This is a genomic window from Blastococcus carthaginiensis, from assembly GCF_030731085.1.
In the GTDB taxonomy this organism is placed as follows: Bacteria; Actinomycetota; Actinomycetes; order Mycobacteriales; family Geodermatophilaceae; genus Blastococcus; species Blastococcus carthaginiensis.
In genome coordinates, this window is the sequence record NZ_JASNFN010000014.1 from 57,334 (window position 1) to 112,726 (window position 55,393).

The following is a 55,393-nucleotide window of genomic DNA, read 5'->3' on the forward strand; positions in this document are numbered from 1 at the left end:
CAGGCGCGCCTGCTCCTCCTCGCAGAGCAGCCCGTACGCCGTCTCGGTGTCGCCGTCGGCGAGCGCCGCCAGGAACACCCCGGTGACCTCTTCGGCCTGGTCGGCGGGGGCGCCGCGCACCAGGTACAGGACGCCGACCATGGCGAACGCCAGCACGACGGTGCCCACGAGCAGCCCGATCAGCCAGCCCTGGCGGTTGCGCGGCGCGCCGGTGTGCAGCGGCGCCGGGGCGTCGTCGTAGAGGAAGGGGCCCTGCGTCATCCGCCGCTCGTCTCCAGTTCAGCGCCCGCCGGGGGACGGGGGTCGTCGCGGTCGTCGAGCCAGCCCTCGGGCAGGGCGACGGGGCGCGGGGTGCTGGTGCGCCCGCGCGGCGCGCCGAGCACGGCGGTCGGATAGGGCTGGTCGGGGATGCCGGCCAGCAGCTCGGCCAGCTCGTCGAGGCCGCTCACCATCGCCAGCGCGCGCCGGGTGTCCGACCCCACCGAGAAGCCCTTGAGGTACCAGGCGACGTGCTTGCGGAAGTCGGTGCAGCCGTGCAGCTCACCGTGCTCCGCCGACAGCAGCTCGGCGTGCCGGTGCATGATCGCCGCCACCTCGCGGAGGGTGGGCAGGGCGCGCTCGCTGCGGCCGGCGAACGCCGCGGCGAGGTCACCGAACAGCCACGGCCGGCCCAGGCACCCCCGGCCGATGACGACGCCGGCGCACCCGGTCGCTTCGACCATGCGCAGCGCGTCGTCGGCCTCCCAGATGTCGCCGTTGCCGAGCACCGGGATGTCGACGGCCTCGACGAGCCGCGCGATCGGCGCCCAGTCGGCGGTTCCGCTGTAGAGCTGGTCGGCGGTGCGCCCGTGCAGCGTGATCGCGGCGGCGCCCTCGTCCTGCGCGATGCGGCCGGCATCGAGGTAGGTGACGTGGTCGGCGTCGATCCCGATGCGGGTCTTGATGGTGACCGGCACGTCCTTGGCCCCGCGCACCGCCTCGCGGACGATGTTCCGCAGCAGGACGCGGTGCCACGGCAACGCCGAACCGCCGCCCTTGCGGGTCACCTTGGGCACCGGGCAGCCGAAGTTGAGGTCGATGTGGGCCGGGCGGGTGCCCGCGACCCCCTCGTCGACGAGCATCTCGACCGCGCGGCCCACGGTGGCCGGGTCGACGCCGTAGAGCTGGACGGAGAAGGCGTCCTTCTCGTCGGCGGTCGCGCGGATCATCCGCAGCGTCTTCTCGTTGCGCTCGACGAGCGCCCGCGTGGTGATCATCTCGCAGACGTAGAGGCCGGCGCCGAACTCGCGGCAGAGCGTGCGGAACGCTGGGTTGGTGATGCCCGCCATCGGCGCGAGCACGACGGCGGGGTCGACGGTCAGCGCCCCGAGCCGCAGCGGCGGGAGCGCCGTCGTCGTCGGCTCGAGCGTGGCGGTCATGCCACCCAGAGTAGGTGGCGACCGGTGCCACCCCTCCCGCCCCGCCGGAGGAGCCGCCGCCCGGGTTGACCCGCCGGATCGTCGGTCGAGCCGCGCCACGGCCCGGTTCGACGGTCGGCGGTGCGGCTCGACCCGCGCTGCGTCCCCAGCCCAGCACTCGTCCACAGATCGAGCGACGCGCAACTCCGAGGCAGGCAGCGGCCCGACGGTCGTCCCGTGACCACTCACCTGCACGTGCCACTCGCCGTCGACGAACCCGCCCGGCGGCGCCTCGGCATCTTCACCACCGCCGACCTCGCCGGTCGCGGCGTGACCGAGCGCGAAGTCCGGTCGGCAACCCGCACGGGCGCGTGGGTGCGACTGCGCACCGGCGTCTTCGTCAGCGCCATGGACCTGGCCGAGGTCGAACGCTCCGATCGCCGCCCGGGTCTGGATGCACTGGCCGTCATGGCCGCCCTGGCCCGTCCGTCCGCCGTCCTCAGCCGGGACAGCGCGGCCTGGGTGTGGGGGCTCCCCCGCCCGCGTGCCGCCGCTCCGGCCGGCGTGCACCTGACCGATCCGCACCACTGGCGCCGGGGGCGTGGCTGGGTGATGACCCGTGCCGCGCTGCCCCACGACGAGGTCACCGTCCGCGGCGCCTACCCGGTGACGACGGCGGCGCGCACGCTGGTCGACGTCGCCCGGACATGGCCGGAGGTCCACGCCGTCGCGGGCCGTCGACGCCGCCCTGCTGCGCGGCCTGACGGCCCGCGACGAGGTGCGCCGCGTCATCGACCGGCAGGTGAACGTGCCGGGGATCCCACGTGCGGTCCGCGCACTGCACCTCGCCGACGGCCGGGCCGAGTCGTGGCTGGAGACCTGCGGGCGGCTGACGTTCGCCGCGCTCGGGCTACCGCCCTTCGTCCCGCAGGTGGAGCTGTGGGTCGGAGGAACGCTGCTCAAGGTGGTCGACGGCTGGTACCCGGAGGCCGCGCTGGCGATCGAGTTCGACGGGCGGGTCAAGTACCGGCGTCCGCGGTTCGGCCGCACCCCGGAGGAGGAGCTGTGGGAGGAGAAGCGTCGTGAGGACCTGCTCCGGGCGGCGGGGGTCCGGTTCCTCCGGGTCGCGTACGAGGACCTCGCCGGGCGGCGCCGGGTCCTGGATCGGTCTGCACGGCGACTTCTCGCCACACCCGGCCCCGAGATGTCCGACGTCCGGGCGGTACCGCGGCCCGACGGCTGCTCACGGGATGACGAGGCCGGGGACGACGGATGGCTCGCCCGGGTCGACGACGGCGTCGGCCGACCGGGTTGAGCCGCGCCGGCGCTTCCTGAGCCACGTTGTGGCCCGGCGTACCGGTCGGCCGTGCGGGTCAACCTCGCGCACAGCCGACCGGCGTCTGGGTGACGAGCCGATCAGAACGGGTAGACGCGCGGCTCCACCTGCATGCTGATCCAGCGGAGCTCGGAGAAGGCGTCGATGCCGGCGAGCCCGCCGAACCGGCCGTATCCGCTGTCCTTCACCCCGCCGAAGGGCATCTGCGCCTCATCGTGCACGGTCGGCGCGTTGATGTGGCAGATGCCGGACTCGATCCGCCGGGCGACCTGGAAGCCGCGGGCGGCGTCCCGCGTGAAGACCGCCGCCGAGAGCCCGTACGCGCTGTCGTTGGCCGCGGCCACCGCCTCGTCCTCGCTGCTCACCCGGGTGACGGTCACGGCCGGGCCGAAGATCTCCTCGTGGAAGATCTCCATCTCCGGCGTGACGTGGTCGAGCACCACCCCGGGCATTATCGTGCCATCGGGCTCCCCCGTGGTCAGCACCTTCGCCCCCTTGGCGACGGCGTCGTCCACCAGGCGCTGGATGTGCTCGACCGTGCTCCGGCCGATGACCGAGCCGAGCACGACGTCCTCGGCGCGCGGGTCGCCGCACGGCAGGGACTCCACCCGGGCGACGAGCTTCGCGACGAACTCGTCGGCGATCGACTCGTGGACGACGATCTTGTCGGTCGACATGCAGACGTGGCCCTGGTTGACGAAGCCGCCGAAGGTCGCGCCCTGCACCGCGGCGTCGATGTCGGCGTCGGCCAGGACCAGCAGCGGGTTCTTGCCGCCGAGCTCCAGCACGGCCGGCACCAGGTGGCGCGCGCAGACCTCGCCGATGATGCGGCCGACCCGCGTCGAGCCGGTGAAGTTGAGCCGGCGCACGGCCGGGTGGGCCACCATCGCCTCGGTCACCTCCGCGGCGTCGTCGGGGGCCACGGTGATGACGTTGACGACGCCCTCGCCCAGGCCGGCCTCGGCGAGGACCTCCCCGAGCAGCGCGTGCGTCCCCGGGGAGAGCTCCGAGCACTTGAGGACGACGGTGTTGCCGGCCGCCAGGGGAAAGGCGACGGCCCGGGTCGACAGGATGACCGGGGCGTTCCACGGCGCGATGCCGACGACGACGCCTGCCGGCTGGCGGATGCCCATGCTCAGGCTGCCCGGGACGTCGGACGGGATGACCTGCCCGCCCACGTGGGTGGTGAGACCGGCCGCCTCGCGCAGGATGCCGGCCGCGAGGTGGACGTTGAAGTGGCCCCAGCCGGCGGTGGCGCCGCACTCGGCGGCCATGCGCTCGATGAACCGGTCGGTGTTCGCCTCGAGCAGGTCGGCGGCCTTCAGCAGCAGCCGCCGCCGCTCCCCCGGCGTCGTGGCGGCCCACGTGCCGAACGCCGCCGCTGCGGCCTCGACGGCGGCGAGGGCATCGGGGACGCCGGCCGCCGGGCTGCGGGTGACGACCTCGCCGCTGACGGGGTTGGCGCGGTCGAACGTCCGGCCGTCGGCGGCGGGCAGGGTCTCGCTGCCGATGAGCAGGCTGGTCTCGAGCACGGGGAGAACTCCTCGGAGTGATCGGGGTGAGGGGATGAGGGCGGGCACCGACGATCGTCCGTCGGCGGGTGGCCCGGCGCGCGGGCGTCCGGTCAGGCGGCCGGCACCGCGCCGGTGTTCATGGCCGCGAGGATGTCGTGCTGGCGCAGGCTGCCGCCCGACAGCTCGGCGGCCAGCCGGCCGTGGTGCAGCACCAGCACCCGGTCGCAGAGGGACACGAGCTCGTCGAGGTCGGTGGAGCACAGGAGGACGACGGCGCCCGCGTCGGCCACCGACCGCACGAGGCCGTGCATCTCGGCCTTGGCCCCGATGTCGACGCCGCGGGTCGGGTCGTCGAGCAGCAGGACGGTGGGCTCGGTCTGCAGCCACTTGGCCAGCACGACCTTCTGCTGGTTGCCTCCGGACAGCAGCCCGGCGCTCTTCTCCAGCGACGAGGTCCGCAGGTTCAGCCGGCGGGCGTGCTCGCCGGCCCGCTCGCGCAGGACCCGCTTGCGGATGCGCAGGCCGTCGCGGGCGAGCGCCACGGTCCGCACCTGGGCGGCGTTCTCCCAGATCGGCTTGTCCAGCATGAGGCCCAGCCGCCGGCGGTCGCCGGTCACCAGGGCCACGCCCCGGCCGATGGCGGCCCGCAACCCGCGGGGAGCCGGCCTCCCGTCGGGCAGGAGCACCCGGCCCGACGTCGGCTGCCGCAGCCCGGCGACCAGTTCGAGCACCGTCTGGTGGCCCGCGCCGGCCACCCCGGCCAGGCCCACGACCTCGCCCGGGGCAGCGGTCAGCGAGACCTCGGCGAGCCGCTCCTCGAACGACACCGCCTCCAGCCGGACGGGTGCGCCCCGACCCGGGGCGACGGTGCCGGACAGGTCGACCGTGGCGTGCAGCCGGTGCTCGGAGAGCTCCGCGTGCCGCTCCCCCAGCATCGCCTCGACGATGCCGGGGATGGTCAGCCCGGACCGGGGCGCCGCATCGAGCACCGTCCTGCCGTCACGCAGCACGGTGATCTCGTCGCAGAGCTGCATGACCTCCTCGAGGATGTGCGAGACGAAGACGACCGCGACCTGCCGGTCCCGCAGCACGCGCAGGATGTCCAGGAGCACCTCGGCCGTCTTCGCGTCGAGCGCCGACGTCGGCTCGTCGAGGATCAGCACCCGCGGCTCGGTGATCAGCGCCTTGGCCACCTCGAGCAGCTGGCGCTGGGCCAGCGACAGGCTGCCCACCTGCTCGCGCAGGGAGACGTGCAGGCCCAGCTGGTCGAGGATCGGCCGGGCCCGGGCGGCCATCCGCCGCCGGTCGACGAACGGGCCGCGGCGCGGTTCCCGCATGGGGAACAGGTTGCTCAGCACGTCGAGGTCCGGGAAGAGGCTGAGCTCCTGGGAGACGACCGCCACCCCGTGCCGCGCCGCGTCCGCCGTGTCGGAGAAGGAGACGTCGGACCCCTCGAGGCGCAGCACGCCGGCATCGGGCCGCACCGCACCGGTGATGATCTTCACCAGCGTGGACTTCCCGGCGCCGTTCTCCCCGAGCAACGCGTGGACCGATCCGGGCCGCACCCGGAGCCCCGCGTCGGCCAGGGCGGTGACACCGCCGTAGGTCTTGCGCACGTGCTGCGCCTCGAGGGCGTACATCAGCCCTCCAGGGGGGTGATGTAGTCGTCCATGTTGGCGAACTGCTCCTCGGCGACGTCCTCGAACCAGGCCGCGCGGGACTCCTCGCTCTGCTGCCGCTCGATGATCTCGTCGACGTTCTCCTGGGTCACGAGCAGCTGGCCGGGGTTCCACCAGCCGGTGGGCAGCTCCTCGCCGTCCTGGGCGTTCATGGCCAGCAGGCGCAGCGCGATGTAGCCCTTCAGCCAGTGCTCCGGCGACGCGATGGCCATCAGATGGCCGTTCTTCAAGCCCTCCAGCGCAGCGGGGTCGAGGTCCGCGGCACCGGCGAGGAAGTCCCGTCCGGTGCTCTCGTTGAGGCGGGCCAGGGACACCGAGTCCTGCGCGCCGGCGCCGAGGTAGGCGATGGCGTCGGGGTGGGCCTTGAGGATGTTGTTCCAGGCGTTGAAGTTCTCGGTGGGCTCGTTGGCCGTGGCCAGCGGGCCGACGATCTCCAGGTCGGGGCGCTCCTCCGCGATCGCATCCGCGATGCCCTTGAGCCGCTGCTCGATGACCGGCAGACCCGGGATGGCGTTGCCGAGGACGACCTTGCCGCCCTGCTGGCCACCGTCGAGCCGGCGGACCAGCTCCTCGCCCAGGATGCGGCCGACGGCCTCGTTGTCGTTGCCGACGAACAGCTCGACGCCGCTGCCCTCCGGCGGCCGGGTGTCGATCGACACGATGGGGATGCCGCTGCTGGTGGCCTGCTCGAGCGGGCGGGTGAACAGGTCGGGCGTGAGCGTCTCGAAGGCGATGCCGTCGCGCGAGGTCTGCATCGCCGACTGGAACATCTGCACCTGCTGGGGGCCGTTGATGCCCGCGGGTGCGGCCTCGCTGTAGTTGACGCCCTCCCGCTCACCGGCGGCCTCCCGGGCGCCGTTGGCCATCTCCTGCATCGCGTTGATCGTGGAGGTGGCGTACACGAAGGAGAGGTCGGCCTCCTCCGCCGAGCCGCCGCCGGAGGCGGCGTCGCCGCCCGACCCGCACGCCGCGGTCAGGGCCAGGGTCGAGGTGATCGCGAACGCGACGGCCGCGTTGCGCCGCCGCGAGGGCGCGGCTCGGAGCAGGGATCGCATGGGACCTTCTCTTTCGTGAGCGGGTAGGGCGGATCGCGGCGCCGCCGGGTGGCGGGCCGTGGAGGTGCGGAGGGAGGGGCGGCGGGTGTCCCGCGCCGGTCAGAGACCGGCCGCGGCCGCCCGGGACTCGCGGCGGCGCCGGAGGAGGCTGTCCACGCCGACGGCGACGAGGATGACCGCGCCGGTGGCGAACGAGCTCCAGTTCACCGGGATGTCGAAGTAGACGAGGCCGCTGGTGACCACGCTGAGCAGCACCGCCCCGAGCATGGCCCCGACGACGGTGGCGCTCCCCCCGCGCAGCGGGGTGCCGCCGATGACGGCCGCGGCGATGGCGAGCAGCTCGAAGCCACCGCCGATGTTGGGGTCACCGGAGCCGAAGAAGGCCAGGCCGAGCATGCCGGCGAGCCCGGCGAGCGCGCCCATCACCATCAGCGCCTGGATCCGGACCCGGGCCACCGAGATGCCGGAGAAGACCGCCGCGTCCGGGTTCGACCCGATGGAACGGACCCGGTAGCCGAACGGGGTGGTCCGCAGGACGAAGGTCAGCGCGACGGCCAGGACGACGAGGACGAGGACGCTCACCGGGATCCCGAGCAGCCGGCCGCCGAAGATCTCGAAGAATGCGTGGTCGATCGGCAGCCCCACGACCTGCTGGCCCTCGCTGAGCGCCAGCGCGAGGCCGCGGAACATCGACAGCGTGGCCAGCGTCGCGACGATGGCAGGGATCCTGAAGACCTGCACGATCGCCGCGTTCACCAGTCCGAGCAGCGCGCCGAGCAGGACGCCGGCCACGGCGGCGAGCCACGGGTTCACGCCGTCGCGCATGAGCATCGCCGAGCAGATCAGCGAGAGCCCGAAGATGGCGCCGATCGACAGGTCGATCTCCCGCATGGCCAGCAGGAACGCGACCCCGGCCGCGAGCACGGCGACGTAGACCGACTGCTGCAGCATGTCGCGCAGCTGGCGGGGGTCGAGGAAGTCGGGGTGGATGGCGCCGATCACCGCGATCAGGGCGACCGTCGCGATGAGCACGCTCATCGACTCCACCGCGAAGGCCCGGCGGGCCAGGCCACGAGGGCCGCGCGGGGTGGCGTCCGGCGTGCCGGCCCCGACGTCCTGGGCCGGCGCGTCTGTGGTGCTGCTCGTCACCTGGGTGCTCCTGGGAGATCGCGCGACCGAGCCGTCGGACCGCGTCGTCGGGGTGCTGCTCGTCCTGCGGGCCGGTGCTGTCCACGGGTGGTGCACCGGCTCCGGCTCCGCCCGGACCGGGCCCCGAGGGGTTCAGCGGGACGCGGTCTCGCGGAGCGGGGGGAACCGTATGAGCGCAGTCACAGGGCCGACAAGCGGCTGTTCGATCCAGCAGAACGCGAATTCGCTGGTTCGAACGCCGATCAGGAGGCGGGGCGGTGCCCGAGCCGGCGGGAGACCTCGGCGGCGGTCCGGCGGAGCGGTGGTTCCAGGCGCCCGGCGAGAGCCTCCGCCGAGGACGACGCCACGCTCAGGTGCACCGCGACGTTGATGGCGGCCACGACCGCCCCCGTGCGGTCCCGCACCGGGGCGGCGAACGAGCGCAGCCCCGGCGCGAGCTCCTCGTTGTTCACGGCCACCCCCGACAACCGCACCTTGGCCAGGGCGGCCACCAGCTGCTCCCGGTTCGTCACGGTGTTCGGTCCGCGGCGCGCCATGTCGGTCCGGTCGAGGATCTCGCGCAGCGTCGCCGGGTCCTTGTACGCGAGCATCGCCTTGCCCAGGGCCGTGCAGTACGCAGGCAGCCGGGACCCGATGTGCAGGTTGAGGTCCATGGCCAGCGGCGTGCGGCGGCGCCCGCTGCGCCGGCGGTCGACGTACACGACGTCCGGCCCGTCGCAGAGCGCCATGCTGACCGTGTAGCCCGTCTCGTCGGCCAGCGCCTGCAGCGAGGGCGCGGCCACCCGGGTCAGCTCCATCGAGTCGATCGCCGCGAAGCCGAGGTCCACCACCCGGGGGCCGAGGTGGTACTTCTTCGTGTCCGGGTCCTGCTGGACGAAGTCGAGCGCGACCAGCGTCGCGACGTACCGGTGGGTGGTGCTCTTGGTGAGCCCCACGGCCCGGGCCAGGTCGGCGATGCCGAGGACCGGGCGGGTGCCGCTGAACGCCGACAGGATGCTCAGCCCGCGTTCCAGGGAGACCGAGAGGTCGGCCTTGGTGCCAGGGGTGGACGACGGGCTGGTCATCGGTTCAGGGTACGGACGGATCGTTCCGTCCACCCGAACGGTAGGTTGACCGGGTCGCGCGAGCCCATCAGGGTTCGCGACGGCGCTGCGCGGACACGGTCGACTAGCGTCGGGTTCCGCGGTGATCGCGGGTGGCGCGGGCAAGGAGACGGGTTCGATGGATCGCTCGGAGCGCGCCGGGGACGCCTGGCAGAAGGGCGACGTCACCCACTTCATCGGCGGTGCGTGGGTCGAGGCGGAATCCGGCCGGTGGTACCCCAACCACTCGCCGTGGTCGGGCGAGGTGCTCGGGAACGTCGCAGCCGGGGACGGCGAGGACACCCGTCGCGCGATCGAGGCCGCGCACGAGGCCTTCCCGGGCTGGGCGGCCGTGGTGCCGGCGCAGCGGCAGCGGGTCTTCCTGCATGCCGCCGAGGTCGTCGAGCGGCGGCGCGACGAGATCCTGCTCGCCCTGGCGCTGGAGACGGGGTGCGGCATCCACTTCGGTCGGGTGCAGGTGGAGTTCGCCGCAGCGCTGCTTCGCCAGGCCGCGGCGCTGGCCTACCAGCCCTCCGGCGAACTGCTGCCCTCGGACGTGCCCGGCACGCGCGCGATGGCGATCCGCCGCCCCGTCGGCGTGGTCGCCGCCATCGCGCCGTGGAACTCCTCGCTCGTGCTCGCCGGCCGGGCCGTCATCGGGCCCCTCGCGCTCGGCAACACCGTCGTCCTCAAGCCCTCGGAGGAGTCGCCGTACACCGGCGGTGCGCTCTGGGCGGAGATCCTGCAGGAAGCCGGCCTGCCCGACGGCGCCTTCAACGTGGTCACCCACGCGCCCGGTGAGGCCGGCGCCATCGGCGACGCGCTGCTCGCCAGCCGGCACGTCCGGCGGCTGAACTTCACCGGTTCCACGCCCACCGGGCGCCGCCTCGCGGAGAAGGCGGGCACGCACCTCAAGCGGACCGTCCTGCAGCTCAGCGGGCAGAACCCGCTCCTCGTGCTCGCCGACGCCGACGTCGACTACGCCGTGGACGCCGCGACCTACGGCGCCTTCGTCCACCAGGGGCAGGTCTGCATGTGCGCCCGGCGGATCTACGTCGAGCGGCCGCTGGCCGACCGGTTCGCGGAGGCCTTCGCCGCGAAGGTCGCCGGGCTGCCCACCGGCGACCCCCGGGACCCCGCAACCGTGGTCGGTCCGGTGATCAACGAGTGGGCGCTGGCCCTGCTGCAGCGCCGGGTCGACGAGGCGGTCGCGATGGGCGCCCGTGTGCTCGCCGGGGGCACTCCCGCTCCCCCGTGCTACCCGGCGACCGTGCTGACCGACGTGCCCGACGACGCCGAGATCGCCCTGGGCGAGACGTTCGGCCCCGTGGTGCTGCTCGAGGCGGTGGACTCCGCCGAGGAGGCGGTGACCCGGGCGAACCGCACCGACCTGGGGCTGGCCGCCTCGATCATCACCGGCGACACCTACCGGGGCCTCTCGCTGGCCACGCGGCTGGATGCCGGGATCGTGCACGTGAACGACCAGCCCGTGAACGACGAGCCGCACATGCCCTTCGGCGGTGTCAAGGACAGCGGCTGGGGCCGGTTCGGGCTCGGTTACGCCGCCGAGGAGTTCTCCGACCTGCAGTGGGTCACCGCCCGCGACCAGGACCGCACGTTCCCGTTCTGACCCCGGCTCACCGTGCCGCGCCGCCACCTGACGGTGGCCGGGGCGCCGGACCCCGGAGCGCCTCGTACGCGGCGCCCACCTGCAGGACCACGGCGTCCGCGCCGGCCGGACCCACCAGTTGCAGGCCGACGGGGAGCCCGCCGGACAGGCCGCACGGCACCGACAGGGCGGGCAGGCCGGCGGCGTTGAACACCGAGGTGAAGCCGGTGAGCATCTCCTCGACGTGCAGGTCCACCCCGGCGACCTCCACCCGGCCGGTCCCGATCGGTGGCGCGACCGCCGGCGTGGTCGGGGTGACCAGCAGGTCCACCTCGCCGAGGGCCGCTGCCAGCGCCCCCACCCCCCGGGCGATCACGCGCTCTGCCCCGTCCCGCTCGGCGTGCGTGGGCGCGGGCCGGCCGAGGTTCTCCGCCAGGTCCGCGCCGTACTCGTCGCGCCGGGCCGGGAAGGTGTGCCGGTGCACCTCCTGCGCCTCTGCCCGGACCCGCAGGAAGACCGCCCCGACCAACGGCCGCAGGTCGCCGACGTCCACCGGCCGGACGTGCGCCCCAGCACCGGTGAGCAGATCCAGCGCCGCCTGCACGGCCGCGGCGACCCCGGGCTCGACCAGGTCGGAGAAGTAGGCCGTCGGGACGCCGAGCGTCACCCCGCTCAGACCCTCCGGCCGCTCCGGCCGGAGCGCCGCCTCGCCCACCGTGGCGCCGGTCATCGCGTCGAGCAGCAACGCCGCATCCCGGACCGACCGGGTGATCGGGCCGACGTGGTCGAGGCTCGGCGCCAGCGGCAGGACGCCGTCGAGGCTCACCGCACCGCGGGTCGGCTTGAAGCCCACGCAGCCGCACATCGCCGAGGGGATCCGCACGCTGCCGCAGGTGTCGGTGCCGACCGCGCCGGGGGCCAGCCCACCGGCCACCGCGGCGGCCGACCCACCGGAGGACCCGCCGGGGATGCGGTCCCGGCGCCACGGGTTGCGGGTGGGCCCGTAGTGCGGGTTGTCCGTCGTCCCGCCGTAGGCGTACTCGTGCGTGCTGGTCTTCCCCAGCAGGACGGTGCCGGCGCGCCGGAGCTGCTCGGCGACGCGGGCGTCCCGCTCCGGTACGTGGCCGGCGAGGATGCGCGATCCCGCCGTGGTCAGGATCCCGGCCGTCTCGACGACGTCCTTGATCGCGACCGGCACGCCGTGCAGCGGCCCACGGCGTCGCCCGCCGCGCAGTTCCTCCTCCGCCCGGGCGGCGTCCGCGCGGGCCCGGTCCGCGGTGACGGTGACGAACGCGTTGAGCCCCGGGTCGGCGGCGATGGCGGCGAGGTAGGCCTCGGTGAGCTCGACCGGGGAAAGCACCCCGGCGGCGAGCGCCTCCCCGGCCTCGGCCATCGACCAGTCGACGGGGTCGGATCCGGCGGGACCGGGCATGCGCAGCTCCTGCTCTGTCGGGGGGCGGTCGCGGGCCGGCGCCCGTCCGGCATCAGGGCCGTGCGGTGCGCTCCGTCCGGTACTGCGTCGGCGTGCAGCCGTAGGCGGCTCGGAAGAGCCGGGTGAAGTGCGCCTGCGAGCCGAACCCCCAGCGGCTGGCGACGTCGCCGATGCGGTCGTCGTGCGCCCCGGGGCGGCTCAGGTGGCGGCGGGCCGCCTCCAGCCGCCGGTGCTGGATGAGCTGCGTGACCGTGGTGTCCTCGACGGCGAGGGCGCGGTTGAGGTGCCGCGCCGTCACCCCGAGGGCCCGGGCGACGGAGTCCGCGCACAGGCCGGGGTCCTGCAGGTGCTCGTCGGCGTGGGCCCGGGCGGCGCGGACGCGTGCTGCGTCCACCGGCGTGCCGCGTCCGGTGAGCATCACCTCGATGAGGTCCAGGGCCTGGTCACCGACGGACCCGGGCGCCGCCGCGGGGGCCGACACGGCGCCGAGCAGCAGTTCCCGGAGCGCCCGCGCGGTCGCCGACGACGCGCCCGCTCCCGTCCCGGCGACCGGCTGCGGCGTCGCGACGGCGAGCCCGGGGCGCCGCTCCGCCAGCACCTCGTGCGGCACGTCCACGAGCAGTTGCCGCATGTCCCGGCCGAACCCGAACAGGTACGGCTGGTCGGTGCGGTAGACGACGACGTCGCCGGCGCCGACGACCAGGCAGCCGCCCGAGTGGTAGAAGAACCCCTCCCCCTCGAGCAGCAGGCTGACGAAGAGCGCGTCCTTCGGCCGCGACCGGACCAGCGCCGGGGCCCGCTCGATGACGTGCGGGTTGCCCGCGATGTCCGCCACCCGCAGCGGCCCGAGCGCGACGTTCACCTGGCGGGCGAGCAGGCCCTCGGCCGCGTACGTGCGGCAGGTGAGCCCGACGAGGGCCTCGGCGTTGTGGTGCTCCCAGAACGCGAGGCGCTCACCCTCGTCGATGCCGGCCGTGGACACCGAGGACAGCACGGTGGCTGCGGGCACGGGACCTCCGGTGGTGCGCCGGTGTGGGCCCGCACACGGTACCCGCGCCGTCCCGGCGGCCGGCCGGGTCAGCGGATGAGCGTCTCCACGTAGTCGGCACCGATGCCCACCCGGTCGTAGTGCTCGCGGCACAGCGCCAGGTAGTCGTGGACGTCGAAGTGGCCGGCGCTGCCGCCGTCCTCGTCCAGCCAGATCAGCGGGCCCTTGACGACGAAGAAGGCGCGCATCGGCTGGTCGGACTCGTAGGCCACGAGGGTGTGCCCCTCACCGGGGGTCTCGTAGACGAAGGAGCCCTCGGTCGCCGTCCACGGCTGCTCGAGGTACCCCCACTTCCCGCTGATGGTGTAGGCGAAGACTTCGTGCGGGTGGTAGTGCCGGTTGACCAGCCCGGCGGTCTTGGCCCACAGGATGTCCGCCCAGCGGTTGTCGCGCGGGGAGATCCACAGCGGGCGGGAGACCACCGTCGGGCTCAACGGCACGTAGAAGCGGTCGTCGTCGACGGGCGCGAACTGGTGGAACACCTCCGGCTGCGCATCGGGCTTCATCGAGTTCACGATCGGCTTGAGGTCGCGCCAGAACTCGCCACCGGGTGCTTCGGGCATGGATTCCTCCTCGACTGGGTCAGGGCCTGCGCCCTGGTGCCGAGTGAAGACGACCCGCGGCGCCCGGTCTTCCACGTGCCGGACACGTCGTTTGCCTGATCAGGACATGCCCGAGCAGCCGCCGGCGGTGTCCCCTACCCGGGCATCCCGACGCGGGGAATGCCGCCCTGAGGGCCATCGCTGCCCGATCCCGGATGCGCCGGTGCCCGGCTCCAGGGGCTGGAACCGGGCACCGGCGGCGAGGCGGGCGGCAGCGGGCTCAGCAGCCGGGGAGCCGTGCCGCGAGGTAGGACTCGACCTGGTCCAGGGCCACGCGCTCCTGGCTCATCGAGTCGCGCTCGCGGACGGTCACCGCCTGGTCCTCGAGGGTGTCGAAGTCGACGGTGAGGCAGAACGGGGTCCCGACCTCGTCCTGGCGCCGGTAGCGGCGGCCGATGGCACCGGCGTCGTCGAAGTCGACGTTCCAGTTCCGCCGCAGCGCGGCGGCCAGGTCGCGGGCCTTGGGCGAGAGGTCGGCGTTGCGCGACAGCGGCAGGACGGCGGCCTTCACCGGCGCCAGCCGCGGGTCGAGCTTCAGCACGGTGCGGGTGTCGACGCCGCCCTTGGCGTTGGGCGCCTCGTCCTCGGTGTAGGCCTCGACGAGGAAGGCCATGAGGGAGCGGGTGAGCCCGGCCGCCGGCTCGATGACGTACGGCGTCCAGCGGGAGTTGCTGGCCTGGTCGAAGTAGGACAGGTCGGTGCCCGAGTGCTGGGTGTGCGTGGACAGGTCGAAGTCGGTGCGGTTCGCGATGCCCTCCAGCTCACCCCACTCCGAGCCCTGGAAGCCGAAGCGGTACTCGATGTCGACGGTGCGCTTCGAGTAGTGCGACAGCTTCTCCTTGGCGTGCTCGTAGTGCCGCAGGTTCTCCGGGTCGATGCCCAGGTCGGTGTACCAGCGGGTGCGCTCGTCGATCCAGTACTGGTGCCACTCCTCGTCGGTGCCGGGCTCGACGAAGAACTCCATCTCCATCTGCTCGAACTCGCGGGTGCGGAAGATGAAGTTGCCCGGGGTGATCTCGTTGCGGAAGGATTTGCCGATCTGGCCGATGCCGAACGGCGGCTTCTTGCGCGCGGCCCCCATGACGTTGGCGAAGTTGACGAAGATGCCCTGCGCGGTCTCCGGGCGCAGGTAGTGCAGCCCCGACTCGTCCTCGACCGGGCCGAGGTGGGTCTTGAGCATCATGTTGAAGTCGCGCGGCTCGGTCCACGCGCCCTTGGTGCCGCAGTTCGGGCAGGCGATGTCGGCCAGGCCGTTCTCGGGGGCGCGCCCCTTCCGCGACTCGAACTCCTCCTCCAGGTGGTCCGCGCGGAACCGCTTGTGGCAGCTCTGGCACTCGGTGAGCGGGTCGGTGAAGACGCCGACGTGGCCCGACGCGACCCAGGTCTGGCGCGGGAGGATCACCGAGGAGTCCAGGCCCACGATGTCGTCCCGGCTCTGGACGACGGTGCGCCACCACTGGCGCTTGATGTTCTCCTTGAGCTCGACGCCGAGCGGGCCGTAGTCCCAGGCGGAGCGCGTACCGCCGTAGATCTCCCCGGACGGGAAGACGAAGCCCCGTCGCTTGCAGAGGTTGACGACCTTGTCGAGGCGGGCGGCGTCGTGCTTGGCGGTGCTCACGGGGAGGGGGCTCCATCCGGCTGGCGGTCGGCGGTTGACCTGCCCACGGTAGTTGGCCGGGAGTGCGGCGCCCTCAGTCGGTGGCCGCGGCCGGCTGCCCGGCCGCCTCCGGGAAGAACAGCAGTGCGAGGGAGGCCCGGATCTCGGCGTGCCGCACGAGGAAGGCCCGCTCGTCCAGCCGTTTGCGCCGCAGCCACGCGGTGACCTCGTCGTTGCACTTGCTGGCGTTGCAGGGGCCGCAGGCCGGGACGACGTTGCCGAACGTGTACCGCCCACCGCGGGAGATCGGGAGCACGCAGTCGCGCTGCAGGGGCCGGCCGATGGCCCCGCAGTACGCGCACCCGCCCCACGCGTGCTCCAGCGCGGCCCACTGCGGGGCGCTCAGGTCGTGCTCGACGGCGTCCATGCGGCGCTTGCGCCGGCGGGCGTACCGGGCGGTGCGGGTGCGGCTGACCACGGCCCGACCGTAGGTGCTGACCGTCACTCGGTCAGGTAGGCGCCCGGCTCGTCGAGGGCGTGCACCCACACCGGCGCACCGGCGATCTTCACCTCGGCCGCCGAGAGCCCCCGCCGGTAGGCACCCACGCCGTCCCACCGGGTCACCAGCGCCCACAGGGTCGGGTCGTCGGCGGCCCGGCCCAGCTCGCCGCCGCGGAAGCCGGGCCGGGCGCCCAGCGCCGCCAGCAAGCCGGCCACCGCTTCGGCGAGCGCTCCTGCCTCGTCCGCCGTCACCCGCAGCCGCGTCACCGCGAACACCCGCGCTCCCCCCGTCCGGCCCGCGCCGGCGTGCTCGTCACCGTCCCGTCCCGGGCGGCGTCCTCCCCGGTCAGCGGAAGTCGCAGACCGTCCCATCGGCGCCGACGTGCACCAGCAGCAGGAACGGCTCGCCGTCGTCGAGCTCCAGGGTGAAGGAGGCCACGTCGGTCGCGGACTCCGCCTGGTGCTCGACCCCGTCGAAGGTCCCGCTGGTGAAACCCTGCCCGCCGAGGGTGCCGGTGTAGAAGTAGTCGCCCAGCACCTGCGCCGGGTCCTCGCCGGCCGCCGCGGCGACGGCCGCCTCCTGCACCTCGGCGCAGGAGAGGTCGTAGGCGGTCTGGAAGTCGCCCTGCCCCACCGCCTCCACCCAGGCCAGCGCGACCTCGCCCGAGCCTGGGTAGAGCCCCTCGTCCGCGGGGACGGACCCGCCCATCCGGGCGCCGCCGGGCAGCTGTCCGGTCCCGCCGACGGGCGACGTCGACGACCGGGCCGGCTGCTCCTGCTGCCCGGCGGTCAGGACGGCGCCCTGCTCGGCGCCCCGCTGATCGCCGGCATCCCCGTCCAGCAGGAACAGCAGCAGGGTGCCCAGGCCGGCGATCAGCAGCACGGCGGCACCGATCAGCCACGGGAGCAGGGTCCGCTTCCGCGGGCGCCGAGCGGGTTCCCCCGGTCCACCGCCGTACCCGGGTGGGCCGTACGGCGGCGGCCCGGCCGGGGGGTGCTGGCCGTACCCGCCCGGCTGCCCCGGGGGCGGACCGACCGGAGCGGCCGGGAACGGCGCGTCCGGCGGGGCCCAGCCACGGGCGTTCCCGGCCGGTCCCTGCTGCCCGTCCGGATCCGGCGGGCCGGCGCGGTGGCTCCCGGAAGGTGGCTGCGTCATGGCGGTCGCTCTTCTGCTCGGTACCTCGTCCGGCCTGTTCGATCCGGTCGAGCGGAAACGTTACGTCCGGGGCGAGTCAGGCGGAACCGAACCGGCGCTGCCGCGAGGCGAACTCCTCGCAGGCCGCCCACAGGTGCCGCCGGTCGAAGTCGGGCCAGAGCGTGTCCAGGAAGACGAACTCGGCGTAGGCGGACTGCCACAGCAGGAAGTTGCTGGTCCGGTTCTCCCCCGAGCTGCGCACGAAGAGGTCGACGTCCTCCATGTCGGGCTCGTCCAGGAAGCGGGCGACCGTGGACTCGTCGACCTTGTCCGGGTCCAGCCGACCGGCGGCGACCTCGCGGGCGATCGCGGCCGCGGCGTCGGCGATCTCCGCCCGTCCGCCGTAGTTCACGCACATGGTGAGGGTGAGGACGTCGTTGTCGCGGGTGAGCTCCTCGGCGATCTCGAGCTCCTTGATGACGCTGCGCCACAGCCGCGGCCGGCGCCCGGCCCAGCGGACCCGGACCCCGAGCTCGTGCATCTCGTCGCGGCGCCGGCGGATCACGTCGCGGTTGAAGCCCATGAGGAAGCGCACCTCCTCGGGGCTGCGCCGCCAGTTCTCGGTGGAGAAGGCGTACGCGCTGATCGCCTTGACGCCCAGCTCGATGGCGCCCTCGACGCAGTCGAAGAGCGAGGACTCCCCCGCCTCGTGCCCGGCGGTGCGGGGCAGGCCGCGAGAAGAGGCCCAGCGGCCGTTGCCGTCCATGACCAGCGCGATGTGCCGGGGGACCTTGTCCGGGGGCAGCTGCGGCGGACGGGCACCGGACGGGTGCGGGTTCGGGGCCTTGACCTCACGCCTCATGCAGCAGGCTCATCTCCCGGCGGGGCGCCGACTCGGTGCGGTCCACCAGCGGCAGCGAGCGCAGCCCGCGCTCCAGGTGCCACTGCAGCAGCGCGGCCACCAGGCCGCTGCCCTCCCGCCGGTTGGTGCCCTGGCTCGCCTCGGCCCGGGGCCAGTCGCCGGTCAGCAGCGCGTCGAGCAGCTCGATGGTGACCGGGTTCGGCATGGCCGAGCCGGCCGGGCGGCAGGCCGGGCAGACGGTGCCGCCGGCGGGCACGGAGAAGTGCCGGTGCGGGCCGGCCTCGCCGCAGCGGGCGCAGTCGGCGAGCGCGGGCTCCCAGCCGGCCACCGACATCGCCCGCAGCAGGAAGGCGTCGAGCACCAGCGGCGCGGGGTGGGCCCGCTCCCCCAGCGCCCGCAGGGCACCGACCACGAGGAGGAACAGCCGCAGCGAGGGCTCCTTCTCCTCGGCGGTGAGCCGGTCGGCGGTCTCCAGGACGGCGGTGCCGGCGGTGTAGGCCGGGTAGTCGGCGACGATCTCCTGCCCGTAGGCGCGGATCGACTCCACCTGGCTCACGATGTCCAGGTTGCGGCCGGTGTAGAACTGCACGTCGACGTGGGTGAACGGCTCGAGCCGGGCGCCGAACTTGCTCTTGGTCCGGCGCACGCCCTTGGCCACCGCACGCACCTTGCCGTGCCGCCGGGTGAGCACGGTGATGATGCGGTCGGCCTCGCCGAGCTTCTGGGTGCGCAGGACGATGCCCTCGTCCCGGTAGAGCGCCTTGGGGGTGTGTGCGCTCACGTCAGTACCCGAGCCGGTTGAGCTTCTTCGGGTCGTCCTGCCACTCCCCGAGGACGGTGACGTGGAGCTCCAGGTGCACCCGGGCGCCCAGCAGCGCCTCCATGCCGTGGCGCGCCTCGGTGCCGATCGCCTTGATGATCGACCCGCCCCTGCCCAGCAGCATCGGCTTCTGGCTGGGCCGCTCGCAGTGCAGCAGCGCGTGCACCTCGACCAGCTCCTGCCCGGCCTGCTTGGGATCGGGACGGCGGTTCAGCTCCTCGATGGTGACCGCGAGGGAGTGCGGCACCTCCTGGAACACCTTCTCCAGCGCCGCCTCGCGCACCAGCTCGGCCAGCTGCCGCTCGGTGTCCTCGTCGGTGGTCTGCTCCTCCGGGTAGAGCGGCGGCCCCTCCGGCAGCAGGCCCACCAGCAGGTCCTCCAGGAGCTCCACCTGGTCACCCTTCACCGCGCTGACCGGCACCACCTCGGCGGCCTCGACCAGCTGGCTGGCCGCGATCAGCTGCTCGGCCACGTGCTTCCTCGCCGCGGCGTCGGTCTTGGTGACCACGACGACCACGGGCGCCTTCACCTCCTGCAGCTGGCGGGCGATGAAGCGGTCACCGGTGCCGACGGGCTGGTCGGCCGGGACGCAGAGGACGACCACGTCGACGTCGGCCAGCGTGTCGCGCACGACGTCGTTGAGCCGGCGGCCCAGCAGGCTCTTGGGCTTGTGCAGCCCCGGGGTGTCGACCAGCACGACCTGCCCTCCGGGCCGGTGGACGACGCCGCGGATGGCGTGCCGGGTGGTCTGCGGCCGGTTGCTGACGATGCCGACCTTCTCGCCGACCATCGCGTTGGTCAGCGTGGTCTTGCCGGCGTTGGGGCGCCCGACCAGGGCCACGAAGCCGCTGCGGTAGGGCTGGTCAGGGTCGGTCACACCGGTCAGTCTCCCACCGGTGGCCGACAACGCCGCGCCCCGGCGGGCCACGGCACGGCGGGCGCGGTCAGGACCAGGGCCGGCCGATCCGGTCGCGGCGCCCCGCGTCGAGCCGGGCGAGCTCCCGGGCGCCGGACAGCACCTCGCGGGCCAGCCGGCGCCCGGCCTCGGGCCAGGAGGACGCCGGCACCGCACGCCTCCCGGCGGGGCGGGCGAGCGCCCGCAGGACCAGGAGGACCAGCAGCAGGAAGAGCAGCGTCGTCACGGCTCGACGATCCGCTCCCGTGCACGCCGGCGGAAGTGGCAGGGACGACGGTCTGCGCAACGTTCCTGCCACCCGGCTGCTCGCGCTCCCCCGGGGCCGGGCCTCCGCTCCGGCTGGGAGGATCGGTCCTGTGCCAGGACGACAGCGGGACAGGGCGCGGCCACCTCGCGCGGCGGCGGACCGCGCCCGGCGGTCGCACGTCGAGCAGGTGCGCGGGCACCGCTTCATCGCCGGCTGGGGGCCGAAGCGGTCGGCGACCGTCGTCCCCGCACCGCTGAGCTACTGGCAGTACCGGCCCGGGGGCCCGTTCGCGGCCGGCGCCGCCGTGCTCGTCGTCGTCCTGTGGCTGGGGCTGTTCGGCTGGCTCGCCGGCGCGGCGGCCGCCCGCGAGGAGCTGCCGCTGGCGCTCGTCGCGGGTGTCGCGGTGTACGTGCTCAACACCCGGCGGGTCACCGTCTCCGACCACGGGCTGTCGTTCGACGTGGCCGGGAGCCGGACCGACCCGGCCGACGTCGTCCCCTCCGTGCTGGTGCAGGAGGTGCACGCCGGCCCCGCCCCCGCGGACTGGCCGCAGGCGGACAGGCGTGGCGGGTGGTGGCCCGGGCGCACCCGGGTCGCCGTCCGGCACCTGGGCGACGACGGCGAGCAGGCGCTCACCGTGTGGCTGCGCGACCCGGCAGCCTTCGCCGACGCCCTCGGCGTCCCGCTGACCCGCTAAGCGGAGTCGCGCAGGGTGCCGTCGGGGCCGGCCAGGTGCACGGGCGCGCCGGCGGTGAGGTCGCGGACGGCGGCCAGCCCGGCCGGCTCCACGGCCTCGGCCGCGGAGACGACGACGGCGGCCTCCAGCCCCTCCACCCCGCTGGAGACGGCGGCGGCGACGGCGGCCTGGAGCGCGGTGAGGGTCAGCGACGGCAGCGCCACGCTCGCCGCCACGTAGGTGCGGCCGTCGGTGTCGCGCACCGCGGCGCCCTCGGTGGCGCCGGTGCGGGCGCGGGCCGAGCGGGCGAGGGTGACGAGCTTCGCGTCCTCGGGGTGCAGATCAGCCACGGGGCGTCAGCCTTCCACCACGCCGGCGGGCTGCTCCGCGCGGGTGGCCCCCGACGCGTGCGGCCCGTCGGCGCCCTCGTCGCCGTCCTCCGACGGCTCCGGCAGCCGGCACACCAGCATGGTGTCGATCCGGTTGCGCCGCCCGCCGGTGCTCTCGGCGACCAGGCGCAGACCGGCGACCTCGGCCGCCGCGCCCTCGATCGGCACCCGCCCCAGTTCGCGGGCGAGCAGGCCGCCGACGGTCTCGACGTCGTCGTCCTCGGGCAGCTCCACCCCGGGGAAGAGCTGGGCGAGGTCCTGCACGGGGAGCCGGGCGATGACCCGCACCGAGCCGTCCTCGAGCTGCTCGATCTCCGGGCGCTGGAACCTATCGTGCTCGTCGGCGATCTCGCCGACGATCTCCTCGAGGATGTCCTCGATGGTCACCAGGCCGGCGAACCCGCCGTACTCGTCGACCACGATCGCGATGTGGATGCGCTGCGCCTGCATGTCCCGCAGCAGCTCGTCGACCGGCTTGGACTCCGGGACGAACGTCGGCGGGCGCATCAGCTCCTCGACCTTGGGCCCGCCGCGGTCCTGGGCGTTCTGCGAGCGGCGGACCAGGTCCTTGAGGTAGACGACGCCGACGACGTCGTCCACGTTCTCACCGATCACCGGGATCCGGCTGAAACCGCTGCGCAGCGCCAGGGCCAGCGCCTGCCGCACCGTCTTGCCGCGCTCGATCCACACGACGTCGGTGCGCGGGACCATGACCTCGCGGGCGATCGTGTCGCCCAGCTCGAACACCGAGTGGATCATGTTGCGCTCGCCGGACTCGACGACGCCGCGCTCCTCGGCCATGTCGACCAGCTCGCGCAGCTCGACCTCGGAGGAGAAGGGGCCGTCGCGGAAGCCGCGGCCGGGGGTGATCGCGTTGCCGACGAGGATGAGCAGGCTCGCCACCGGTCCGAGCACCCGGCCCAGCAGCCGGATGATCCCCGCCGTGGCCAGCGCCGTGCCGTACGCGTGCTGGCGGCCCAGGGTGCGCGGGCCGACGCCGACCAGCACGTAGCTGACCACGGTCATGACCCCCGCCGCCGCCAGCACCGCCTGCAGGGTGCTGTCCCACAGGTCGAAGAAGAGCAGCGCGACGATCACCGCGGCGACCATCTCGCAGAGGATGCGCAGCAGCAGGAGCAGCGCGACGTGCCGCGCCCGCTCGGCGACGACCTCCTCCAGACCCGCGGCCCGCTTCACGCCGTCGCGGCGCAGCTCCTCCACGCGCGCCTTCGAGACCCGCTGGAGGGCCGCTTCCATCGCGCCGAACAGGCCGGCGAGGGGGATGAGGCAGATGGCGACCACCAGGCTCGTGATCGCGCCGGTAGTCATCGGGGACCGGTCTCCTTGACCACCGGTGCACCGGTCACCGGCTCGCGCGGAGCGGCCCGCCAGGCGTCGATCAGCTTGCCCTGGAGGCCGAACATCTCCTTCTCCTCCGCGGGCTCCATGTGGTCGTAGCCCAGCAGGTGGAGGATGCCGTGGGTGGCCAGCAGCACCAGCTCGTCGTCCATCGAGTGCCCGGCGGCGCGGGCCTGCCGGACGGCGACGGCGGGGCAGAGCACGATGTCGCCGAGCAGGGCGGGCCCGGGCTCGGGGTCGTCGGGCCGGCCGCTGTCGAACTCGTCCATGGGGAAGGCCAGCACGTCGGTCGGGCCCTTCTCGCCCATCCACCGCTCGTGCAGGCTGCTCATGTAGTCGGGGTCGACGCAGAGCACGGACAGCTCGGCCATCGGGTTGATCTTCATCTCGCCGAGCACGAAGCGGCAGACGCCGGCCAGCTCGGCCTCGTCCACCGCGATCTCGGACTCGTTGGACACCTCGACGGGCACGGTGGTCAGCTCCCCTGCCGGCGTGGCCGGGCGGTACGGGCCGGCGCACCGGCGGCCGATCGGGTGGTGGGCGCCTGGCGGGTGGCGTCCCAGCGCTCGTAGGCGTCGACGATGTCGCCGACCAGCCGGTGGCGGACGACGTCCCCGCTGGTCAGGTTGGCGAAGTGCACGTCCTCGATGCCGTCGAGGATCTCGCGGACGATCTTCAGCCCGCTCTGCGCGCCTCCGGGCAGGTCGACCTGCGTGACGTCACCGGTGACCACGATCTTCGAGCCGAAACCGAGCCGGGTGAGGAACATCTTCATCTGCTCGGCCGTGGTGTTCTGCGCCTCGTCAAGAATGACGAACGCGTCGTTGAGGGTGTTGTGGGTGACGAGGAAGTCGTCGGTCACGTACAGCGAGTCCTGCGCGCCCACCTGGATGCACATCGTCTCCATCTCGCCCACCGGCTCGATGCTCTCGATGAAGCGCATCGGCCGACCGCCGCCCGCCGCGTCGTAGGCCTGCCGCTTCCGCTCGAGGCGGAAGGGCTGCACGCCCTCGGGCAGGCGGATGTCGAGCACGTGGGCATCGGTCCTGTAGGGGACGTCCCGGCCCAGCGCCCGCCCGGGCCGGCGGCCTTCGGCCGCCCGGACGCGTGAGTAGACGACGCCGCCCAGAGAGCGGACGAGGAACGTCACGTCGTCGCGCAGCCGCGTCGAGGTGGTGGAGTACTGGACGCGGCAGGTCCGCCCGCGCTGCGAGACGGGGCCGCCGTCGGTGTCGAGGACACCCTGGAGGACCGCGAGCCGGACGTCTTCCGAGTTGTGCAGGTAGACCTCGGGCACGAACTTGGTCGCCGACCGAGATCCGGCGAGGCCGAGCTCGCGGATCGTCTCGGTCACGGGGTTCGCGATCCGCAGCCCGCCGCGCCCACCATCGAGGTGCCGCAGGGTGTAGTCGTACCCGCCCTTGTGGCGGACCTCGATGCGGTCGAGAGCAGCCTCCAGGGCGACGGCGAGCTCAGGATCGGCGGTCGCGAAGGCGGGGGTCGTCGTGGTGGTCAGGCACCCGTCGCCGAGGAGCAGGCCCAGGGCGTACGGATCCAGCGGCACCTCTTCGGGCTCGAGCTGGACCGGCTGCACCACGGGCAGCTCGTACCGGTGCGCGTGCGACCACCGCAGCCGGCCGATCATCTCCTGGGTCTCCAGGGTGCGCGACGTCCCGCGACGTCGGTCGTCCGGTGTCCGCACCGTCCAGAGGTGCTCGCCGCACGCGAGCGTCGAGCCGCCGTCCTGGGTGGTGACGCGGTACACCTGCTTGCGCCCTTGCGGGTACACGCCCAAGACCGGGGTCGGGGTCCCGTCGGAGCCGATCACCAGGTCACCCACCTGCAACGTGCCGATCGGCATGAAGCCGTTGGGAGTGAGCACCTTCGCGTCGTACGGCTGCGCACGGCCCCGCATGTAGGCCAGCGGCGCGACCTCGATGGTGCCCGACTGCATCAATCGCGGAATCGACTCGGGGTCGACCATGTCGTGCAGCGCGTCGTAGAGCGGCCGCAGGTACGGGTCGATCTTCTCCGAGAGGGTGCCGGGCAGGTAGCCCAGCCGCTCCCCCGCCTCGACGGCCGGCCGGGTCAGGATGATGCGGTTGACCTGCTTGGTGGTCAGCGCCTGCACCGCCTTGGCCATGGCCAGGTAGGTCTTGCCGGTACCGGCCGGGCCGATGCCGAAGACGACGGTGTGCTGGTCGATGGCGTCGACGTAGCGCTTCTGGTTCAGCGTCTTGGGCCGGATCGTGCGGCCGCGGCGGCTGATGATGTCCAGGCTCAGCACGTCGGCCGGGCGCTCGGCGCCCCCGGCCTTGAGCATGCCGATGACCCGGCGCACCGAGTCCGGCCGCAGCACCTGGCCGGTGCCCAGCAGGGCGATCAGCTCGTCGAAGACGCGGACGGCGAAGGCGTTGTCGGCCGGCTGCCCGGTGACGGCGATCTCGTTGCCGCGCACGTGGACGTCGGCGTCGAGCTCACCCTCCACGAGCCGGAGCAGCTCGTCGCCCGAGCCGAGGAGGGCGACCATCGAGACCCCGTCGGGCACGGTGATCGTCGCCCGGACGGGGGCGGTGGACGGGGTGGGCGGACCGGCGAGCGTGCCGTCCGCCGCGGCGGCCTGCGCCGAGGCCTCACGCGACGTGGGCGCTCCTGGCACGGGGACGTTCGGGGAGGTGTCGGGCAAGAACCCTCGACCCTGCCTTCCTGCGACGGCGAAGTGCGGGGATCCGCACTGGTGACCCGCTCGACTCTACCCGCGCGGGGCTCCCCGGAACCCGCGTCGCCCGAAGGGGTCAGCGCCCGGTGTAGGTGGCCTTGCCCGGCCCGTCCGCGAGGAAGGAGGCGACGGCGCCGCGGAGGTCGTCGGTGGCGAAGAGCGGCCCGGAGATCTCCGGAACCAGCGCGTCGGCCGCGCGGGCGCCCTCGCGGACGGCGACGGTCGCCAGCCGCTTGGTGGCCGCGTGCGCCACGGTGGGCCCGGCCGCGACCCGGCGCGCGTACTCCCGCGCCGCCTCGGCGAAGCCCTCGTCGGGGAGCACCCGGTTCACCACGTTCCACCGCTCCAGGACGGCGGCCGGGTAGCGCTCGCCGGTGTAGATCAGCTCCTTGGCGCGGGCGGGGCCGGCCCGCTCGGCCAGCCGCTGGGGCCCGCCCATCGAGGGGGTGAGGCCGACGACGATCTCCACGAGGCCGAAGGAGGCCCTCTCGGCGGCCAGCAGGATGTCGCAGGACAGCGCCAGCTCGAAGGCGGCGGTGAGGCAGAGCCCGTGCGCGGCGAAGACGGTGGGCACCGGGAGGTCCTCGAAGGCGTTGGCCACGCGCAGCAGCCGGGCCCACAGCTCGGCGCCGCGCTGGGCCGGCTCCGGCCCCTCGGCGATGTCGCGGAAGTACGTGACGTCCACCCCGCCGGAGACGACCTTGCCGCGCGCCTCGACGAGCACCGCGCGGGCGCGGTCGGCCCTGGCCGGCTCGGTGAGCTGCACCAGCTCGGCGGCCACCGCTTCCATCGCGTCGAACGTCGCGGCGTCGAAGAGGTTCAGCGGCGGGTTGTCCAGCACGACGACGGCGACGTCGCCGTCCCGCTCGATCCGGAGGGGGGCTGCGGCGTCGGTCATGCGCCCACCTTCTCAAGCCGCAGCGCGCCGGGCAGCACGACCCCGTCGATCAGCCGGGCGGCCAGCCGAGGTCGCGGCCGCCGAGCACGTGCAGGTGGAGGTGGTCCACCGACTGGCCGGCCTGCGGCCCGGTGTTGGTGACGACGCGGTAGCCCGGCTCGTTGCCGTCGCCGGCGACGAGGCCCTCGCCGACCGCCACCGCGTGCGCCCCGGACACGACCTCGCCGAGCAGCCCCGGGTCCGCGGCCGCCAGCGCACCGACGTTGCGGTGGTGCTCCTTCGGGATCACCAGCACGTGCGTCGGCGCCTGGGGGTTGATGTCGCGGAAGGCGAGCACCCGGTCGGTCTCGTGGACGACGTCGGCGGGGATCTCACCGGCGACCATGCGGCAGAACAGGCAGTCGGTCACCCTGCCGACCCTAGCCGGAGCCGGCCGTCAGGTGCCGCTCTCGACCCCCAGGTAGGCCTGCACGATGCGCTCGTCGGCGAGCAGGTCGGCCGCCGGGCCGGAGTGCACCACCTCGCCGCTCTGCAGCACGTACCCGTGGTCGGCTGCGCGCAGCGCCCGGCGGGCGTTCTGCTCCACCAGCACCACCGTGGTGCCCGACGCGCGGATCTCCTCGATGACGCGGAACACCTCGTCGACGATCTTGGGCGCCAGCCCCATCGACGGCTCGTCCATGAGCATCACCGTCGGCCCGGCGACCAGGGCGCGGGCGATGGCGAGCATCTGCTGCTCCCCGCCGGAGAGCGCCCCCGCCGGCAGCGCCCGCCGCTCGGCGAGCACCGGGAACCGGTCGTACATCGCGTCGACGCGGCCCGCGCCGCCGGTGCCCGAGTGCCACGCGCCCATCTGGAGGTTCTCCTCGATGGTGAGCGTGGCGAGGATCTGCCGCCCCTCGGGCACCTGCACCAGCCCGCGGCCCACCAGCTTGTGGGCGGGGGTCCGGGTGACGTCCTGGCCCTCGAAGGTGATCCGGCCGCCGGCCGGCCGCAGCATCCCGGAGACGGCGTTGATGACCGAGGACTTCCCCGCGCCGTTCGCCCCGACCAGCGTCACCAGCGAGCCCTGCTCGGCCCGGAAGGAGACGTCCCGCACCGCCTCGACCCGGCCGTAGGTCACCCGCAGGCCCTCCACGGTGAGGATCGGGTCGCTCATGTCGCATCCCTCGAGGTGTCGGGCGTGTCCAGGGTGCCGGCGGCGCCGGGCCGCACGTTCGCGACGGCGTCCGGGGGCGCGTCGCCGGCCCCGGCCGCGGTGGCGCCGGAGCGGGCGTCCCCGGCGAGGGGGCCCTCGTCCGCGTCGTCCTCGGCCGACCCGAGGTAGGCCTCGATGACCGCCGGGTCGGCGGCGACCTGGTCCGGGGCACCGCTGGCGATGACCTCGCCGAAGTTGAGGACGACGACGCGGGTGCAGGTCTGCAGCACCATGCCGACGTTGTGCTCGATGAACAGGATGGTGAGCCCGTCCCGCGCCAGCGACCTGATCAGCTCCGAGAGCCGGGCCGCCTCGACGTGGTTCATCCCCGCGGCCGGCTCGTCCAGGATCAGCAGCGAGGGATCGGAGGCCAGCGCGCGGGCGATCTCGAGCCGGCGCTGGTCGCCGTAGGACAGCGACTCCGCCCGGTTGCCGGCGAGCTCGCTCAGCCCGACGCGCTCCAGGCAGCGGGCCGCCTGCCGCAGCGCCGCCCGCTCGTCCCGCCGCGCGGACGGCAGCCAGATCATCCGCCGCAGGAAGGTGGGCCGGCTGACCAGGTGGGCCCCGACCAGCACGTTCTCCAGCGCAGACAGCCGGTTGAACAGCTTCGAGTGCTGGAACGTGCGGCTCACCCCGGCCGCCGCGATGCGGTGCACCGGCGTGCTGCCGATCGCCGTCCCGAGCACCGTCGCGCTGCCCGAGCTGGGCGGGACCAGGCCGCTGATCATGTTGACCAGCGTGGTCTTGCCGGCGCCGTTGGGGCCGATCAGGCCGACCACCTCGCCGGCGCGGATCTCCAGGTCCACGCCGCGGACGGCGTGCACACCGCCGTACTCCTTGCCCAGGCCCGCGAGCGTGACGACCGGGTCGCCCGCCGCCGGGTGGCGTCGACCGGCGAGGCCGGCGGTGGTGTCGTCGTCACCGGAGGGCATGCGGGTCCGGCGCGGGATCAGGCTCGCGAGCCCTCCGGGCAGGAAGAGGATGACGACCAGCAGGAGCAGGCTGGCGAGGAACGGCCGGATCCAGCCGGCCTCCACGCCGACCGCCCGCTGGATCTCCGGGACGATCGTCTGGAACCCGCTGCCCAGCAGCGGCCCCAGGAACATCGTGGAGCCGCCCACGACCGCGGTGACCAGCCCCTCGACGGCCGCGACGAAGTCGAAGTCGTTGGGCGCGATGAGCCGGACGTAGTAGGCGTAGAGGACGCCGTAGAGCCCGGCGACCGCGCCGGCGGTGATGAACGCGGCGAGCCGGTGGCGCCCCACGTCGATGCCCATCGAGCGGGCGGCCAGCTCGTCCTCGCGGATCGCCTCCAGCGCGCGGCCGTACCGCGAACGGCCCATCCGCCAGAACCAGTAGGCCACCAGCGCGAGCGCGGTCCAGGCCATGCCGACGGTGAGGATCCGGGAGACCCCCAGACCCTGGGCGCCGCCGGTCCACTCCTGGTTGAGCAGCACCACGCGGACCGCCTCGGCGAAGCCGAGGGTCGCGATGGCCAGGAAGACCCCGCGCAGGTGCATGGTCGGCAGGCCGAGGACGACGGCGCCGAGCGCGCCGACCGACATGCCGATCGCCACGGCGATCAGCAGGGCGGGGACGTCGCCGACGTCGGCCCCGCTGGGTGCCAGGTAGGCCCCGGAGAACGCCGCCAGGGAGGCGAAGCCGGCCTGGCCGAGGCTGAGCTGCCCGGCGATCAGGACGGCGTAGAAGGAGTAGGCGAAGATCGCGCCCAGCGCGATGAAGGTGAGCGTGGTGGCGTACTGGTCCAGCATCAGACCTCCCGGACCTTCCGCGCGCCGAGCAGCCCCTGCGGGCGCAGCAGCAGGATCACGAACAGCAGGCCGAAGGCGATGACGTTCACCCACGACGAGCCGATGTACTGGACGGCGAACACCTCGGCCAGGCCCAGCAGCAGCCCGCCGATGAGCGCACCGGGCAGCGATCCCATGCCGCCGACGATGATGACCGCCAGGCCCTTGAGCTCGATCGCCGCGCCCATGCCCAGCTGGGCGGTGTTCACGTTGATCGCGAACAGCACGCCGGCGACCGCGCCGAGCGCCGAGGAGATCGCGAAGGTGACCGCGGTGACCCGGTCGACGTTCACGCCGAGCACCCGCGCCGCGGTCGGGTTCTCCGCGACCGCGCGCATCCCCCGGCCCAGCCGTGTCCGGGTGACCATGTAGGTCAGACCCACCATCAGGGCGAGGGAGACCACCAGGATGACCACCTGCACGAGGGTCACCTGGGCGCCGAACACCTCGAACCGGGTGTCGGGGAAGGAGCCCGGCGGGAAGCGGCGGGTGTCCGGGCCGTAGCGCCACTGCAGCAGCGCGATGAGCATGCCCGCGAGCGCGATCGAGGAGATCAGCCCGGCGAAGTGGGCGTCGGCCCGGTTCTTGAGCGGCCGGAACGCCACCCGCTCGATGACCAGGCCGACGACGGCGCCGAAGACGAACACGATCGGCAGCGCGGCCCAGAGGGACAGCCCGCCCCGCTCGACGAGCTCGATGCCGACGAAGGCGGAGGCGGCGAAGACCGCGGGGTGCGCGAGGTTCAGCCGGTCGAGGATGCCGAAGACCAGCGTGAACCCGATGGCGAACAACGCGTAGATCGAGCCGATGAAGATGCCGTTGAGGAGCTGCTGCACAGCGTTGCCTGTTCTCGTCGTGGGTGCCCGGGCACGGTAGCCGACGCACGGCCGGGGGGCCGGGGGCCCGGGGCCGGGCCCCCCCGGGGGGGGGGGGGCCCGGGCCCCCCCCCCCGCCCCCCCGGCGGGGTCGCAGCGCGGCGCCGGCCGGTCAGCCAGCCCCGCGGAGCGGGTCACTCCAGGACGGTGAACTCGCCGTTCTCGACGACCTGGACGACGGCCGGGTGGTCGGCGTCGCGGTTCTCGTCGATGGAGAACTCGCCGAGGACGGTGGGCACGTCCTCGATCTGCCCCAGCGCCTCCTGGATGCTGTCCCGCTCGGCCGAGCAGTTGGCGCGCACGGCCTGGTCGACCAGCTTCAGCCCGGTGTAGGCCTGGGCGGCGAACTGGTCGGGCTGGGCGCCGTACTCGGCCTCGTAGGCCTCGAGGAACGCCTGGTTCTCCGGGTTGTCGGAGGAGGAGTTCCAGGCGGCGCCGACGACGACGCCCTCGGCCGCCTCACCGGCGTCGGCCATCAGCGTCGGGTTGTTGAACCCGTTGCCGCCGATGATCGGCACGTCGATGCCGAGCTCGCGGGCCTGGGTCACCAGCGGCACCGCCGCCTCGATCAGCGCCGAGACCACCAGCGCGTCGGGGTCGCTCTCCTGGGCCTGGGTCAGCAGGGCGCGGAAGTCGGTGTCGGACTTGGAGAAGGTGATCGTCTCGCTGATCTCCACGCCCTCCTCCTCCAGCGCGGCGGCGAACGCCTCGTAGCCGGACTCGGTGAAGGCGTCGTCGTTGCTGTACATGACGACCACGTTCTCGAGCCCGAACTGCTCGGTCGCCTGGGCGATCGTCTGCGGGATCACCGCCTGCTCGGTGAGCGAGTCGCGGAAGATGTAGTCGCCGATCTCGGTGACGCCCGCGGCGGTGTTGGAGATGCCCAGCACCGGGACGCCGGCATCCTGGGCGATCGGGTCGGCCTGGACGGCGGCGTTGGACAGGGTGGGCCCGATGATCAGGCTCACGCCGTCGTTGACGAACTCGTCGAAGAGCGTGATCGCCTGGCGGGGGTCGGTCTGGTCGTCCTCGATCGTGAGGTCGTAGGTGACGCCGCCCTGCTCGGCCAGCTCCGCGGCGGCGAGCTCCAGGCCGCGCTGCTGCGACTCGCCGTAGCTGGCCGCGGCGCCGGTGAGGCTGAGCACCGCGCCGAGGGGCACCTCGCCCTCGATGGTGCAGGACTCCCCGCTGCCCTCGCCGGTGAGCGCGCCCGAGGCGGCGGAGTCCCCGCCACCGGACTCACCGGAGCCGCAGGAGGCGAGGAGGAGGGCCGCGGCGCCGGCCACGGCGACGGTGTGGAGCTTGGTGCGCATGTCTCTCCCTTGTCGAGCACGACGACCGCGCCGGCCGCGACGAGGCGGCCACGCGTCACTGGCGGACGGGCCGGTCCGAGGCGCCCGGGCGTCGTGGGCCGACCGGAGCCGGTCGGCTGGTTACGGGAGTCACAGTAGGCACCCTGCGCCGCGCCTTCGGCAGGGGCGTGGCAAGCGTGCCCAGAACGTGACCGTCCGGAAATCGGCGGGGTGCGCGTCGACGGCACGGAGCGCCGGGCCGACGACGCCGGGTGCAGGATGGGTCGCCCCTTTCCCCCGCTCCCGGAGGTCCGCCGTGCCCGTCCCCCTCCCCCCGGCGAGGACGTAGTGCGTCCCGCTCGCGCCGCCCGGTCGGGTGGCCTCGTCCCCGGTTCCGACCCCGTCCCCACCTTCTCCCGCCGCACCCTGCTCACCGGCACGGGCGCCCTCCTCGCCGCCGCGCTCACCGGCTGCGGCACCGGCTCCGCCGCCGCACCGGGCGACCCCGGGCCGCTGCGCATCGGCGCGATCCCCGACCAGGACCCCGAGGTCCTGCAGCGGCTCTTCGGCACCGTGGCCGGCTCCCTCGCCGCGGACCTCGACCTCGACGTCGAGTACCGGCCGGTGACCGACTACGCCGCCGCCGTCTCGCTCTTCCGCACCGGCGACCTGGACCTCGTCTGGTTCGGCGGGCTGACCGGAGTCCAGGCCCGGCTGCAGACCCGCGGCGCCGTCCCGATCGCCCAGCGCGACATCGACGAGGAGTTCCACTCGGTCTTCGTCGTCAACACCGCCACCGGGCTCGCGCCGGCCGACGACCTCGCCTCGCTGGCGGACCTCCGGTTCACCTACGGCAGCGAGACCTCCACCTCCGGCCGGCTCATGCCCGCCTACTACCTGCGCGAGGCCGGCGTCGATCCCGAGGGCTTCCCCGGCGGGCCCGGGTTCTCCGGCTCGCACGACGCGACGATCGCCCTCGTCGCCTCCGGCACGTACCAGGCCGGGGTGCTCAACGAGCAGGTGTGGCGGTCCCGGACGGAGAGCGGCGAGGTGGACCCGGCGGTGGTCGCCTACGCCCGCACCCCCGCGTACCACGACTACCACTGGCTGCTCGGCCCCGGCGCCGTCGAGCGCTTCGGCGGCGACCTGGGCGGCCGGCTCACCGGCTGGTTCACCGGGCTGTCCGCCGGCGATCCGGACGACGCGGCGGTGCTCGAGCTCTTCGGCGCGGGCTCCTTCCTCCCGACCGAGGCGGCGAACTACCGGCAGATCGAGGAGATCGGCCGCGACCTGGGGCTGGTCAGCTGAGCGAGGTCGTGCGGCTCACCGGCATCGAGGTCCGCTTCGGCGGCACGCCCGCCCTCGCCGGGGTGGACCTCGCGGTGGCCGCGGGCGAGCGCGTCGCCGTCGTCGGCGCCTCGGGTGCGGGCAAGTCGACGCTGCTCGGGGTGCTCAACGGCGCGGTGCCGCCGACGGCCGGCTCGGTGCGCGTGCTCGGGCAGGACCCGGCGGCCCTGCGCGGGCGGGAGCTGCGCCGGCTGCGGGCACGCACCGGCACGGTGCACCAGCACCTGGAGCTCGCCGGGCAGCTGCGGGTGGTGCACAACGTGAACGCCGGGCGGCTGGGCGCCTGGTCGGCCGCCCGGGCCGCGTGGTCGCTGGTCCACCCCCAGGGCACCGACGACGTGCTGGCCGCGCTGAGCCGCGTGGGGCTCGCCGACCGGGCGTACGAGCGCACCGACCGGCTCTCCGGGGGTCAGCGGCAGCGGGTGGCGCTGGCCCGGCTGCTTGTGCAGCGGCCCGAGCTGGTGCTCGCCGACGAGCCGGCGTCGGCGCTGGACCCGGCGCTGGCCGACCAGGCGCTCGGGCTGCTCGGCGAGCTGGCGGCCGGGCGCGGCGGCGCGCTGCTCGCCTGCCTGCACGACCCCGCCCTGGCGCTGCGGCACTGCGACCGCGTCGTCGGCCTGGCGGCCGGCCGGGTGGTGCTCGACGCCCCCGCCCGCACCCTCACGGTGGCGGCGCTGGAGGGGTTCTACGGGGTGCGCCGGTGACCGCTGTCCTGCAGCCGACGGCACCGCCGGCTCCGCGCCTGCGCCGCGACCGGCGGCGGTGGGCCTGGGGGCTCGGCGGCCTCGCCCTGCTCGGCTGGGCGCTGGCCGGCAGCGGGCTGCTCTCCGGGCCGGTGCTCAACCCGGCCGGCACTGGACAGGTGGGCCGGTTCCTCGCCGCCGCCGTCCGGCCGGAGCTGGGCGCGGAGTTCCTCCGCGTGGTGGCGGGCTCCACGCTGGTGACCGTCGCGTACGCGGTGCTGGGCGCCGGGCTCGCCGTGCTGATCGGGGCGCTGGGTGCGATCCCGGCGTCGCGCACGACCTGGGGGCGGCGGCGCAGCGGCTGGCTGCTCACCCGCGGCGGGCTGGCGCTGCCCCGCGGCCTGCACGAGGCGGTGTGGGGCCTGCTGCTGGTGAACGTGCTCGGCCTGGACCCGTGGGTGGGGGTGCTGGCCATCGCCGTGCCCTACGGCGCGATCACCGCCAAGGTCTTCGCCGACCTGCTCGACGAGGTGCCGCGCGGCGGGTACCGGGCGCTGCTCGCCGCGGGGGCCGGACGCGGGACGGCGACCCTGTACGGCCTGCTCCCCCCGGCCGCCGGCGGGCTGCTCTCCTACTCGTTCTACCGGCTGGAGTGCGCGGTGCGGTCGGCCGTCGTCCTCGGCCTGATCGGCGCCGGCGGGTTGGGTTACCAGCTGGCCCTCTCGTTCACCTCGCTGCGCTGGGAGCAGGTCTGGACGACGGTCTACGCGCTGGCGCTGCTGTGCCTGCTGGCCGACGTCGCCGGCCGGGCCGTGCGCCGCCGCGTCGCCGCGCCGCGGCCCGGGTCGCGACGCGACCCCCTCCTCACCGGCGCCGTGCTCGCGGTCCTGGCGCTGGCCGGCTGGGCGGTCGGGTACCTGGCGCTCTCCCCCGCGGCACTGGTCTCCGCCCGCACCCGCGAGCAGGTCGCCTACGTCGCCTCGGCCGCCTGGCCCCCGGCGACCGACGGCGACCTGCTGGCGGCGGTGTGGTCGGCGTCGGTGGAGACGGTGCGGATGTCGGTGCTGGCGGTGGCGTTCGCGACCGCGGGGGCGGTGGCGCTGGCCGGACTGGCGGCCCGCCCGCGGTTCCCGGCCGGTCCGGGGCGCCGCGCGCTCGGGGTGCTCACCCGCCTCGGCCTGCTGCTGCTGCGCGCCGTCCCGCCGCCGGTGTGGGCGCTGGTGCTGCTTTTCGTGCTCCTCCCCGGCGTGCTGCCCGGGGCGCTGGCCCTCGGCGTCTACACGCTGGGCGTGCTGGGGCGGCTGGTCGGCGAGGCGGTGGAGGAGGCCGACCGGCGCCCCGGGGAGGCGCTGCGGGCGTCGGGGGCGTCACCGGTGGGCGCGGGGCTGTACGGCAGCGTGCCGGCGCTGGCCGGGCCGGTGCTCGCGCTGGCGCTCTACCGCTGGGAGGTGGTCGTGCGGGACACCGTCTTCGTCGGCCTGCTCGGCGCCGGCGGGATCGGCGTGCTGCTGTCGGCGGCGACGTCCTCGTTCGACTGGCCGGCGGTCACCACGGTGCTGATCGCCATCGTGCTGCTGACCGTGGTCGTCGACCTGGTGGGTGCCCGCGCCCGCGCCGCGCTGCGCTGACCCCCGCGGCGCCGTCCTCCCTCACCGCCGGGCGTCCTCCCCCACCGCGCACCACGAGGGAGGACACTCGACGATCAGGGAACCTGATCATCGACGCGGGCGGTCAGCTCCAGCGGGTGCCCGCCGACAGGGCGGCGAGCGCGGCGGCACCCGCCGTGGAGGTCCGCAGCACCTCGGGGCCCAGCCGCACCGGCTCCGCCCCGGCCGCGCGGAAGGCGACGACCTCGCCGTCGGAGAGCCCGCCCTCGGGGCCGACGACGAGCACCACCGTCCCGGACGCCGGCACCGCCAGCCCGGCCAGCGGACGCCGGGCCTGCTCGTGCAGGACGACGGCGAGGTCGGCCTCGGCGAGCATGCCGGCGACCTCGCGCGTGCTCATCGGCGCGGTGACCTCGGGCAGCCGCGGGCGTCGGGACTGCTTGCTCGCCGCCCGGGCAGCGGCCCGCCACTTGGCGACGCCCTTCTCGACCCGGTCGTCGCGCCAGCGGGTCACGCAGCGGGCGGCCTGCCACGGCACGATCCGGTCGACGCCGAGCTCGGTGGCCAGGTCGACCGCCAGCGGACCCCGGTCGCCCTTGGGCAGCGCCTGCACGAGCACGAACTCCGGGTCGGGCGCGGGCACCTCGAAGCGGTCGCGCACGGCGACCCGCAGGCCCTCCGGCCCGGCGGCGACGACCTCGCCCTCCGCGACGGTCCCCGCGCCGTCCCCGACGTGCACCCGCTCGCCGGCCTGCAGCCGCAGCACGTCGACGGCGTGCCGCCCCTCCTGGCCCGCGACGAGCAGCTCCGGGACGTCGGGCAGCTCGTCGAGCAGGAACAGCGGGGCGCCGTCGAGCTCGGGGGCCTCGCTCACCGGGTCAGCGCCCGTGGAACGCGTCGCGGACCCGGGAGAACAGGCCGCCCTGCGCCTCGCGGTCGGCGCCGGGCTGGTCCTCGCCCCGCAGCGCGGCGAGCTCGCGCAGCAGCTTCTCCTGCTCGGCGTCGAGCCGCGTCGGCGTCTGCACCTCGACGTGCACGAGCATGTCCCCGCGCCCGGTGGCCCGCAGCCGCGGCGCACCGTGCGCGCGCAGGGTGAGCACGCTGCCCGACTGGGTGCCCGGGCGGATGTCGAGCTCTTCCTCGCCGTCGAGCGTCTTGAGGTTCAGCGTGGTGCCCAGAGCCGCGGTCGTCATCGGGAGGGTGACCCGGCAGTGCAGGTCCTCGCCGTCGCGGGTGAACACCTCGTGCGGGCGCTCGTGCACCTCCACGTAGAGGTCGCCGGCCGGCCCGCCGCCGGGGCCGACCTCGCCCTGGCCGGTGAGCCGGATCCGCATCCCGTCCTCCACGCCGGCCGGCACCTTGACCGAGAGGGTCCGGCGGGCCCGCACCCGGCCGTCGCCGCCGCACTTCGGGCAGGGCTGCGGGATGACCTGGCCGGTGCCCATGCAGGTCGGGCAGGTGCGGCTGGAGACCACCTGGCCGAGGAAGCCGCGCTGCACGCTCTGCACCTCGCCGCGGCCGGAGCAGGTCCCGCAGGTCGCCGGGTGGGTGCCCGGTGCGGTACCGGCGCCGGTGCAGGCGTCGCAGAGGACGGCGGTGTCGACGGTGATGTCCTTGGTGGTGCCGAAGACGCTCTCGTCGAGCTCCAGCTCCACCGGGATCAGCGCGTCGCGACCGGCCCGGGTGCGGCTGCGCGGCCCGCGGGTCGTCGCGCCGCCGAAGAAGGCGTCCATGATGTCGCCCAGCCCGCCGAACCCGGGCCCGCCGAACCCGCCGGCGCCCCCGGACCCCGCGTCGAACGGGTCACCGCCCAGGTCCACGATCCGGCGCTTCTCCGGGTCGGTCAGCGCCTCGTAGGCGCGGGTGACCTCCTGGAAGCGCTCCTTGGCCTCCGGATCCGGGTTGACGTCGGGGTGCAGGTCCCGGGCCAGCCGCCGGTAGGCGCGCTTGATGTCCTGGTCGGTCGCGCCCTGGGCCAGGCCCAGCACGCCGTAGTAGTCGGTCGCCATCGAAGAGTCTCGTCCTCAGCTCTCGGCCAGCAGGTGGCCGACGTAGCGGGCCACGGCTCGCACCGCGGCCATGTTTCCTGGGTAGTCCATGCGCGTCGGCCCGACGACGCCGAGGCCGCCGAGCGCGCGGTCGCCCGAGCCGTACCCGACGGTGACCAGCGAGGCCCCCGTCAGCGCCACGTGGGCGTTCTCCTCGCCGATGCGCACCAGCACGGTGCCGGCGTCGACCTCGCTCATCAGGCGCAGGACGACGACCTGCTCCTCGAGGGCCTCCAGCAGCGGCCGGAGCGTGCCGGAGAAGTCGGTGCCGCTGCCGCGGGCGAGGTTCGCCGTCCCGCCGATGACCAGCCGGTCCTCGCTGGGCTCGACGAGGGTCTCGACCAGGGTGGCGCTGACGGCGGCGACCAGCCCCCGCAGGTGCGACGGCGCGGTCTCCAGCAGGCCGGGCACCTTGTCGCCGGCCTCGCCGAGCTTCACCCCGGCGAAGGCGGAGTTCAGCAGGGCGCGCAGCTCGGGGACGGCGGCGGCGTCGACGTCGGGCGGGCAGTCGACGACCCGCTGCTCCACCCGACCGGTGTCGGTGATCAGGACCAGCAGCAGCCGGCCGACCGCCACCTGCACCACCTCGAGGTGGCGGACGGCGCTGCGGGACAGCGTCGGGTACTGGACGACGGCCACCTGGCGGGTGAGCTGCGCCAGCAGCCGCACGGTGCGGCCGAGCACGTCGTGCAGGTCGACGGCGCCGTCGAGGAAGCGCTCGATCGCCCGGCGCTCCGCGGACGACAGCGGCTTGACCGCCGAGAGCCGGTCGACGAAGAGCCGGTAGCCCTTGTCGGTGGGCACCCGGCCGGCGCTGGTGTGCGGCTGGGCGATGTAGCCCTGCTCCTCCAGCACCGCCATGTCGTTGCGGATGGTCGCCGGGGAGACCCCGAGGTCGTGCCGCTCGGCGAGAGCCTTGCTGCCCACCGGGTCGTTGGTGGAGACGAAGTCCTGGACGATGGCCCGGAGGACCTCCAGGCGGCGTTCGTCGTGCGCCACGGTGACACCTCCCCGTACCGGTCGACGTGCCGTGCCGCACCCCCGGGTGCGGGGCCGCCGCCGGCCCCGGGACACGCCCGGCCTGGCACTCGCACGGACAGAGTGCCAGGCCAGCATACGTCCGCCCGCGCCCGCCGTCGCGTGGCTCGCTGCCCGCCCGCGCGCGACGACGGCGGCTGCCCGCGGCGGCTAGGGTGGTGGCGGTCGGTGCCCCTGGCCGGGGCGGAGAGCGGAGGTCGGTCCCCTGATCTTCAAAGGCGTGCGGAACGGGCGCCCCTATCCCGACCACGGGCTGTCCACCCGTGATTGGGCGATGATCCCGCCCCGGCAGGTCCGGCTGGACACGCTGACCACCACCAAGCGGGAGCTGGCCCTCGACGCGCTGCTCGCCGACGACTCCACCTTCTACGGCGACCTCTTCCCGCACGCGGTGCAGTGGCAGGGGGAGCTGTACCTGGAGGACGGGCTGCACCGGGCGCTGCGCGCAGCGCTGCAGCAGCGCAACGTCATCCACGTGCGGGTCCTCGACCTCGACGCGCTCACCCCGGTGCAGGCGCCCGAGGGCCCGAGCACCGCCTCCCTGCCCGCGCAGCCCCCGGTCCCCGGCCCGCGCGGCCGCTGACCCGGGCGCCGTCCCGCCCGGGTCGACCCGGCGGATGACGCCGTTCGACCCCTTCGCAGGGTCCCGCCGCGAGCCTACGAGCGGTGGCCGCCCTGCACCTGCGCCACGCCTGGGTGGCGCTGCTGGACGGCGGGGTCGCTGGGCCGCACGATGCGAGCTGTGGACGGACCCCGGCCGGCGTGGCCCCTGCTGCCGGTGGCGGCGCTGCTGGCCGCAATGCCTGCGTTCGCTGCATGCGGGGCCGGCGGCGGTGGGACCGCCCCCCTGTCCTACGTCGCGGAGTTCAGCCTCGGCGGGAACACATCCGAGGCGCGGGAGTTCGTGCTCACGCCGGCCCCCGGTCCACGGGTGCAGGTGCTCCCCGCGCCGTCCCCTGCGCCACGGATCACGCCGGCTCCCGACGTCGATGGGGACGTTCCGTTCGAGCTGTCGTACACGCCTTCCCCCGCGCCGGCACCTGACTCCGGTGGGAGGTCCCCTCTCGAGTCGGCCTTCCAGCCCTCGGTCGCGTGGGTGAACGACGGTCAGTACCTCGGGGTGGTCACCTACGGCAGTTCGAGCTGTCCCACCGGTCCGCTCGGAATCGAGGTGGTCGGCGGCCAGGAGATCGAGATCCGCCTGGGGCAACTGTTCCCCGACCGTGGCGTCTGCTCCGCGGACATGAGCGGGCACGTCACCGTGGTGGAGCTGCCGCCGGGGATCACGCCGACGAAGCCGCTGGTGGCCCGCTTGGGAAACCACGAGGTCACCATCGAGGCCGTGGGTCGCTGACCCGAGCCGCCGGGCTGCAGAGGCGGCGGATCAGCGTCGTCCGTGCGAGCGTGCCAACTGCTCGGTCGGACGGCTCCTGCGAGATGCGGCACCACGCCCGAGACGCGAGAGGCCCACGGTGGTGATCCACATCGAGCCGAGACCGAGGCTGACCCCGGCCACGATCGTGGGCGTCCATGACGGCTCCTGGCGGACGACGTCGCCGGCGGTCGGGGCGGTCCACGTGCAGGAGATCCCCAGTGGCAGCCACGAGGTCTCCGCCTCCGCGTACCAGTTCTCGTAGGGCGGGGTGTAGGGCACTCCGCGGTCGCGGCAGACCTGGCTTCGCCCGTCCCCGATCGACGGCGCCCATGCCGTCGCGAGCGTGCCAACGGCGATCGCGATCGCCAGCACCAGCAGCGCCACGCCGGGGATCACGCGTAGGGACGCCGGCTGCGCGCCCGGTTCCGTCCCGTCGCCGCGGCGCTCCGCCGGCGGTCCGTCCCCCATCGCCACACTGCTGATGATGCCGGGCGGACAGGCTGCCCTACCGCACGAACACGCCGACCCAGCGGGCCCGCCCCGGGTCTGTCGACGGCAGGTCGTCGAGGTCAGCAAGGACCGCGCGGGGTCGAACCGGCGCGCCGTGGGGACCGAAGGGGTCCTCCTACAGCCAGCCCTTCTCCTCCGCGACGCGGGCCGCCTCCACGCGTGTGCGGGCGCCGGTCTTGCCGATCGCCGAGGACAGGTAGTTCCGCACGGTCCCCTCGGACAGGAACAGCCGGCCGGCGATGTCGGCGACGGTCGCCCCGTCCGCGGCGGCGCGCAGCACGTCGGCCTCCCGCGCCGACAGCGGCGTCGCCCCGATCGCCAGCGCCGCCGCGGCGAGGTCGCGGTCGATGACCCGCTCCCCGGCCATGACCGCCCGGATGCCCTGGGCGAGCTCGCTCACGGGGGCGTCCTTCACCAGGAACCCGGCGGCCCCGACCTCCATGGCCCGGCGCAGGAAGCCCGGCCGGCCGAAGGTGGTGAGGATGACGGCGCGGCACGCCGGCAGCGCCGCCGCGAGCTCCCGTGCGGCGGTCAGCCCGTCGGCGCCGGGCATCTCGATGTCGAGCAGCGCGACGTCGGGGCGGTGCTCGGCGGCCGCCGCCGCGACGGCGTCGCCCCGGCCCACCTCGGCCACCACCTCGATGTCGTCCTCGAGCTCCAGCAGCGCACGCAGCGCCCCGCGGACCATCGTCTGGTCCTCGGCGATGAGCACCCGGATCACGGCGCCGCCACCGGCGAGGCCTCGACCGGGCTGCTCAGCGGCACCGACGCGGTGAGCCGGAAGCCGGCGCCCTCGCCCTGCCCGTGGTCCAGCCGGCCGCCCACCGCGGCGACGCGCTCGGCCAGCCCGCACAGCCCGGTACCGGCCGGGGCGTCGCCACCGCGGCCGTCGTCGGCGATGGTCAGCCGGACGTCGTCGTCCCCGGCCCGGAGGGTCACCGTGACCGACCGCGCCCCGCTGTGCCGCAGCACGTTGGTGGTGGCCTCGCGCACGACCCAGCCGAGCACCGCGTCGACCGGGCCGGGCAGCGGCCGTCCCGGCGCCCGGGCCCGCAGCGAGATGCCGGCCGCCGACAGCGCCGAGCGGCCCTCGGCCAGCGCCTGGGCGAGGCTCACCTGGCGGTAGCCGCTGACCGCGTCGCGCACCTCGGCGAGGGCCCGCCGCGCCGCCGCCTCGACGTCGGCCATCTCCTGGCGGGCGCGGGCCGGGTCGCGCTCGGCCAGCCGGCCGGCCAGCTCGCTCTTGAGCGCGATCAGCGACAGGCTGTGCCCGAGCAGGTCGTGCAGGTCGCGGGCGAAGCGCAACCGCTCCTCGGCCACGGCGTTGCGGGCCAGCTCCTCCCGGGCCTCCACCAGCTCGGAGTTCACCGAGATCAGCTGCCGCATCCCGCGGAGCGCGAACGCGGTGAGCACGCACATCACCGGCAGGATGAAGACCTCGCCCAGGACGCCGTGGGCGGCCAGCACCCCGGCGCAGACGCCGGCCGCGCCCACGACCGCCGGCCACACCCACCGCTGGGGCAGACCCACGGAGGCCGCGGCCGAGACGTAGATCATCAGCCCGGCCCACGCGGGGCCCAGCCAGACGGCGAGCCCGACGCCGAGGACGGCGACGACCGCCAGCTGCACGCGCGGCCAGTCGCGGCGCTCGCCGAAGACCTGACCGAAGATGCCGAGGTAGACGACGGTGAAGGCGACCAGGCCCGCAGCCGCCACCACCTGCACGAGCGCCGGCCGGGGCGTGCTGACGAGGTCGGCGACCGGGAAGACCTGGAACAGCAGCCAGGGCACGGCCCAGCCCAGGCGCTGCCAGCGGTTCCGGGGATCCACGAGCGGCACCGTAGCCGGGCTCAGCCCGCGACCGCGTGCAGCGGCCGCCTCCGTGCGACGGACACCGCGATGAGCCCGAAGGCGGCCGTGAACCCGGCCATCGCCAGGACCGCCCCCGCTGCCGGCCACCCCCCGGCGGCCACGCCGCGCCCCAGCTCGGCGTACCAGAACGAGGGCAGCGTGTACGCCAGCCCGCGCATGGCCTCCGGCAGCATCTCCACCGGCCACCACAGCCCGCCCAGCGCGGCCAGCACCACACCCAGGATGCCGATGGCGCCCCCGGCGGCCTTCTCGTCCAGCGACAGCCCGACCAGCAGCCCCAGCGCCACGAACGCCGCCGACCCGGCCCACAGCACCGCCAGCAGCGCCAGCCAGGTGCCGGCGGGCAGCTGCACGCCGTTGACGAACCGGCCGACGAGCGCGACCACCAGCAGGCTGGGCAGGGCCAGCAGCACCCCGACGACGACGTCGACGGCGAAGACCTGCGTCTGCGGCACGGGCGTGACGCGGAGCTGGCGCAGCCAACCGGACGCGCGGTCGAACGAGATGCGGATGGTCGCACCCAGGGACGCGCCGATGGCCCCGTACGCCATCATCGAGACCATGATCGACGCCGAGACCTCCTGACGCTCGGCCGTCCCCGGCATCTGCCCGCCGATGATCTTCGTGAGGAAGATCGTGAACAGCGCCGGTAGCAGCACGGTGAAGAAGACGAACTGCTTGTTGCGCGCCACCCGACGCAGCTGGAAGGCGAAGAGCGGGTTCACCGGATCGCTCCGATCGTGGTCTGCCGGCGGGCGGGGAGGAGGGAGAGGACGGCGTCCTCGAGGGAGGCGCCGCGCACCTCCAGGTCAGGAAGCCCGCCGTCGGCGAGCAGGGTGCGCAGGGTGGCGTCGGCGTCGGTGGTCGCCAGCCGGACGGTGCTCCCCTGCCAGGCCACCGCGGTGACCCCGGGGACGTCGTCGAACCGGCGCCCGGGCGCGGCCGTGAAGGAGACCGTGCGCCCACCGGCACCGGCCTTGATCTCGGCCGCGGTGCCGTCGGCGACGACGCGGCCGCCGGCGACGACCACCACCCGGTCGGCGACCGCGTCGGCCTCGTCGAGGTGGTGGGTGGCGAAGACGACGGTGTGCCCGCGGCCGGCCAGGCCGCGCATCGTCGTCCAGAAGGCCCGGCGCGCCTCGACGTCCATGGCGGAGGTCGGCTCGTCCAGGAGGAGCAGCGGCGGGGCGCCGACGAGGGCCAGGGCCAGCAGGACGCGCTGGCGCTGGCCGCCGGAGAGCGCGTCCACCGGCCGGTCGAGCAGGCCGTCGATGCCGGCGGTGGCCACCAGGTCCGCGAGCGGCCACGTGCCGTCTCCCCCGGCCCGCCCGAAGCTGCGCCGCACCAGGTGCAGCACCTCGCCGACCCGGGTCTCGCTGGGCAGGCCGCCGTGCTGCAGCATCGCGCCGACGCTCCCGGCCCGGACGGCGTCGCGGGGGCTGCGGTCGAGCACGCGCACGTCCCCGGCCGCCGGGTTCAGCAGGCCGAGGACGGCGTTCACCGTCGTCGACTTGCCGGCCCCGTTGGGCCCGAGCAGGGCGACGGTCTGGCCGCGCGGGATGGTGAGGTCCAGGTCGTCGACGGCGACCGCGTCGCCGTAGCGGACGGTGAGCCCGCGGATCTCGAGGGCAGGTGCGGGAGGCATGCGCCGAGCCTGCCCCGCCGGCGGGACGGCGGAGTAGTGCCGGACGTGGGCGGCCGCCTCAGACAACCCGCAGGGGGGGCCCGCGCCCCCCCACAGGGCCCGGCGGGGGGGGCCCCGCCCCCGCGGGCGGGCCGGGGTATTTGGCCGGCACGTCGCCGGCCGCATCTGACATCCGTCAGGTGCGGCCGGCGACCCAGCTCAGGCCGCGGCGGTGCAGGCGACGCAGGTGCGCGCGAACGGGCGCAACTCCAGCCGCTCCTCCGGGATGGCGGCGCCGCACCCGGTGCAGCGGCCGTAGCTGCCCTCGTCGATGCGGGCGAGCGCGGCGTCGATCTCCTCGATGGTGCGCTGCAGGTCGGCGCTGCGGCGCTGGGCGACCGGGTCGGGCACCGAGGTGGCGCACTCGGCGAGCGCCTCCTCGCGCTGCTGGACGGCCTCGGCGCGCTGCTCCTCCAGCAGGCGGCGGAAGCGGTCGGCGGAGGCGGCGGTCGGGCTGTCGAGGCTGGCGGACATGCGGGAGATCTCCTTCGGGCGAACGCGGGAGAACGCGGTCACCGGTCAGTGGCGCGTCGGGGCGGGGGGTCGTGACCCGTCGGGCGGGTCAGGAGCGACGCGGCGGGGCGCGGTCCTGGCTGCGGCGGAGGACGTCGAGGCCGCGGAGGCCGCGGGCGCGGCGGTTCATCGCGAGGGCGAGCCGCGCACCGCCGGGCAGGGCGAACGGTGGGTGCACGGAGGGGTGCGCTGCTGGTGCGGACACCGACGCCCCCCTCCGTGCCACCCGGCCCCGTTGCCGGAACGGGGACCATAACCGACGATCGCGTGCCGCAATCGCCCCCTTTCGGGTGAAGCCGGCTCCGGTCCGGTCCCCGAGGCTCGTCCCGAGCCCGCGAGGGATGAGGAGGACGGGGTCCTCAATCGGTGAGGTCGCGGACCACCGCGTCGGCCAGCAGCCGGCCCCGGTCGGTGAGGACGGCGCGGCCCGCGGCGTGGGCCCCGGGCTCGAGCAGCCCGCCGGCGACGGCCGCGGCGGCCCGGGCCCGCCCGGTGGCGGTGAGCGCGGTCAGCGGCAGCCCGTCCCGCAGTCGCAGCCCGAGCATCACCGCCTCCAGGGCCCGGTCGGCGTCGTCGAGCACCTCGGCGCCCTGCGCCGGGCTCTCGCCGCGGGCCAGCCGGTCGGCGTAGGCCGCGGGGTGCTTGACGTTCCACCAGCGCACGCCACCGACGTGGCTGTGCGCGCCCGGCCCGACCCCCCACCAGTTGGCGTTGGCCCAGTACAGCTCGTTGTGCCGGCAGCGGGCCGCCTCGGAGGTGGCCCAGTTGGACACCTCGTACCACTCGAACCCGGCCCGGCGCAGGGTCGAATCGGCCTGCTCGTAGCGGTCGGCGAGCACGTCGTCGTCGGGCATGGGGAGCTCGCCCCGCGTGACCCGGCGGGCGAGCTTGGTGCCCTCCTCCACGATGAGCGCGTAGGCGCTGACGTGGTCGACCGGGGAGGCGAGGACGGCGTCGAGCGAGGCCGCCCAGTCGGCGTCGGTCTCCCCCGGGGTGCCGTAGATCAGATCGAGGTTGACGTGCTCGAAGCCCGCCGCACGGGCCTCGTGCGCGGCCTCGACGGCGCGGCCGGGGGTGTGCCGCCGGTCCAGGGCGGCGAGCACGTGCGGTGCGGCCGACTGCATGCCGAGGCTCACGCGGGTGAAGCCGCCCGCGCGCAGCCGGGCCAGCGACGCCGGGGACACCGTCTCCGGGTTGGCCTCGGTGGTCACCTCGACGTCGTCGGCGACGTGGAAGAGCTCCCGGACGGCGGCGAGCACCGCGGCGAGGTCGTCCGCGGGCAGCAGGGTGGGCGTGCCCCCGCCGACGAACACGGTGGAGACCGTCGGGAGGTCCGGGCCGAGAGTGCGGGCGGCGCGCTCGAGCTCGGCGATCGAGGTGCCGGCGTACTCGCTGCGGTTGGCGCCGGGCCCGAGCTCCTCGGAGGTGTAGGTATTGAAGTCGCAGTAGCCGCAGCGGGTCGCGCAGAACGGCACGTGCACGTAGAGGCCGAACGGGGTGGTCGCGAGCCCCTCGCGGGCACCGGCGGGGAGCCGGTCGGGGCCGGGCGAGCCGGGCGGCGGGCCGGCGTCGTTCAGCAGCGGCAGGACGGTGTTCATCTGCTCCCAGTGTGCCGCGCCGGCCCGCGGGCGCGGCAGGATGCCGGGCGTGACCTCCGACCGAGTGCTACAGGTGTCCCTCTCGCGCGGCGTCGCCACCCTGACGCTGGACTCCCCCGCCAACCGCAACGCGCTCTCGCGGGCGATGCGCGCCCAGCTTCGCGCGGGGCTGACCGATGCCCTCGCCGACGACGCGGTGCGGGTGGTCGTGCTCGACCACACCGGCCGGGTGTTCTGCTCGGGCATGGACCTGTCCGAGGCCGCCGGCGGTTCCTCGGAGGACCAGGGGGTGCGCGAGTTCCCGGAGCTGCTGGAGCTGCTGTGGTCCGCGCCCAAGCCCGTCGTCGCGGTCGTGCGCGGGCCGGCGCGCGCCGGCGGCGTGGGGCTGCTGGCCGCCTGCGACGTCGTCGTCGCGGCGTCGTCGGCCACCTTCGCCTTTTCCGAGGTGCGGCTGGGCCTGGTGCCGGCGGTGATCTCCGCCGTCGTCCTGCCCCGGATGACGACGCACGTGGCGCACCGGCTGATGCTCAGCGGCGAGGTCTTCGACGCCGCGACCGCCGCCGCCGGCGGGCTGGTCGACCTGGTGGCCGCCGACGACGACCTCGACGCCGCGCTGGCCGGGCAGCTCACCGCCCTGGCCGCGGGCGCACCCGCCGCCCTGGCCGAGACCAAGCGGCTGCTGCGGGCGCGCCAGCCCGCGCTCTCCTTCGAGCCGCTGCTCGACCTCTCGGCGCGGTTCTTCGCCGGCGAGGAGGGCCAGGAGGGCATCGCGGCGTTCCGCGAGAAGCGTCCCGCGCGCTGGGTGCCGGCCGACGACTCGTCCTCCGGGTGAGTCACGCTCTGCCCACCCCGGGTGGGCAGAGCGCTACCGCGCGCGGAACACGGACCAGGGCTCGGCTGGCCCTCCCCCGGACGCTCTGCCTCTGCTCCCCGGGGAACCAGAGGCAGAGCGCTCCGCGAGGTGCTACGGAGACGGCAGGTGTGCTCAGTCCCCGGCGGGGCCGGCCGGCACGCGCAACTCGACCCGCCAGGGGTCGTAGACCTGAGCCGTCTGGGTGGGTTCCATGAAGAAGCCTTCCACCGCGATCGCGTCGCCGGGATTGGTGGAGGCGAGCACGCCACACACCTCGGCGAAGGACGACACCGGCTGCCCGGCCATCCTCGTGATGACGTCCCGGACCAGGATGCCGGCCGCTTCCGCCGGTGAGCCGCTCTCGACCGTGGTGACGACGAGTGCGGGGATGCCCGCCTTCGCGAAGGCCTCCGGGTGGTCCGCGCCGCCTGCCCACATCGCCCCCGCCTCGTCGGGCGTCAGCGTGCTCAGGTCGAACCCGGTGAGACCGACGTCGCCGTAGCTCACTCCCTGCCTCAACTGCTCGATGACGGGGACGGCGTGCTCCGTCGAGATCGCGTAGTACTGCCCCTGGATGATCCGCCCGCCCTGCTCGGTGTTGCCGAGGGAGTTCACTCCCACGACCTCACCGCGGTCGTCGAACAGCGGCCCGCCGCTGTTGCCGGGATTGATGACGGCGTCGTGCTGGATCGCGGCGACGTAGAGCGGGAGGCTGGAGTGCGGCGCCGCGTCCAACCTCGGGACCTGGACGTTCCCGGAGGTCGGGACCGCGGTGCGGTCGCCGGCCTGGGCGGCGTCGAAACTGGCGGGGAAGCCGATCGCCGTGACCTCGTCCTGCGCCTGCAGCAAGGTGGAGTCACCCATGGTGACCTCGGTCAGGTCTCGGGGAACCGTGTTCATCTGGAGGACCGCGAGGTCCTCGCACGGCGAGACCCCCAGCCGCCGGGCCGGGATGCGGTCGCCCCGAGAGGTGACCACGCTGAGCGAGCCGACTCCACCGGTGACGTGCGCGTTGGAGACGACGATGCCTTCCGCGGCATCGATCACGAACCCGCTCCCGCTGCCCTCCGCAGCGAGGACCTGGACGGTCGCGTCCACGTTCTGCGCGAAGATCTCCTTGGGGCTGAGTGCCTCCTCCGTCGCCGGCGCACCTGCTGCCGACCCGACGTCCCCGACAGGCTCCTCCTGGAGCAGGGTCGCGCTCGGGGACGGGGCCGGGCTCGGAGGTGCTACCGGGCTCGGGGGTGCGGTCGTGGTCGTGCTCGGGGGCGGCGGTGGGGTGGCGGCCGGGGTCGACCCCTCGGTGCCGCAGCCGGTCACGACCGCGGCCACCAGCGCCCCGCTCGCGAGCAACGTCATCGATCTCCTGTGCGTCATGGCCTCCCCCTTGCAGCCGTCACCCGGTATGGGCCGGACACCCCCTCGACTGGCCGCGCGCGTGGGTGCGGGTCCATGCGAGGCACGGATGGTAGGTAGGGAGGGCCTGGCCGAGGGGCCTTCGGGCACTCGTCCGCTGGACGGGGACGGCGCCACGCCCTGGTGCCTCCACGTGTGTCACCGCCGCGTTGCAGTCCGCCACCGGACGTGGGGATCCACGGCACAGCGTTCCTCGGTCGGCAGTAAATCTCTGCCCTCCCCGGGTGAGCAGAGATCTACTGCCGACGGAGCTCTGCCTCTGAGTGCCCTGGCACTCAGAGGCAGACTCCGCCCGAGGTGCACCTACCGGAGGCGGCGGGTGTTGTCCGGCAGCCGCTGGGTGACGCCCCGGCCGTCCAGCCACTCCATGAGCGGGACGGCGACCCGGCGGCTGGTGCCCCACGCCTGGCGGGCCTGGCTGAGGGTGAACGGCTGCGGCACCGCGGCGAGCCGCTCCCGGGCCACCGCCTCGATGCCCGGCGCCAGGTACACGCCCTCCCCCACCCGCACCAGCTGCCCGCTCCGCACGGCGGCGGCGAGCTCGCGGCCACCCAGCCCGGCGGCCACCAGGTCCGGGGCCTCCGGGGCCGCGAACGGGTCCGCGGCCAGCCGCGCGCGGACCGCGTCGACCGCCCGCTGCACCTCCGGCGGCAGCTCGGCCGCGCCGTCGACGACCCGCCCCTCCCGCAGCACCAGCGGCTCGCGGACGAGGGCGGGCACCAGCTCCGCGTCGGGCAGCTCCAGCGCCCGACGCACCACCTCGGCCGGCGGCCCGGGCTCCAGCGGCCGCAGGCGCCGGTAGCGCGCGACGACCTCGGGCAGCCGGGCGGCGAGCTCGTCGGCGAGCCCGGCGGCCAGCAGCCACGGCCCGTTCCGCGTCGCCCCGGCGGGCACCGGCCAGCCCATCGCGGCGAAGTCGGCGGCGCGGACGATGCGGCGGCGGGCCAGGGCGGCGGACGCGCCGTCCGACCCGTCCGGCTGGGCGACGAGCTCGGCGGCCCGCTGGCGCGCGGCGCCGCGGCGCCGCAGCTCGGGCGGGTCCACGTCGCGCACGTCGGCACCGAGCACCCGGCGGGCACCGGGGTCGCGCAGCAGCAGCCGGTCGCCGATCCGCAGCGGCAGCGGCGAGGCCAGGCGCAGGCGCACCGCCGCGCCGTCGAGCGGGCGCAGGCGGGCGCCCACGGTCGCGGAGCCGACGTGCACCACCGGGCCGGCCGGCAACCGCTCGTCGGGCACCCCGGTCAGCGTCACGTCGACGACGTCGGTCAGCCGGAACGCCTCGGGCGTGAGCAGCGCGTCGCCCCGGGTCAGCTCCTCGACCGCGACGCCGCGCAGGTTGAGCGCCACGCGCGCGGTGGCCGCGGCCCGCTCGACGGGCTCGCCGAGGGACTGCACGCCCCGCACGGTCACCTCCCGGTCGCCCAGGACGAACCGGTCGCCGGCCGCGACGGCCCCGGCGGCGAGCGTGCCGGTGACGACCGTGCCGGCGCCCCTGATGGTGAAGGCGCGGTCGATCCACAGCCGCACCGGCGCGTCGGGGTCCGGGGCCGGCAGTGCGCCGAGCAGGTGCTCCAGCGCGGCCGTCAGCTCCGGCACGCCCTGCCCGGTGACCGAGCTGACCGGGATCCCGGGCACCTCGCCCATCGACGTCGCGGCGAGCCGCTCGCGCACGTCGGCGAGCACGGGTGCCGGGTCGGCGAGATCGGACTTGGTGACGGCGAGCAGCGCGTGCCGCACCCCCAACGCATCGAGGACGCCGATGTGCTCGGCGGTCTGCGCCGACCAGCCGTCGTCGGCCGCGACGACGACGAGCGCGGCCGGCACCGGGCCGACGCCGGCGAGCATGTTGCCGACGAAGCGCTCGTGGCCGGGGACGTCGACGACCGCGAGCCGGCGTCCCGAGGGCAGCGTGGTCCACGCGAAGCCCAGGTCGATGGTGAGCCCGCGGCGGCGCTCCTCGGCCCATCGGTCGGGCTCCATGCCGGTGAGCGCCCGCACGAGCGCCGACTTGCCGTGGTCGACGTGGCCGGCCGTCGCGATGACGTCCATACCGGCGGGACAGGGCGCGGTCACGTCCACCGGCGGGCCACCTCCAGCACGGCGTCGGCGAGGGCGTCGTCGGCGCCGGGCGGGACGCTGCGCAGGTTGAGCAGCGTGCGGCCGTCCTCGACGTAGCCGACGACCGGGGTCGCGCCCAGCCGCAGCGGCTCGGCGAACTCCGGCGGCAGCGAGACGGCGGCGCCGGGCAGCGGGTGCTCGGGCGCCCCTCCCCCGCCGACCCGCGAGTCGGCGTCCACCGCGTCGGCGGCCACGCCCCCGGCCACGAGGCGGCCGGCGAGCGCGCGCGCCCGCTCCCGCAGGTCGGCGACATCGGCGGCGAGCATCTGCTGCACCGGCGGCAGCGGGCCGCGCAGCGTCGCCTCGAGGGCGGCCAGCGTCGTCTTGTCGACCCGGAACGCCCGGTAGAGCGGGTGGCGGCGCAGTCGCTGGACGAGCTCTGCCCGGCCGAGCACGAGGCCCGCCTGGGGCCCGCCGAGCAGCTTGTCACCGCTGGCGAGCGCGAGGTCGGCGCCGGCGGCGAGCGTCGTCTGCAGGTCCGGCTCGTCCGGGAGTACCGGGTGCGGCCGGAGCAGGCCGGAGCCGACGTCGGCGACCAGCGGCACCCCGGTGCCCTGGAGCGCCGCCGCGAGCTCACCGACCTCCACCGCCCGGATGAAGCCGCGCACGACGAAGTTCGACGGGTGCACCTTGAGCACCGCGCCGGTGCCCGGTCCCAGGGCGTCGCGGTAGTCGGCGAGCGCGACCCGGTTGGTGGCGCCGACCTCGCGCAGCCGGGCGCCGGTGCTCTCGAGCAGCTCGGGGATGCGGAACCCGTCGCCGATCTCCACCAGCTCCCCGCGGGCGAGCACCAGCTCGCGGCCCTGTCCCAGGGCGGTGGCCACCAGCGCGAGCGCAGCGGCGCAGTTGTTCACCACGAGCGCGGCCTCCGCGGCCGGGACCGCCTCCAGCAGCGCCGCGATCGCCGCCTCCCCGCGCGGGCCGCGGCGGCCGGTGCGCAGGTCGAGCTCGACGTCGGTGGTGCCGCTCGCCGCGACCACCGCCTCGACCGCGGCCGCAGACAGCGGCGCGCGGCCGAGGTTGGTGTGCACCACGACACCGGTCGCGTTGAGCACCGGGCGCAGGCTCCCGGCCACGGGCGGGAGGTCGGCGAGGACGGCGTCGACGGCGGCGCCGGGCGCGACCTCGCCCGCCCGGATCCGCTGCTGGACGCGCTGCACGGCGCGCTTGACCAGGACGCGCCCCAGCCGCTCCCCGGCCCCGGCCAGTCGGGGGTCGGCGAGCAGCGTGTCGGTGCGGGGCACCTGGCGGCGCGGGTCGGTCGTCATCGCCCCGCAGCGTAGGTGCGGGGCGGGAGCTGGCGGAGGCGGACGGGAATCGAACCCGCCTGGCCGAGATGCTCGGCCACGTCGGCTTTAGAGGCCGCGGGGGCCACCAGACACCCTGACGCCTCCGCCCGGCAGCCTACGGGGTGGAACTGTCGGAGGTCGGTGCCAGCATCCGCGGCGTGAACCGCACCGAGCCCCGCACCCCCGCCACGCTGCCGCCGGTCGCCCTCACGCCCGAGGAGGCGGCCGCCGTCGCCGCCGCGCTGGCCGCACGGCCCGAGGGCCCCTACGCGGAGGCGGGCCGGACCGCGCTGGAGAAGGTGCTGACGGCGCTGGAGCCGGACCCGGCCCAGCGCGCGCGGCTGCTGGCGAGCAGCCGCCGGCTGGCCGCCGAGGCCGCGCGCGACGCCGAGGTGCGCCGCCGCGTGGAGCGGGGGCTCACCGAACGGCGGGTGCTCGTGCTGGGGTACCGCGACCGCGAGGGCCGCTGGTCGGAGCGGGCTGTGGAGCCGCAGCTGCTGGTCCGCGCCGGCGCCCACGAGTTCCTGCTGGCCTGGTGCCGGGAGCGCCAGGAGCTGCGCTGGTTCCGGGAGGACCGCATCGGCGCCGCCGAGGTCACCGGCGAGCCCGCCCCCCGGCGCGACCTGGCCGGCGTCGGCGCGCCGTCCTCGGCCGGGCACCCGGCCGGGCGGAAGCTGCCGCGCACCTCGCCGCCCCCGGCGCCACCCCGGCTCCGGGTGCTCCCCGGCGGCCGGGCCTAGATTCGGGCGCGTGACCACCGCACCCGCGCGCATCCGGCTCACCCAGTACGCCCACGGCGGGGGGTGCGCCTGCAAGATCCCGCCCGGTGAGCTCGAGGCGGTGGTGGCCGGGTTGACCGCGCAGGGCCCGGTCGACCCGGCCGCCGAGCTCGTCGTCGGGCTGGACGACGGCGACGACGCGGCCGTGGTCCGCATCCCCGGCGGGCAGGGCCTGGTGCTCACCACCGACTTCTTCACCCCGGTCGTCGACGACGCGTACACCTTCGGCCGGATCGCCGCGGCGAACGCGCTCTCCGACGTCTACGCGATGGGCGGCACCCCCGTCGTCGCCGTGAACCTGCTCGGCTGGCCGCGCGACGTGCTGCCCGCGGAGCTCGCCGCCGAGGTGCTGCGCGGCGGCCTCGAGGTGGCCCAGGAGGCCGGCTGCCACGTCGGCGGCGGTCACTCGATCGACGACCCGGAGCCGAAGTACGGCATGGCGGTCACCGGCGTGGTCGACGTCGACCGGCTCATCACCAACGCCGGGGCGGTGGCGGGCACGCCGCTCACCCTCACCAAGCCGCTCGGGGTCGGGGTGCTCAACAGCCGCATGAAGGCCACCGGCGAGGTGTCGGAGGAGGCGGTCGCCGCGATGACCGCGCTCAACCGCGAGGCCGGCCGGGCCGCGGTCGCCGCCGGCATCCGCGCGGGCACCGACGTCACCGGCTTCGGCCTGCTCGGCCACCTGTACAAGATGGCGCGGGCCAGCGGGGTCACCGCCGTCGTCGACGCCGCCGCCGTCCCGTACCTGACCGGGGCGCGGGAGGCGCTGGCCGCCGGCTTCGTCTCCGGGGGCACGCGCCGCAACCTCGACTGGGTGCGCCCGCACGCCGACCTCTCCGCCGTGGACGAGGACGAGGCGCTCCTGCTGGCCGACGCCCAGACCTCCGGCGGGCTGCTGCTGGCCGGGGAGATCGCCGGCTCCCCGGTGATCGGCGAGTTCGTGCCGCGCGGGGAGCACGTCGTCGTCGTCCGCTGACAGCCCCGGGAGCATGCAGCGAGGAGCGGACCGGGGCGCGGAAGCGGACCCGAGCCGTCGTCCGCTGGGAGTCGTCGCGGCGAGTCCCGCGCGACGCGCCGGAGCCGTCGACTGCCGGGCGCGCCCGGGCCTGGCACGCCGGGGCCTCCGCTGCCACGCTCCCGCGCACGACGGGCGCGGAGGAGCCGTGGCCCGGGGGCGAGGAGGACCGGCATGAGGACGTCGACGTTCCGGCGGGGACTGACCGTGCTGCTGCTGGCGGCCACGGCGGGGCTGGTGGCCCCGGGCACGGCCGCGGCTGCGACGGAGGAGCGGATCGGCTTCGCCAGCAGCGGGCTGGACGGCACCGACCGCCGGACCGGGCACACGCTGCACAGCGTCATGGAGGTCTTCGACCCGCCGACCGAGCCGGCCTTCGGCGTCACCGACTTCTTCGTCGGCGGCCCGCTCCCCGGCGGCGGCGAGGGCATCCTCTACGAGTGCACCACCGAGGACCGGGTGCGGGCCCGGCTGCACGCGTTGCACTCCGCGGTTGCGAGCGGTGTCCTCCCCCTGACCTGCTCCTCCCCCGTCGGCCTGCCCGACCGGCAGGGCTACGCGGTGGTGGGCATGGTGTGGCACGGCACCGGGCCGGTGGAGCAGCACGTCTTCGACCACGGCGGGTGCACCGAGTACCTCGACGTCCGCGCCGCCCGGGTCGCCGGCGGCATCCGGCTGGTCGTGCCGGACGTGGCGGTGGGCCGGCTGGTCACCGTCGACCCCGCCGAGAGCGAGCTGCGCCGGCAGCGGATGGTCTGCGGCTGACCCCTCTGGCCGGTGGTCCGTGTCGCCCGCGGACCGGCCATGTCATAGCGTCCCGATCATGCTGGCTGCCTTCGTCTCCACGCCCGCCCCGAAGGACCCGCTCTCCGTGCTGGAGATCGGTGAGCGCCCCGAGCCCGAGATCCCGGACGGCTGGACGACGATCCAGGTCAAGGCGGTGTCGCTGAACCACCACGACCTGTTCAGCCTCCAGGGCATCGGCCTGCCCGCCGAGCGGATGCCGATGATCCTCGGCACCGACGCCGCCGGCATCGACGAGAACGGCAACGAGGTCGTCGTCCACGGCGTCATCTCCACGCCCGACTGGATGGGCGACGAGACGCTCGACCCGAAGCGGTCGCTGCTGTCGGAGGTGCACCAGGGCTCGATGGCGGAGAAGGTCGCCGTCCCCCGGCGCAACCTGCTGCCCAAGCCGGCCGGGCTCTCGTTCGCCGAGGCCGCCTGCCTGCCCACGGCATGGCTGACCGCCTACCGGATGCTGTTCGTGAAGTCCGGGTTGCGTCCCGGCCAGACCGTCCTCGTGCAGGGCGCCAGCGGCGGGGTGGCGACGGCGCTCATCGTGCTCGGCCGCGCCGCCGGCTACCGCATCTGGGTGACCGGCCGGAGCGAGGAGAAGCGTGCCGCAGCCCTCGCGCTGGGCGCCGAGCAGGCGTTCGAGAGCGGTGCCCGGCTGCCCGAGCGGGTCGACGGGGTCATGGAGACCGTCGGCGAGGCCACCTGGAGCCACAGCATCAAGTCGCTCAAGCCCGGCGGCGTGCTCGTCACCTCCGGCGCCACCACCGGCTTCAACCCCGGCGCGGAGCTCAACCGGGTGTTCTTCACCCAGCTGTCGGTCATCGGGTCGACCATGGGCACGAAGTCCGAGCTCGAGGCGCTGATCCGGATGTGCGCCGTCACCGGCGTCCGCCCGCAGATCGACGTCGAGCTGCCGCTGGCGGAGGCCCGCGAGGGCTTCGCGCGGATGCTCGAGGGGCGCACCAACGGCAAGATCGTCTTCACGCTCTGAGGAGGCCGCCGGTGATCGCCCGGATGTGGCGCGGATGGGTCCGCACGGAGGACCGCGACGCCTACGTCGAGTACATCGAGCGCACCGGTATGGCCGGGTACCGGCAGACGCCGGGGAACCGCGGCGCGCACATGCTCACCCGCGACCTCGGCGACGGGCGCACCGAGGTCGTGACCCTCAGCTTCTGGGACGACGAGGACGTCATCCGCGGGTTCGCCGGTGAGGAGATCGGGCGCGCCGTCTTCTACCCCGAGGACGACCGCTTCCTGGTCGACCGCGAGGTGACCGTCACCCACTTCACCGTCGCCTCCGGGGGCTGACCGGGCTCAGCTCACGACCTTGAGCCCGACGACGCAGCCGACGATGCCGGCCAGCAGCAGCACCCGCACCAGCGAGACCGGCTCCGCGCCGGTGACCATCGCGTAGGCGACGGTGAGCACCGCGCCGATGCCCACCCACACGGCGTAGGCGGTGCCCAGCGGCAGCTCGCGCATGGCGAAGGCGAGCCCGCCCATGCTCAGGACCAGCGCGACGCCGAAGACCACCGAGGGCACCAGCCGGGTGAAGCCGTGGGAACGGTCGAGCGCCGCCGCCCACACCGCTTCCAGCACCCCGGACAGCACCAGCACCAACCACGACATCGCGGGCTCCTCTGGCG

General features: G+C 74.9%; 57 protein-coding genes, 1 tRNA gene, 1 pseudogene and 1 riboswitch (2 of these 60 running past the window's edge). Of the genes and pseudogenes, 15 read left to right on the plus strand and 44 right to left on the minus strand.

The features are described 5' to 3' along the window. Together QOZ88_RS13420 and dusB are read right to left on the minus strand one after the other, a co-directional pair. Positions 1–261 carry the 5' portion of an Rv0361 family membrane protein gene (locus tag QOZ88_RS13420; RefSeq protein ID WP_306000259.1) on the minus strand. Its footprint begins 180 nt before the window's first position, so the window shows 261 of its 441 coding nt (coding positions 1–261); its start codon is at positions 259–261; its stop codon lies beyond the left edge, outside the window. Then, complete coding sequence (dusB, locus tag QOZ88_RS13425; protein ID WP_306000260.1) at positions 258–1,418, minus strand: tRNA dihydrouridine synthase DusB; 1,161 nt, start codon at positions 1,416–1,418, stop codon at positions 258–260. Before dusB ends, QOZ88_RS13420 begins: the two co-directional genes overlap by 4 nt. 234 nt (positions 1,419–1,652) lie before the next feature. Here dusB and QOZ88_RS23190 point away from each other — a divergent pair. Further along, positions 1,653–1,787: pseudogene (locus tag QOZ88_RS23190) on the plus strand (type IV toxin-antitoxin system AbiEi family antitoxin domain-containing protein); the annotation flags it as partial. 388 nt (positions 1,788–2,175) lie between these two features. Next, complete coding sequence (locus QOZ88_RS13430) at positions 2,176–2,712, plus strand: hypothetical protein (protein WP_306000261.1); 537 nt, start codon at positions 2,176–2,178, stop codon at positions 2,710–2,712. 101 nt (positions 2,713–2,813) lie between these two features. On the opposite strand, the gene QOZ88_RS13435 is transcribed toward QOZ88_RS13430, so the two are convergent. From QOZ88_RS13435 to QOZ88_RS13455, 5 genes are all read right to left on the minus strand, one after another. Further along, on the minus strand, positions 2,814–4,265 hold the full coding sequence (locus QOZ88_RS13435; protein WP_306000262.1) for an aldehyde dehydrogenase: 1,452 nt from the start codon (positions 4,263–4,265) through the stop codon (positions 2,814–2,816). A gap of 92 nt (positions 4,266–4,357) precedes the next feature. Beyond that, a complete protein-coding gene (locus QOZ88_RS13440; RefSeq protein WP_306000263.1) occupies positions 4,358–5,887 on the minus strand; it encodes a sugar ABC transporter ATP-binding protein in 1,530 nt (509 codons plus the stop codon). Further along, positions 5,887–6,981: a sugar ABC transporter substrate-binding protein gene (locus QOZ88_RS13445; protein WP_306000264.1), complete on the minus strand. Its 1,095-nt coding sequence runs from the start codon at positions 6,979–6,981 to the stop codon at positions 5,887–5,889. Before QOZ88_RS13445 ends, QOZ88_RS13440 begins: the two co-directional genes overlap by 1 nt. Before the next feature lie 99 nt (positions 6,982–7,080). Further along, the gene (locus QOZ88_RS13450; protein WP_306000265.1) at positions 7,081–8,130 is read right to left on the minus strand and encodes an ABC transporter permease; all 1,050 of its coding nucleotides are present in this window, start codon (positions 8,128–8,130) and stop codon (positions 7,081–7,083) included. Between the two features lie 242 nt (positions 8,131–8,372). Then, entirely contained in the window at positions 8,373–9,194 is an 822-nt protein-coding gene (locus QOZ88_RS13455; protein ID WP_306000266.1) for an IclR family transcriptional regulator, read from the minus strand. A 157-nt stretch (positions 9,195–9,351) separates the two neighbouring features. Here QOZ88_RS13455 and QOZ88_RS13460 point away from each other — a divergent pair, with 157 nt between their 5' ends. After that, complete coding sequence (locus QOZ88_RS13460) at positions 9,352–10,842, plus strand: aldehyde dehydrogenase family protein (RefSeq protein WP_306000267.1); 1,491 nt, start codon at positions 9,352–9,354, stop codon at positions 10,840–10,842. 7 nt (positions 10,843–10,849) lie between these two features. On the opposite strand, the gene QOZ88_RS13465 is transcribed toward QOZ88_RS13460, so the two are convergent. From QOZ88_RS13465 to QOZ88_RS13515, 11 genes are all read right to left on the minus strand, one after another. Then, a complete protein-coding gene (locus QOZ88_RS13465; protein ID WP_306000268.1) occupies positions 10,850–12,253 on the minus strand; it encodes an amidase in 1,404 nt (467 codons plus the stop codon). Between the two features lie 52 nt (positions 12,254–12,305). Further along, positions 12,306–13,262 (minus strand): AraC family transcriptional regulator, encoded by a 957-nt coding sequence (locus QOZ88_RS13470; protein WP_306000269.1) that lies wholly within the window; start codon positions 13,260–13,262, stop codon positions 12,306–12,308. A gap of 68 nt (positions 13,263–13,330) precedes the next feature. Continuing rightward, entirely contained in the window at positions 13,331–13,864 is a 534-nt protein-coding gene (locus tag QOZ88_RS13475) for a 2,4'-dihydroxyacetophenone dioxygenase family protein (protein WP_306000270.1), read from the minus strand. A 259-nt stretch (positions 13,865–14,123) separates the two neighbouring features. Beyond that, positions 14,124–15,521 (minus strand): glycine--tRNA ligase, encoded by a 1,398-nt coding sequence (locus QOZ88_RS13480; RefSeq protein ID WP_091932930.1) that lies wholly within the window; start codon positions 15,519–15,521, stop codon positions 14,124–14,126. A gap of 73 nt (positions 15,522–15,594) precedes the next feature. Beyond that, positions 15,595–15,978 (minus strand): HNH endonuclease, encoded by a 384-nt coding sequence (locus tag QOZ88_RS13485; protein ID WP_306000271.1) that lies wholly within the window; start codon positions 15,976–15,978, stop codon positions 15,595–15,597. Between the two features lie 23 nt (positions 15,979–16,001). Further along, on the minus strand, positions 16,002–16,277 hold the full coding sequence (locus tag QOZ88_RS13490; protein WP_306000272.1) for an antibiotic biosynthesis monooxygenase family protein: 276 nt from the start codon (positions 16,275–16,277) through the stop codon (positions 16,002–16,004). Between the two features lie 70 nt (positions 16,278–16,347). Continuing rightward, positions 16,348–16,884: a hypothetical protein gene (locus tag QOZ88_RS13495; protein WP_306000273.1), complete on the minus strand. Its 537-nt coding sequence runs from the start codon at positions 16,882–16,884 to the stop codon at positions 16,348–16,350. 349 nt (positions 16,885–17,233) lie between these two features. Beyond that, positions 17,234–17,998, minus strand: coding sequence for an isoprenyl transferase (locus QOZ88_RS13500; protein ID WP_306000274.1), 765 nt, complete (start codon positions 17,996–17,998; stop codon positions 17,234–17,236). Beyond that, positions 17,988–18,779 carry a DNA repair protein RecO gene (gene recO / locus QOZ88_RS13505; protein ID WP_091932941.1) on the minus strand — a complete coding sequence of 264 codons (792 nt, stop codon included), beginning with the start codon at positions 18,777–18,779 and terminating at the stop codon, positions 17,988–17,990. The genes QOZ88_RS13500 and recO overlap by 11 nt, the downstream gene beginning before the upstream one ends. Position 18,780: 1 nt before the next feature. Beyond that, a complete protein-coding gene (era, locus tag QOZ88_RS13510; protein ID WP_306000275.1) occupies positions 18,781–19,695 on the minus strand; it encodes a GTPase Era in 915 nt (304 codons plus the stop codon). Between the two features lie 67 nt (positions 19,696–19,762). Then, entirely contained in the window at positions 19,763–19,960 is a 198-nt protein-coding gene (locus QOZ88_RS13515) for a hypothetical protein (protein ID WP_306000276.1), read from the minus strand. Positions 19,961–20,090: 130 nt separating this feature from the next. On the opposite strand from QOZ88_RS13515, the gene QOZ88_RS13520 reads away from it, so the two are divergent. Next, positions 20,091–20,678, plus strand: coding sequence for a hypothetical protein (locus QOZ88_RS13520; protein ID WP_306000277.1), 588 nt, complete (start codon positions 20,091–20,093; stop codon positions 20,676–20,678). On the opposite strand, the gene QOZ88_RS13525 is transcribed toward QOZ88_RS13520, so the two are convergent. The 10 genes from QOZ88_RS13525 to QOZ88_RS13575 form a co-directional block, all read right to left on the minus strand. Continuing rightward, on the minus strand, positions 20,675–21,007 hold the full coding sequence (locus tag QOZ88_RS13525; protein ID WP_091932951.1) for a cytidine deaminase: 333 nt from the start codon (positions 21,005–21,007) through the stop codon (positions 20,675–20,677). The genes QOZ88_RS13520 and QOZ88_RS13525 overlap by 4 nt on opposite strands. Positions 21,008–21,013: 6 nt before the next feature. Continuing rightward, positions 21,014–22,375 carry a hemolysin family protein gene (locus tag QOZ88_RS13530; RefSeq protein WP_306000278.1) on the minus strand — a complete coding sequence of 454 codons (1,362 nt, stop codon included), beginning with the start codon at positions 22,373–22,375 and terminating at the stop codon, positions 21,014–21,016. Continuing rightward, on the minus strand, positions 22,372–22,875 hold the full coding sequence (ybeY, locus tag QOZ88_RS13535) for an rRNA maturation RNase YbeY (protein ID WP_306000279.1): 504 nt from the start codon (positions 22,873–22,875) through the stop codon (positions 22,372–22,374). The genes QOZ88_RS13530 and ybeY overlap by 4 nt, the downstream gene beginning before the upstream one ends. A 5-nt stretch (positions 22,876–22,880) precedes the next feature. Then, entirely contained in the window at positions 22,881–25,091 is a 2,211-nt protein-coding gene (locus tag QOZ88_RS23260; protein ID WP_454970875.1) for a PhoH family protein, read from the minus strand. Between the two features lie 109 nt (positions 25,092–25,200). Continuing rightward, complete coding sequence (locus QOZ88_RS13550; protein WP_306000280.1) at positions 25,201–26,022, minus strand: enoyl-CoA hydratase/isomerase family protein; 822 nt, start codon at positions 26,020–26,022, stop codon at positions 25,201–25,203. Positions 26,023–26,071: 49 nt separating this feature from the next. Continuing rightward, positions 26,072–26,431, minus strand: a complete 360-nt coding sequence (locus QOZ88_RS13555; RefSeq protein WP_306000281.1) for a histidine triad nucleotide-binding protein — start codon at positions 26,429–26,431, stop codon at positions 26,072–26,074. A gap of 27 nt (positions 26,432–26,458) precedes the next feature. Continuing rightward, complete coding sequence (locus QOZ88_RS13560; RefSeq protein WP_306000282.1) at positions 26,459–27,181, minus strand: ABC transporter ATP-binding protein; 723 nt, start codon at positions 27,179–27,181, stop codon at positions 26,459–26,461. Next, positions 27,178–28,992 (minus strand): branched-chain amino acid ABC transporter ATP-binding protein/permease, encoded by a 1,815-nt coding sequence (locus QOZ88_RS13565; RefSeq protein ID WP_306000283.1) that lies wholly within the window; start codon positions 28,990–28,992, stop codon positions 27,178–27,180. Before QOZ88_RS13565 ends, QOZ88_RS13560 begins: the two co-directional genes overlap by 4 nt. After that, on the minus strand, positions 28,992–29,867 hold the full coding sequence (locus QOZ88_RS13570) for a branched-chain amino acid ABC transporter permease (protein ID WP_091932966.1): 876 nt from the start codon (positions 29,865–29,867) through the stop codon (positions 28,992–28,994). Before QOZ88_RS13570 ends, QOZ88_RS13565 begins: the two co-directional genes overlap by 1 nt. Before the next feature lie 173 nt (positions 29,868–30,040). Beyond that, positions 30,041–31,219, minus strand: a complete 1,179-nt coding sequence (locus QOZ88_RS13575) for an ABC transporter substrate-binding protein (protein ID WP_306000284.1) — start codon at positions 31,217–31,219, stop codon at positions 30,041–30,043. A gap of 327 nt (positions 31,220–31,546) precedes the next feature. Between QOZ88_RS13575 and QOZ88_RS13580 the strand changes: the two genes are divergently transcribed. The 3 genes from QOZ88_RS13580 to QOZ88_RS13590 are packed head-to-tail and all read left to right on the plus strand — an operon-like array spanning position 31,547 to position 34,856. Then, positions 31,547–32,506, plus strand: coding sequence for a putative selenate ABC transporter substrate-binding protein (locus QOZ88_RS13580; protein WP_306000285.1), 960 nt, complete (start codon positions 31,547–31,549; stop codon positions 32,504–32,506). Positions 32,507–32,514: 8 nt separating this feature from the next. Then, a complete protein-coding gene (locus QOZ88_RS13585; protein ID WP_306000286.1) occupies positions 32,515–33,249 on the plus strand; it encodes a phosphonate ABC transporter ATP-binding protein in 735 nt (244 codons plus the stop codon). Then, a complete protein-coding gene (locus tag QOZ88_RS13590) occupies positions 33,246–34,856 on the plus strand; it encodes a PhnE/PtxC family ABC transporter permease (protein WP_306000287.1) in 1,611 nt (536 codons plus the stop codon). Before QOZ88_RS13585 ends, QOZ88_RS13590 begins: the two co-directional genes overlap by 4 nt. Positions 34,857–34,959: 103 nt before the next feature. On the opposite strand, the gene QOZ88_RS13595 is transcribed toward QOZ88_RS13590, so the two are convergent. The 3 genes from QOZ88_RS13595 to hrcA are packed head-to-tail and all read right to left on the minus strand — an operon-like array spanning position 34,960 to position 37,882. Next, positions 34,960–35,709, minus strand: coding sequence for a 16S rRNA (uracil(1498)-N(3))-methyltransferase (locus tag QOZ88_RS13595; protein WP_306000288.1), 750 nt, complete (start codon positions 35,707–35,709; stop codon positions 34,960–34,962). A 4-nt stretch (positions 35,710–35,713) separates the two neighbouring features. Further along, positions 35,714–36,844 (minus strand): molecular chaperone DnaJ, encoded by a 1,131-nt coding sequence (gene dnaJ, locus QOZ88_RS13600; RefSeq protein ID WP_306000289.1) that lies wholly within the window; start codon positions 36,842–36,844, stop codon positions 35,714–35,716. A 15-nt stretch (positions 36,845–36,859) separates the two neighbouring features. Beyond that, positions 36,860–37,882 carry a heat-inducible transcriptional repressor HrcA gene (gene hrcA, locus QOZ88_RS13605; protein WP_306000290.1) on the minus strand — a complete coding sequence of 341 codons (1,023 nt, stop codon included), beginning with the start codon at positions 37,880–37,882 and terminating at the stop codon, positions 36,860–36,862. Between the two features lie 247 nt (positions 37,883–38,129). Between hrcA and QOZ88_RS13610 the strand changes: the two genes are divergently transcribed. Both QOZ88_RS13610 and QOZ88_RS13615 read left to right on the plus strand, forming a co-directional pair. Next, positions 38,130–38,504, plus strand: a complete 375-nt coding sequence (locus QOZ88_RS13610) for a type II toxin-antitoxin system VapB family antitoxin (RefSeq protein ID WP_454970901.1) — start codon at positions 38,130–38,132, stop codon at positions 38,502–38,504. Positions 38,505–39,017: 513 nt separating this feature from the next. Then, positions 39,018–39,275: a hypothetical protein gene (locus tag QOZ88_RS13615; protein ID WP_306000291.1), complete on the plus strand. Its 258-nt coding sequence runs from the start codon at positions 39,018–39,020 to the stop codon at positions 39,273–39,275. 30 nt (positions 39,276–39,305) lie between these two features. Here QOZ88_RS13615 and QOZ88_RS13620 read toward each other — a convergent pair whose 3' ends face one another. The 8 genes from QOZ88_RS13620 to hemW form a co-directional block, all read right to left on the minus strand. Then, complete coding sequence (locus QOZ88_RS13620) at positions 39,306–39,770, minus strand: hypothetical protein (protein WP_306000292.1); 465 nt, start codon at positions 39,768–39,770, stop codon at positions 39,306–39,308. A 151-nt stretch (positions 39,771–39,921) separates the two neighbouring features. After that, the gene (locus QOZ88_RS13625) at positions 39,922–40,527 is read right to left on the minus strand and encodes a response regulator transcription factor (RefSeq protein ID WP_091932992.1); all 606 of its coding nucleotides are present in this window, start codon (positions 40,525–40,527) and stop codon (positions 39,922–39,924) included. Next, positions 40,524–41,636, minus strand: a complete 1,113-nt coding sequence (locus QOZ88_RS13630) for a sensor histidine kinase (RefSeq protein WP_306000293.1) — start codon at positions 41,634–41,636, stop codon at positions 40,524–40,526. The genes QOZ88_RS13625 and QOZ88_RS13630 overlap by 4 nt, the downstream gene beginning before the upstream one ends. A 20-nt stretch (positions 41,637–41,656) precedes the next feature. Continuing rightward, the gene (locus QOZ88_RS13635) at positions 41,657–42,403 is read right to left on the minus strand and encodes an ABC transporter permease (RefSeq protein WP_306000294.1); all 747 of its coding nucleotides are present in this window, start codon (positions 42,401–42,403) and stop codon (positions 41,657–41,659) included. After that, positions 42,400–43,323: an ABC transporter ATP-binding protein gene (locus QOZ88_RS13640; RefSeq protein WP_306000295.1), complete on the minus strand. Its 924-nt coding sequence runs from the start codon at positions 43,321–43,323 to the stop codon at positions 42,400–42,402. The genes QOZ88_RS13635 and QOZ88_RS13640 overlap by 4 nt, the downstream gene beginning before the upstream one ends. Positions 43,324–43,521: 198 nt before the next feature. After that, positions 43,522–43,836, minus strand: a complete 315-nt coding sequence (locus tag QOZ88_RS13645; protein ID WP_306000296.1) for a TraR/DksA family transcriptional regulator — start codon at positions 43,834–43,836, stop codon at positions 43,522–43,524. A gap of 88 nt (positions 43,837–43,924) precedes the next feature. Further along, the gene (locus tag QOZ88_RS13650) at positions 43,925–44,080 is read right to left on the minus strand and encodes a hypothetical protein (RefSeq protein WP_306000297.1); all 156 of its coding nucleotides are present in this window, start codon (positions 44,078–44,080) and stop codon (positions 43,925–43,927) included. Positions 44,081–44,234: 154 nt separating this feature from the next. Next, the gene (gene hemW / locus QOZ88_RS13655; RefSeq protein WP_306000298.1) at positions 44,235–45,473 is read right to left on the minus strand and encodes a radical SAM family heme chaperone HemW; all 1,239 of its coding nucleotides are present in this window, start codon (positions 45,471–45,473) and stop codon (positions 44,235–44,237) included. A 49-nt stretch (positions 45,474–45,522) separates the two neighbouring features. On the opposite strand from hemW, the gene QOZ88_RS13660 reads away from it, so the two are divergent. Beyond that, positions 45,523–46,305, plus strand: coding sequence for an enoyl-CoA hydratase-related protein (locus QOZ88_RS13660; RefSeq protein ID WP_306000299.1), 783 nt, complete (start codon positions 45,523–45,525; stop codon positions 46,303–46,305). A gap of 153 nt (positions 46,306–46,458) precedes the next feature. On the opposite strand, the gene QOZ88_RS13665 is transcribed toward QOZ88_RS13660, so the two are convergent. The 4 genes from QOZ88_RS13665 to QOZ88_RS13680 all read right to left on the minus strand — a co-directional run bounded on the left by QOZ88_RS13665 (position 46,459) and on the right by QOZ88_RS13680 (position 51,254). Next, on the minus strand, positions 46,459–47,685 hold the full coding sequence (locus QOZ88_RS13665; protein WP_306000300.1) for a S1C family serine protease: 1,227 nt from the start codon (positions 47,683–47,685) through the stop codon (positions 46,459–46,461). 360 nt (positions 47,686–48,045) lie between these two features. Next, on the minus strand, positions 48,046–49,815 hold the full coding sequence (selB, locus tag QOZ88_RS13670; protein WP_306000301.1) for a selenocysteine-specific translation elongation factor: 1,770 nt from the start codon (positions 49,813–49,815) through the stop codon (positions 48,046–48,048). Further along, positions 49,812–51,128: an L-seryl-tRNA(Sec) selenium transferase gene (gene selA / locus QOZ88_RS13675; protein ID WP_306000302.1), complete on the minus strand. Its 1,317-nt coding sequence runs from the start codon at positions 51,126–51,128 to the stop codon at positions 49,812–49,814. Before selA ends, selB begins: the two co-directional genes overlap by 4 nt. A 30-nt stretch (positions 51,129–51,158) precedes the next feature. Then, positions 51,159–51,254 (minus strand) — tRNA-OTHER (locus QOZ88_RS13680). Positions 51,255–51,307: 53 nt separating this feature from the next. Here QOZ88_RS13680 and QOZ88_RS13685 point away from each other — a divergent pair. From QOZ88_RS13685 to QOZ88_RS13705, 5 genes are all read left to right on the plus strand, one after another. Beyond that, positions 51,308–51,889, plus strand: coding sequence for a helix-turn-helix transcriptional regulator (locus tag QOZ88_RS13685; protein WP_306000303.1), 582 nt, complete (start codon positions 51,308–51,310; stop codon positions 51,887–51,889). Between the two features lie 10 nt (positions 51,890–51,899). Further along, complete coding sequence (gene selD / locus QOZ88_RS13690) at positions 51,900–52,907, plus strand: selenide, water dikinase SelD (protein ID WP_306000304.1); 1,008 nt, start codon at positions 51,900–51,902, stop codon at positions 52,905–52,907. Positions 52,908–53,120: 213 nt separating this feature from the next. Beyond that, positions 53,121–53,711: a hypothetical protein gene (locus QOZ88_RS13695; protein WP_306000305.1), complete on the plus strand. Its 591-nt coding sequence runs from the start codon at positions 53,121–53,123 to the stop codon at positions 53,709–53,711. Positions 53,712–53,769: 58 nt separating this feature from the next. Next, positions 53,770–54,735 carry a zinc-binding dehydrogenase gene (locus QOZ88_RS13700; RefSeq protein WP_306000306.1) on the plus strand — a complete coding sequence of 322 codons (966 nt, stop codon included), beginning with the start codon at positions 53,770–53,772 and terminating at the stop codon, positions 54,733–54,735. An 11-nt stretch (positions 54,736–54,746) separates the two neighbouring features. Next, positions 54,747–55,055 (plus strand): hypothetical protein, encoded by a 309-nt coding sequence (locus QOZ88_RS13705; protein WP_306000307.1) that lies wholly within the window; start codon positions 54,747–54,749, stop codon positions 55,053–55,055. Positions 55,056–55,061: 6 nt separating this feature from the next. On the opposite strand, the gene QOZ88_RS13710 is transcribed toward QOZ88_RS13705, so the two are convergent. Further along, positions 55,062–55,376, minus strand: coding sequence for a DMT family transporter (locus QOZ88_RS13710; RefSeq protein ID WP_306000308.1), 315 nt, complete (start codon positions 55,374–55,376; stop codon positions 55,062–55,064). Positions 55,377–55,387: 11 nt separating this feature from the next. Beyond that, positions 55,388–55,393: riboswitch (guanidine-III (ykkC-III) riboswitch) on the minus strand; it runs 59 nt beyond the window's last position.

What these genes read in the sequence shown, in the direction of transcription:
- QOZ88_RS13700 (WP_306000306.1), top strand. Translation starts at nt 53,770, where the DNA reads ATGCTGGCTGCCTTCGTCTCCACGCCCGCCCCGAAGGACCCGCTCTCC.
- QOZ88_RS13455 (WP_306000266.1), bottom strand. Translation starts at nt 9,194, where the DNA reads ATGACCAGCCCGTCGTCCACCCCTGGCACCAAGGCCGACCTCTCGGTC.
- QOZ88_RS13575 (WP_306000284.1), bottom strand. Translation starts at nt 31,219, where the DNA reads ATGCGCACCAAGCTCCACACCGTCGCCGTGGCCGGCGCCGCGGCCCTC.
- QOZ88_RS13695 (WP_306000305.1), top strand. Translation starts at nt 53,121, where the DNA reads ATGAGGACGTCGACGTTCCGGCGGGGACTGACCGTGCTGCTGCTGGCG.
- QOZ88_RS13465 (WP_306000268.1), bottom strand. Translation starts at nt 12,253, where the DNA reads ATGCCCGGTCCCGCCGGATCCGACCCCGTCGACTGGTCGATGGCCGAG.
- QOZ88_RS13500 (WP_306000274.1), bottom strand. Translation starts at nt 17,998, where the DNA reads ATGAGGCGTGAGGTCAAGGCCCCGAACCCGCACCCGTCCGGTGCCCGT.
- hemW (WP_306000298.1), bottom strand. Translation starts at nt 45,473, where the DNA reads ATGAACACCGTCCTGCCGCTGCTGAACGACGCCGGCCCGCCGCCCGGC.
- QOZ88_RS13530 (WP_306000278.1), bottom strand. Translation starts at nt 22,375, where the DNA reads ATGACTACCGGCGCGATCACGAGCCTGGTGGTCGCCATCTGCCTCATC.
- QOZ88_RS13710 (WP_306000308.1), bottom strand. Translation starts at nt 55,376, where the DNA reads ATGTCGTGGTTGGTGCTGGTGCTGTCCGGGGTGCTGGAAGCGGTGTGG.
- QOZ88_RS13645 (WP_306000296.1), bottom strand. Translation starts at nt 43,836, where the DNA reads ATGTCCGCCAGCCTCGACAGCCCGACCGCCGCCTCCGCCGACCGCTTC.
- QOZ88_RS13550 (WP_306000280.1), bottom strand. Translation starts at nt 26,022, where the DNA reads ATGACCGACGCCGCAGCCCCCCTCCGGATCGAGCGGGACGGCGACGTC.
- QOZ88_RS13460 (WP_306000267.1), top strand. Translation starts at nt 9,352, where the DNA reads ATGGATCGCTCGGAGCGCGCCGGGGACGCCTGGCAGAAGGGCGACGTC.
- dnaJ (WP_306000289.1), bottom strand. Translation starts at nt 36,844, where the DNA reads ATGGCGACCGACTACTACGGCGTGCTGGGCCTGGCCCAGGGCGCGACC.
- QOZ88_RS13475 (WP_306000270.1), bottom strand. Translation starts at nt 13,864, where the DNA reads ATGCCCGAAGCACCCGGTGGCGAGTTCTGGCGCGACCTCAAGCCGATC.
- QOZ88_RS13560 (WP_306000282.1), bottom strand. Translation starts at nt 27,181, where the DNA reads ATGAGCGACCCGATCCTCACCGTGGAGGGCCTGCGGGTGACCTACGGC.
- QOZ88_RS13565 (WP_306000283.1), bottom strand. Translation starts at nt 28,992, where the DNA reads ATGCTGGACCAGTACGCCACCACGCTCACCTTCATCGCGCTGGGCGCG.
- QOZ88_RS13640 (WP_306000295.1), bottom strand. Translation starts at nt 43,323, where the DNA reads ATGCCTCCCGCACCTGCCCTCGAGATCCGCGGGCTCACCGTCCGCTAC.
- QOZ88_RS13445 (WP_306000264.1), bottom strand. Translation starts at nt 6,981, where the DNA reads ATGCGATCCCTGCTCCGAGCCGCGCCCTCGCGGCGGCGCAACGCGGCC.
- dusB (WP_306000260.1), bottom strand. Translation starts at nt 1,418, where the DNA reads ATGACCGCCACGCTCGAGCCGACGACGACGGCGCTCCCGCCGCTGCGG.
- QOZ88_RS13440 (WP_306000263.1), bottom strand. Translation starts at nt 5,887, where the DNA reads ATGTACGCCCTCGAGGCGCAGCACGTGCGCAAGACCTACGGCGGTGTC.
- QOZ88_RS13665 (WP_306000300.1), bottom strand. Translation starts at nt 47,685, where the DNA reads ATGACGTTGCTCGCGAGCGGGGCGCTGGTGGCCGCGGTCGTGACCGGC.
- selA (WP_306000302.1), bottom strand. Translation starts at nt 51,128, where the DNA reads ATGACGACCGACCCGCGCCGCCAGGTGCCCCGCACCGACACGCTGCTC.